The 57,671-nt window shown below is 62.6% G+C and carries 44 protein-coding genes (2 of these 44 only partly in view); 30 read left to right on the top strand and 14 right to left on the bottom strand.

Translation table 11 applies throughout. The annotated features are described in order from the left end of the window. Positions 1-290, bottom strand: partial view of a hypothetical protein gene (locus HAHE_RS03465; RefSeq protein ID WP_338688660.1) — the 5' portion only. 196 nt of this gene lie to the left of the window's left edge; 290 of the gene's 486 nt are visible here — the first part of the coding sequence; it begins with the start codon at positions 288-290; its stop codon lies off the left edge, out of view. A gap of 154 nt (positions 291-444) precedes the next feature. On the opposite strand from HAHE_RS03465, the gene HAHE_RS03460 reads away from it, so the two are divergent. Beyond that, positions 445-1,512, top strand: a complete 1,068-nt coding sequence (locus tag HAHE_RS03460) for an IS110 family transposase (RefSeq protein ID WP_338684835.1) — start codon at positions 445-447, stop codon at positions 1,510-1,512. Positions 1,513-1,937: 425 nt separating this feature from the next. Here the strand turns inward: HAHE_RS03460 and HAHE_RS03455 are convergent, their stop codons facing one another. Together HAHE_RS03455 and HAHE_RS03450 are read right to left on the bottom strand one after the other, a co-directional pair. Further along, positions 1,938-2,510: a hypothetical protein gene (locus HAHE_RS03455; RefSeq protein ID WP_338688658.1), complete on the bottom strand. Its 573-nt coding sequence runs from the start codon at positions 2,508-2,510 to the stop codon at positions 1,938-1,940. Positions 2,511-2,612: 102 nt separating this feature from the next. Further along, positions 2,613-2,747 carry a hypothetical protein gene (locus HAHE_RS03450; protein ID WP_338685015.1) on the bottom strand — a complete coding sequence of 45 codons (135 nt, stop codon included), beginning with the start codon at positions 2,745-2,747 and terminating at the stop codon, positions 2,613-2,615. 938 nt (positions 2,748-3,685) lie between these two features. Between HAHE_RS03450 and HAHE_RS03445 the strand changes: the two genes are divergently transcribed. After that, positions 3,686-4,753, top strand: coding sequence for an IS110 family transposase (locus HAHE_RS03445; RefSeq protein ID WP_338684835.1), 1,068 nt, complete (start codon positions 3,686-3,688; stop codon positions 4,751-4,753). Positions 4,754-5,178: 425 nt separating this feature from the next. On the opposite strand, the gene HAHE_RS03440 is transcribed toward HAHE_RS03445, so the two are convergent. From HAHE_RS03440 to HAHE_RS03430, 3 genes are all read right to left on the bottom strand, one after another. After that, a complete protein-coding gene (locus HAHE_RS03440; protein WP_338688656.1) occupies positions 5,179-5,574 on the bottom strand; it encodes a hypothetical protein in 396 nt (131 codons plus the stop codon). A gap of 162 nt (positions 5,575-5,736) precedes the next feature. Further along, positions 5,737-6,126 (bottom strand): hypothetical protein, encoded by a 390-nt coding sequence (locus tag HAHE_RS03435; RefSeq protein WP_338688654.1) that lies wholly within the window; start codon positions 6,124-6,126, stop codon positions 5,737-5,739. A gap of 32 nt (positions 6,127-6,158) precedes the next feature. Then, positions 6,159-6,770, bottom strand: a complete 612-nt coding sequence (locus tag HAHE_RS03430) for an Ig-like domain-containing protein (RefSeq protein WP_338684810.1) — start codon at positions 6,768-6,770, stop codon at positions 6,159-6,161. Between the two features lie 277 nt (positions 6,771-7,047). On the opposite strand from HAHE_RS03430, the gene HAHE_RS03425 reads away from it, so the two are divergent. After that, complete coding sequence (locus HAHE_RS03425) at positions 7,048-8,385, top strand: integron integrase (protein ID WP_338688652.1); 1,338 nt, start codon at positions 7,048-7,050, stop codon at positions 8,383-8,385. Positions 8,386-8,821: 436 nt separating this feature from the next. Here HAHE_RS03425 and HAHE_RS03420 read toward each other — a convergent pair whose 3' ends face one another. From HAHE_RS03420 to HAHE_RS03410, 3 genes are all read right to left on the bottom strand, one after another. After that, the gene (locus HAHE_RS03420) at positions 8,822-10,294 is read right to left on the bottom strand and encodes a PA14 domain-containing protein (protein ID WP_338688650.1); all 1,473 of its coding nucleotides are present in this window, start codon (positions 10,292-10,294) and stop codon (positions 8,822-8,824) included. A gap of 391 nt (positions 10,295-10,685) precedes the next feature. Continuing rightward, complete coding sequence (locus HAHE_RS03415; RefSeq protein ID WP_338688648.1) at positions 10,686-11,585, bottom strand: aminotransferase class IV; 900 nt, start codon at positions 11,583-11,585, stop codon at positions 10,686-10,688. 3 nt (positions 11,586-11,588) lie between these two features. Further along, positions 11,589-12,689 carry a Xaa-Pro peptidase family protein gene (locus tag HAHE_RS03410; protein ID WP_338688646.1) on the bottom strand — a complete coding sequence of 367 codons (1,101 nt, stop codon included), beginning with the start codon at positions 12,687-12,689 and terminating at the stop codon, positions 11,589-11,591. Between the two features lie 125 nt (positions 12,690-12,814). On the opposite strand from HAHE_RS03410, the gene HAHE_RS03405 reads away from it, so the two are divergent. The 16 genes from HAHE_RS03405 to HAHE_RS03330 all read left to right on the top strand — a co-directional run bounded on the left by HAHE_RS03405 (position 12,815) and on the right by HAHE_RS03330 (position 30,663). Beyond that, positions 12,815-13,951: an alkaline phosphatase D family protein gene (locus HAHE_RS03405; RefSeq protein WP_338688645.1), complete on the top strand. Its 1,137-nt coding sequence runs from the start codon at positions 12,815-12,817 to the stop codon at positions 13,949-13,951. Positions 13,952-14,083: 132 nt separating this feature from the next. Next, on the top strand, positions 14,084-14,332 hold the full coding sequence (locus HAHE_RS03400) for a hypothetical protein (protein ID WP_338688644.1): 249 nt from the start codon (positions 14,084-14,086) through the stop codon (positions 14,330-14,332). Between the two features lie 66 nt (positions 14,333-14,398). After that, complete coding sequence (locus HAHE_RS03395) at positions 14,399-15,214, top strand: methyltransferase domain-containing protein (protein WP_338688643.1); 816 nt, start codon at positions 14,399-14,401, stop codon at positions 15,212-15,214. A 202-nt stretch (positions 15,215-15,416) separates the two neighbouring features. After that, positions 15,417-15,782 (top strand): RNA-binding protein, encoded by a 366-nt coding sequence (locus tag HAHE_RS03390; protein ID WP_338688642.1) that lies wholly within the window; start codon positions 15,417-15,419, stop codon positions 15,780-15,782. Between the two features lie 155 nt (positions 15,783-15,937). Continuing rightward, positions 15,938-18,487, top strand: coding sequence for a c-type cytochrome (locus HAHE_RS03385; RefSeq protein ID WP_338688641.1), 2,550 nt, complete (start codon positions 15,938-15,940; stop codon positions 18,485-18,487). Between the two features lie 60 nt (positions 18,488-18,547). Then, positions 18,548-19,822, top strand: a complete 1,275-nt coding sequence (locus HAHE_RS03380; RefSeq protein ID WP_338688640.1) for a Gfo/Idh/MocA family protein — start codon at positions 18,548-18,550, stop codon at positions 19,820-19,822. Between the two features lie 36 nt (positions 19,823-19,858). Continuing rightward, the gene (locus HAHE_RS03375; RefSeq protein WP_338688638.1) at positions 19,859-20,845 is read left to right on the top strand and encodes a DUF1080 domain-containing protein; all 987 of its coding nucleotides are present in this window, start codon (positions 19,859-19,861) and stop codon (positions 20,843-20,845) included. 560 nt (positions 20,846-21,405) lie between these two features. After that, positions 21,406-21,744, top strand: a complete 339-nt coding sequence (locus HAHE_RS03370) for a hypothetical protein (RefSeq protein WP_338688636.1) — start codon at positions 21,406-21,408, stop codon at positions 21,742-21,744. 100 nt (positions 21,745-21,844) lie between these two features. Further along, positions 21,845-22,306: a hypothetical protein gene (locus HAHE_RS03365; RefSeq protein WP_338688634.1), complete on the top strand. Its 462-nt coding sequence runs from the start codon at positions 21,845-21,847 to the stop codon at positions 22,304-22,306. A gap of 124 nt (positions 22,307-22,430) precedes the next feature. Continuing rightward, positions 22,431-22,760, top strand: a complete 330-nt coding sequence (locus tag HAHE_RS03360; RefSeq protein WP_338688632.1) for a DUF6614 family protein — start codon at positions 22,431-22,433, stop codon at positions 22,758-22,760. Between the two features lie 88 nt (positions 22,761-22,848). After that, on the top strand, positions 22,849-23,187 hold the full coding sequence (locus HAHE_RS03355) for a type II secretion system protein GspG (RefSeq protein ID WP_338688631.1): 339 nt from the start codon (positions 22,849-22,851) through the stop codon (positions 23,185-23,187). A 60-nt stretch (positions 23,188-23,247) separates the two neighbouring features. Beyond that, the gene (locus HAHE_RS03350; protein WP_338688630.1) at positions 23,248-24,507 is read left to right on the top strand and encodes a hypothetical protein; all 1,260 of its coding nucleotides are present in this window, start codon (positions 23,248-23,250) and stop codon (positions 24,505-24,507) included. A 77-nt stretch (positions 24,508-24,584) separates the two neighbouring features. Next, positions 24,585-26,204: a cation:proton antiporter family protein gene (locus HAHE_RS03345; protein WP_338688629.1), complete on the top strand. Its 1,620-nt coding sequence runs from the start codon at positions 24,585-24,587 to the stop codon at positions 26,202-26,204. Positions 26,205-26,399: 195 nt separating this feature from the next. Beyond that, entirely contained in the window at positions 26,400-27,680 is a 1,281-nt protein-coding gene (locus HAHE_RS03340) for an O-acetylhomoserine aminocarboxypropyltransferase/cysteine synthase family protein (protein ID WP_338688627.1), read from the top strand. Between the two features lie 140 nt (positions 27,681-27,820). After that, entirely contained in the window at positions 27,821-28,735 is a 915-nt protein-coding gene (locus HAHE_RS03335; protein ID WP_338688625.1) for a ThuA domain-containing protein, read from the top strand. Continuing rightward, complete coding sequence (locus tag HAHE_RS03330) at positions 28,735-30,663, top strand: cytochrome c (protein ID WP_338688623.1); 1,929 nt, start codon at positions 28,735-28,737, stop codon at positions 30,661-30,663. The genes HAHE_RS03335 and HAHE_RS03330 overlap by 1 nt, the downstream gene beginning before the upstream one ends. 4 nt (positions 30,664-30,667) lie before the next feature. Here the strand turns inward: HAHE_RS03330 and HAHE_RS03325 are convergent, their stop codons facing one another. Beyond that, positions 30,668-31,096 (bottom strand): nuclear transport factor 2 family protein, encoded by a 429-nt coding sequence (locus HAHE_RS03325; RefSeq protein WP_338688621.1) that lies wholly within the window; start codon positions 31,094-31,096, stop codon positions 30,668-30,670. Positions 31,097-31,584: 488 nt separating this feature from the next. Here HAHE_RS03325 and HAHE_RS03320 point away from each other — a divergent pair, with 488 nt between their 5' ends. Then, positions 31,585-33,144 (top strand): arylsulfatase, encoded by a 1,560-nt coding sequence (locus HAHE_RS03320; protein WP_338688620.1) that lies wholly within the window; start codon positions 31,585-31,587, stop codon positions 33,142-33,144. On the opposite strand, the gene HAHE_RS03315 is transcribed toward HAHE_RS03320, so the two are convergent. Next, entirely contained in the window at positions 33,145-34,653 is a 1,509-nt protein-coding gene (locus HAHE_RS03315; protein WP_338688619.1) for a glycosyl hydrolase family 28-related protein, read from the bottom strand. A 93-nt stretch (positions 34,654-34,746) separates the two neighbouring features. Between HAHE_RS03315 and HAHE_RS03310 the strand changes: the two genes are divergently transcribed. The 3 genes from HAHE_RS03310 (at position 34,747) to HAHE_RS03300 (ending at position 39,102) form a co-directional block, all read left to right on the top strand. Beyond that, on the top strand, positions 34,747-36,144 hold the full coding sequence (locus tag HAHE_RS03310; protein ID WP_338688618.1) for a sulfatase: 1,398 nt from the start codon (positions 34,747-34,749) through the stop codon (positions 36,142-36,144). Between the two features lie 97 nt (positions 36,145-36,241). Continuing rightward, positions 36,242-37,642, top strand: a complete 1,401-nt coding sequence (locus HAHE_RS03305) for a sulfatase (RefSeq protein WP_338688617.1) — start codon at positions 36,242-36,244, stop codon at positions 37,640-37,642. Positions 37,643-37,671: 29 nt separating this feature from the next. Further along, positions 37,672-39,102 carry a sulfatase gene (locus tag HAHE_RS03300; RefSeq protein ID WP_338688615.1) on the top strand — a complete coding sequence of 477 codons (1,431 nt, stop codon included), beginning with the start codon at positions 37,672-37,674 and terminating at the stop codon, positions 39,100-39,102. A gap of 6 nt (positions 39,103-39,108) precedes the next feature. On the opposite strand, the gene HAHE_RS03295 is transcribed toward HAHE_RS03300, so the two are convergent. After that, on the bottom strand, positions 39,109-40,878 hold the full coding sequence (locus HAHE_RS03295; protein WP_338688614.1) for an arylsulfatase: 1,770 nt from the start codon (positions 40,876-40,878) through the stop codon (positions 39,109-39,111). 351 nt (positions 40,879-41,229) lie between these two features. Between HAHE_RS03295 and HAHE_RS03290 the strand changes: the two genes are divergently transcribed. The 7 genes from HAHE_RS03290 to HAHE_RS03260 all read left to right on the top strand — a co-directional run bounded on the left by HAHE_RS03290 (position 41,230) and on the right by HAHE_RS03260 (position 54,363). Then, entirely contained in the window at positions 41,230-45,930 is a 4,701-nt protein-coding gene (locus HAHE_RS03290) for an Ig-like domain-containing protein (protein WP_338688612.1), read from the top strand. A gap of 103 nt (positions 45,931-46,033) precedes the next feature. Then, the gene (locus HAHE_RS03285) at positions 46,034-46,747 is read left to right on the top strand and encodes a PEP-CTERM sorting domain-containing protein (protein ID WP_338688611.1); all 714 of its coding nucleotides are present in this window, start codon (positions 46,034-46,036) and stop codon (positions 46,745-46,747) included. 523 nt (positions 46,748-47,270) lie between these two features. After that, the gene (locus HAHE_RS03280) at positions 47,271-51,356 is read left to right on the top strand and encodes a beta strand repeat-containing protein (RefSeq protein ID WP_338688610.1); all 4,086 of its coding nucleotides are present in this window, start codon (positions 47,271-47,273) and stop codon (positions 51,354-51,356) included. A 108-nt stretch (positions 51,357-51,464) separates the two neighbouring features. Then, complete coding sequence (locus HAHE_RS03275; RefSeq protein WP_338688608.1) at positions 51,465-52,280, top strand: 3-methyl-2-oxobutanoate hydroxymethyltransferase; 816 nt, start codon at positions 51,465-51,467, stop codon at positions 52,278-52,280. A 96-nt stretch (positions 52,281-52,376) separates the two neighbouring features. Beyond that, positions 52,377-52,787, top strand: coding sequence for a hypothetical protein (locus tag HAHE_RS03270; protein WP_338688606.1), 411 nt, complete (start codon positions 52,377-52,379; stop codon positions 52,785-52,787). 26 nt (positions 52,788-52,813) lie between these two features. Beyond that, positions 52,814-53,581 (top strand): hypothetical protein, encoded by a 768-nt coding sequence (locus HAHE_RS03265; RefSeq protein WP_338688604.1) that lies wholly within the window; start codon positions 52,814-52,816, stop codon positions 53,579-53,581. A 122-nt stretch (positions 53,582-53,703) separates the two neighbouring features. Next, a complete protein-coding gene (locus HAHE_RS03260) occupies positions 53,704-54,363 on the top strand; it encodes a hypothetical protein (RefSeq protein ID WP_338688602.1) in 660 nt (219 codons plus the stop codon). Positions 54,364-54,439: 76 nt separating this feature from the next. Here HAHE_RS03260 and HAHE_RS03255 read toward each other — a convergent pair whose 3' ends face one another. After that, entirely contained in the window at positions 54,440-55,489 is a 1,050-nt protein-coding gene (locus HAHE_RS03255) for a class I SAM-dependent methyltransferase (RefSeq protein ID WP_338688600.1), read from the bottom strand. 79 nt (positions 55,490-55,568) lie between these two features. Beyond that, positions 55,569-57,671, bottom strand: the 3' portion of a protein-coding gene (locus HAHE_RS03250) for a hypothetical protein (RefSeq protein ID WP_338688598.1). It continues 318 nt past the right edge of the window; the window shows 2,103 of its 2,421 coding nt (coding positions 319-2,421); its start codon lies beyond the right edge, outside the window; its stop codon occupies positions 55,569-55,571.

Here is a 57,671-nt window from a genome sequence, read left to right as displayed (position 1 = left end):
TAATCTTTGTACGGTTCAGCAGGGTGTCGCAAAACCCAAAAGTGGATGCCCGCTGCGACCGCCAGGATGGACCCAACTGCTCTGGAAATCGACCATCGCTTCTCGTAGAACGCTAGAGCCACGACGATTGCAATCAGAGCAATCACGCCCCCGAACAGAGGGTTCACTTCGTAAGGCCAGGCGTCACGCGGATAATCAGAGTTCTGCAGGCCCTCGTAGTCTAGGAGAGTCCACGCGACCTGCTGCGCACCGAATGCAAGAGCTAACGTTGCAAATCCATTGCGGACCATTTCGAGACAGAACGTTGAAGGAATGGCGACGCGATCCTCATGGCGGCGGCGCCGATTCCGTTGGGAGCAGCAAACCACCAACCAGGCTCTTCAACAAGATTAGATGAGAAGGCAGCAGGGCGCGGAAGCGCCAGAAGGGTAAGCTCTTGCTGCCATGAATACCACATCATCGACCACCATCATCGGAATCGACCTCGGAGACCGGAAGCACTCGATCTGCGCGCTCGACGCCTCAGCCACGATCCTCGACGAGCGCACGATCACCAACCATCGCGAGTCACTGCGCAGGCTCTCCGAAAAACACCCCGGTGCCACCATCGCCATGGAGGTCGGAACCCACAGTCCGTGGACGAGCCGCTTCCTCGCCTCGCGTGGTCACGAGGTCATCGTCGCCAACCCGCGCAAGCTTCGCGCCATCTACGCCAACACCCGCAAGTCCGACCGCCACGACGCCCGCATGCTCGCCCGCCTCGCACGCGCCGACCGCGAGCTGCTCCACCCCATCGAGCATGGTAGCGAGCAGGCGCAGCGCGACCTCCTTCAGGTCAAGTTGCGTGACAATCTCGTTGCCCGCCGAGTCGACATCCTCAACTCGGTGCGCATGACCCTCAAGAGTCTCGGCATCCGCGTTCCGAAATCCAGCACACCCGCCGTGGCGAGACGCTGCCGCGAGTTCCTGGCCGGAGAACACGCGGAGATCCTCGCCATGATCGAACCCTCACTGGAGGTCCTTGATTCGCTAAACGCCGGCATCAATCGCCTCGACAAGTCCATCGAGGAGACCTGCGCACGCTATCCCGCCACGGCCCGGCTCATGAAGATTCGTGGAGTCGGCCCCATCACCGCCCTGACCTTCGTCCTCGTCGTCGGTGATCCGGAACGCTTCACCTCCAACCGCAACGTCGCCGCCTACCTCGGACTTGTGCCGCGGCGCGAGCAGTCCGGAGACATCGACAAGCAACTGCGCATCTCCAAAGCCGGCAACGCCTACCTCAGACGCCTGCTCATCGGTTGCGCACAATACTTGCTCGGTCACTTCGGCATCGACTGCGAGCTCAGACGCCACGGGGAGAAACTTGCCGCCATGGGTGGCCCCAGGGCGAAGAAGAAAGCCGTCGTCGCTGTCGCCCGCAAGCTGGCGGTCCTGATGCTCACCCTCTGGCGCGGAGAACTCGACTACGATCCCTTCCACCATTCCGGACAACCCGCCGAAGCGGCCTGACCCGCCGCGCACGGCGACCCTTTTCCCACGATGAAACGACTTCCCAACAGATTCGGGACGACTGCGGCACCGCGGCAGCACCAGGCCGAGAGGCCCCGAGTGCGCTAACAAGATGGCAGCGTCCCACCCCTCTCCATGAGAACAACGAAGCAAGGATCGAATCATGCACCCGGCCCCAAACGGAAGCGGGCCGGACAAATGCGAATGGAAGCCCGGAGCCTTGTTTCATTCCGTGACCGCCGCAGCAGCACTCGCTCGGTAACGACACGGGGCTGCCGCCCCGCACCCCGCCGAGCTGGGGTCAGCTCGACCACACTCGGTTCCCCCCCAAACCCCCATCCGGGGGCTTCGCCCCTCCCGTCCCCCCGGGGAGCGGGGGGACATCTTCCAATCCTAACACTCCAGAACGAATGTTGAGGCAAACCTCAATTCCCAGTTGACTGCCTTCTCATGGAAGACCGCGGTGGAGCGTCGCAATCTCCGCCTTGTTCGGCAATTTTGGCTGTCTCCCGGATCACTCGACGTACATCACGGGCCACATGGCTTGCTGCGGGAATCCGACGCGTGCGAATCCACCCTTCGAGTTCGCGGGGGTACTCCGTGCCGTATAAAAAAAGTAGGAGGTAGGAGATCGTAAAGCCTTCGCTGATCCCAATCACCTCCCGCCCGGTTCGTCGATCTTGCTGATCTCCCTCAACGGGATCAAACTCCTCTCCGTAGTCGGTTCCGCTTGCGTCACGATACCACTCTCGTGCAAATCGGTCGAAGTGCTCGGTCCGCCTCGCAAAGTAAATCGCCAACTGCTCCAGGTTAAAGCGGGAGTCCTCGATCTCCTTCTGCAGCAGATCGCGGACTATCGAGTCACCGACGAAGCGTTCGAGGCCAAATTGCTCCGACAATCGCTCCTCGAACTGCGTGAAATGATCGTCGTCGAGGAGATCGGCAATGTGCATCGATTTTCTGCCGAACGTCAGAGAAATGGCGATCCCGACCCTCATGGCGGGGCTCCGATTCTCGATGGGGTAGGTAACCACCAGAACGGAAACGTAACAAGGCCGCTGTGAGGGGTCGCCATCTTCGGCTTGTTCGCTTTGTTTTTGTTAGGTGCTGAACTGATGGATAAAGATTCTCCACCGTGCGGTGTCGATCAGAACCTGCACTCCGTTCGAGCCGTCGAATGACGAATAAAAGCGGCCCTTGGCTACGGCGTCGACATCCCAGTAACCACGGTTCAAGCGTTCTGCGCGGGCGGGTCGGTTGAGGCTGTGAGCCCGCTGAGGGTCCCACGGTGCCCAATCCTCCATTCTCGTTCGGGTGAGAGCCTCACTGGCTCTCTCGATCGTCGCTCGATCTGCTGTGTAAGCGGTCCATGTGGCGGAATCCGTGAACCCGGTGGTGTATCGCATGATCCTTGTGGCTGAATGCGGCAAACCCCCACGGGCGGCATCATCGAAGGTCGATTCCGAAAGACCTGCGACCTCGTCCAGCGGGCGATTCGGGAGGATCAGCCCGAAGATCACTGCCGCGACCAAACCCAAGACGCTACATACCAGAATCGCTGCCCGAAGTGGTCGGCTCATTTTGATAGCGAACGATAAAGTGGTGACGCGCCCCTACAAGCTGGAATCCCAGCCCCGGTCCGCTCTCGTGTGGCGGATGGAAGCCGGCTCGGACGCTGCGAGGCGTCGCCACCCACGGCTTGTTGTGCTTGGACGGTTTGGTGCCTTGCCGGATCGCTCCGCACCGCTCCCGAAGCCGCCACGCCGCGTCGTCGATGCCTACCCGGGAAGAGTCGCCCGAAGCCGATGTGACGCCCCGGGCTGCACTGCCGAGTCATGAAGTCAGTCCGCCGCAAGACCAAAGGGCTGACCCACGAAGCAGCTTGGTCAGCGGTGTGCCGGTGATGCTCCGAACGATCTCGACCTGCGTCGGTCAAGTGCCCGAGCTCGATACCGCTTCCGATGAACCTCGATCCATCCGCCAGCAGGATCATCAACCCCGGAACACGGAGCTCCGATATGCTGCACAACGTCTGAGGCATGGCGCGACGCCCGAACAAAGGCGGCGCTCCGTGCCAGATTGAAGGGATTGAATCACCTAGAACGAAATTCAACAAGATTAGATGAGAAGGCAGCAGGGCGCGGAAGCGCCAGAAGGGTAAGCTCTTGCTGCCATGAATACCACATCATCGACCACCATCATCGGAATCGACCTCGGAGACCGGAAGCACTCGATCTGCGCGCTCGACGCCTCAGCCACGATCCTCGACGAGCGCACGATCACCAACCATCGCGAGTCACTGCGCAGGCTCTCCGAAAAACACCCCGGTGCCACCATCGCCATGGAGGTCGGAACCCACAGTCCGTGGACGAGCCGCTTCCTCGCCTCGCGTGGTCACGAGGTCATCGTCGCCAACCCGCGCAAGCTTCGCGCCATCTACGCCAACACCCGCAAGTCCGACCGCCACGACGCCCGCATGCTCGCCCGCCTCGCACGCGCCGACCGCGAGCTGCTCCACCCCATCGAGCATGGTAGCGAGCAGGCGCAGCGCGACCTCCTTCAGGTCAAGTTGCGTGACAATCTCGTTGCCCGCCGAGTCGACATCCTCAACTCGGTGCGCATGACCCTCAAGAGTCTCGGCATCCGCGTTCCGAAATCCAGCACACCCGCCGTGGCGAGACGCTGCCGCGAGTTCCTGGCCGGAGAACACGCGGAGATCCTCGCCATGATCGAACCCTCACTGGAGGTCCTTGATTCGCTAAACGCCGGCATCAATCGCCTCGACAAGTCCATCGAGGAGACCTGCGCACGCTATCCCGCCACGGCCCGGCTCATGAAGATTCGTGGAGTCGGCCCCATCACCGCCCTGACCTTCGTCCTCGTCGTCGGTGATCCGGAACGCTTCACCTCCAACCGCAACGTCGCCGCCTACCTCGGACTTGTGCCGCGGCGCGAGCAGTCCGGAGACATCGACAAGCAACTGCGCATCTCCAAAGCCGGCAACGCCTACCTCAGACGCCTGCTCATCGGTTGCGCACAATACTTGCTCGGTCACTTCGGCATCGACTGCGAGCTCAGACGCCACGGGGAGAAACTTGCCGCCATGGGTGGCCCCAGGGCGAAGAAGAAAGCCGTCGTCGCTGTCGCCCGCAAGCTGGCGGTCCTGATGCTCACCCTCTGGCGCGGAGAACTCGACTACGATCCCTTCCACCATTCCGGACAACCCGCCGAAGCGGCCTGACCCGCCGCGCACGGCGACCCTTTTCCCACGATGAAACGACTTCCCAACAGATTCGGGACGACTGCGGCACCGCGGCAGCACCAGGCCGAGAGGCCCCGAGTGCGCTAACAAGATGGCAGCGTCCCACCCCTCTCCATGAGAACAACGAAGCAAGGATCGAATCATGCACCCGGCCCCAAACGGAAGCGGGCCGGACAAATGCGAATGGAAGCCCGGAGCCTTGTTTCATTCCGTGACCGCCGCAGCAGCACTCGCTCGGTAACGACACGGGGCTGCCGCCCCGCACCCCGCCGAGCTGGGGTCAGCTCGACCACACTCGGTTCCCCCCCAAACCCCCATCCGGGGGCTTCGCCCCTCCCGTCCCCCCGGGGAGCGGGGGGACATCTTCCAATCCTAACACTCCAGAACGAATGTTGAGGCAAACCTCAATTCCCAGTTGACTGCCTTCTCATGGAAGGCCGCTGGTAGGCGTCGCCATCGCCGGCTTGTTGTGCTTGTTCATTTAGCAGGCGCTCGGGAACGTGAAAAGTTGCAGCGTAGAGTAATCCTCGGTCTTCCTTAGTGAAGGCTTCGAACGCCTTCCAATACCATTGAGGGTTTGAAGGATTAAGCTCGTAATCCTCGCACACCCTGACGTCGTAAAGATCCCCGTTCTTCCATGGTTCGATTCCATAAATGCCGATACCTAGCTTCTCCACTCGGCAAAGAACCGACCTAAACTCCGATCCCGAGAAATACTTGGTGCCCTCTGCGTCAAACCCATGGTTTAGATTGGTAAGGCCATTGAACACGAACTTCTCGAGATACTCGTCCTTGTTCATTTTCTGGCACAACGTCTCAGTGAAGACGCGCGAGCACAAGGCCGCACGTCGAGGAAATGGGAACGGTGCTCGGCGCCGGTGGGGCGTTCAACAAGACGGCGGTTGAGCGTCGATCTTCCATGGCTTGTTCGGCGGTTTGGTTCCGGACGGCCTATCCGGTCACTAAAAAACGGGTTGGAAATGGACAATCGTTCCGTCTCGCAGGGAGCAATCCCACTGGGGTCCGCCGACGTCGAAGGTGATCACCAGCTCACAATCGGCTCCGAAGTCGGTATCCTCCTCATACAGTGGCCGAATGCTTGCGGAAAACGCTCCCTCCTCGAGCCTTTGGCCAGAGCGTGAATGGTCTGCAAGCCCTTCCTCCAATTCCGATCGGAGCTTCGGCCAGAGGGAATCCCACTGAGTGCTGAGCTGCTCCAAGAGCTCTCGCGACTCATCCTCCAATTCATCGGCAATGATCAGCACCTTCCCGTAAGGCTCTGACGGTAGATACATTCCAATCTCGTCCGCACTCAGAGGCGCCTCACCCTCGATGATCTCTCTAAGGTTCATTCTTCAGCCGAACGTTGAAGGCCTGGGACCCGCTACCGGGAGCGCCCCTCCGCTTCTGGTTGAGGTTTCTGGCCACCCTCCGAATCCGACTCGGAGCGGGTAGCGGGTTCTCCAGCGCCGCCTTGTTCTGCATTGTTGGTTTTGGGCTCTGGGCCGAAGCGGACCGTGACCCAAGGTGTCATAGCGGTGTCAAATAGCTTCAAGGGCTCTTTGTAGAGATCGCCGAGTTCAACACTGGCCGTCCCGAGATCCGGATGAACGGCAGTAATGGCGCCAATCAGATCGAGATGGACCTCAGGCAAATCAAGAAGGTAGTTCATCGTCGTGGTTGCCGGATACTGGAGCACCGCTGTTCCGGATCCATCAGTTCGTGGATTCGCCGGTCCCTGAACATCGCTCTCGGTGAATCCGCCCTCGCCAAGTCGCATCAGCGCGACGGCGGCACCTTCGATTGGCTTGCCGTTGGCATTGAGGACAGTGACGACAACTGGAATTCTCGGCGCTCCCGCCCGGATGTAGTCGTCGTCGGCCAGCGTGTAGACACAAAGTGGTTGGGGCGGATACTCGCCCTCCAGCTCAGCAACGACGAACGGGGCAAGCGACACGCTACAGCAGCAACCGATGATGAGGAGCGCTTGTCTCATTCTCAGCAGAACAGTATTTATTCGTAGGTGCTCCCGGTCGTAGATCCAGGGAACCGTTGGGTGGCAGGATGACGGGTGAATCCCCGGTTTCACAAGGGGAAACCGAGATCGGGAGCGTGATATCCGGGGGCGGAAAGGACGGCTGCGGTCCGGCGGAGGAAAATCTGATATACCGACTACAATCGACCGGGCCAAAGCAAGGGTCATGCGCGCCATAGGTGTTCTTTTGAACATTTTAAGGTTGATGCGCTTCCCTCCACCCGCTATCGAGGCTGTCATGACCGCGATCAAAAACCGCTGGTGCTGGCGCAAGGACCTTTCGGAGTGTCGCGGCGTCGCGCAACGCGACCGAGAGGGGTTTCTCATGACCCTCGAATGGTTCGAGAATTTCCGCCTCCGTCGCGAGATGCCCGCGGGACGCGCCGCGGCCCGGCTCTTCTGGCGCGAGGAGGTGCTGCGTGAAGGCGTGGATCGGGAGAAATGGCAGCTCGAACAGTGGGAAGCGGCCCTTCAATGGTATCTGGAATGGCTGGCGGCCTGCGCGGAGGCCGGTGCGGACCATCGGAGTCTGCCGGAGCGGGTCCGGGCGGCGGTCCGCAGCGCGGGATCGAGGCTGGGATTGGCGAGGCGCACGAAGCTCTGCTACAGCGGCTGGGCGGCGCGGTATGCGAGGTTCGCCGGCGACCAACGCGCGGCGATGGAAGTGGAAACGGCCACGCGTTTCCTGACCTCGGTGGTGGAGGACGAGGACTGCGCCTACTCGACCCAGAAGCAGGCGCTCAACGCGTTGGCGTTCTTCTTCAAGAAGGTGTGCGGAGTGGAGGATCCGGTCTTCGGAGTGAAGCTGCGCAAGACGGCGGCGAAGGTCCCGGTGGTGCTCTCGAAGGAGGAGACGCGGAGGCTTTTCGCGAAGATGGAGGCAAGGGAGGCCCGCTACGCGCTTGCGGCGCGACTGCAGTACGGGGCCGGGCTGCGGCTGATGGAACTGGTGCGCTTGCGGATCAAGGACGTGGACCTGCAGCGCGGCACGCTGACGGTGCGTGCCGGGAAAGGAGACAAGGACCGGATGACGGTGCTGCCCAAGAGCCTGCGGGAGGCGGTGGCACGGCAGATCGAGGCGGCGCGGGCGGTATGGCTGGAGGACCGCGAGGCGGGATTGGCCGGGGTGTGGATGCCCAACGCGCTGGCGCGGAAACTCCGGCGTGCGGCGGAGGGGTTCGAGTGGTTCTGGTTGTTTCCGGCGATGAAGACGGCGGTCGATCCGGCGACGGTTGGAAGTGAAGGGGCGCCGGAGGGGATCATCCGCCGGCATCACCTGCACGACAGCGTTTACAACCGGGCGATCAAGCGCGCGGCGGCGGCGGCCGGGATCGAGAAAGGGGTGACGAGCCATGCGCTGCGCCATTCGTTTGCCACGCACCTGCTGGAGGGCGGGACGGACTTGCGGAGGATCCAGGAACTGCTGGGGCACGAAGACATCACGACGACGGAGATCTACCTCCACGTGGCGGTGGGTGTGAGCGGTCTTGGCGTGACGAGTCCGCTGGATGAGAGCGGAGAGTGCGGAGCGGGGAGCGGAGAGTCTGGATCGAATCAAGGCTGCGCCTTGATCTGAGAAGTCTTGGAGGGGAGAGCTTGGAGCGGAGAGTGAAGAGTTGGGTGCGAATCAAGGCTCCGCCTTGATCTGAGACGTGCGGCTGTGCCGGAGCATGGATGACCCAGGGTGCGCTGCGCTTACCCTGGGCTAAAAGATGAAGCCCCGATGGGGCTTTTTTTACCGGTGTGCCTTGCGATCTCGGTGGCGCCGGCTCACAGAACATGCCGGTTTCATAACCGGCGCTCCTTTTCCGGCCACCGGCCACGAACTTCTGATCACCGGCTTGGCCTCACGGAAGGTGCCGGCTTCATGTCCTGCGCTGCATTTCTGACCACTGGCCACCGACCACTGATCACCGGCTCGGCCTCACGGAAGATGCCGGTTTCATAACCGGCGCTCCATTCCCGGCCCCTAGACCCTGGCCCCGATGCTCGAAGCCGACTGTGGGCTCCGCTTACTTCAGGGTGTAGCGCAGCGTGGTCGCTCCCGAACTCGGCAACTCGAGATAGAGCCGGTTGTTGCGGAGGATGGGGTGGGCGTCGCCGATCTGCAGGGTGATGCGTTCGCCGATCTGCCAGCCGTCTTCGAGCGGTTCGACCGGGAGGGTCTCGGAAATGAGAATGGTGGTCGATTCTCCCTTGCTGGTGAGAGTGCGTTTGAACGAGTGGCCGCCGGCCGGTTGGTAGTGATCCGTGATGTGGGTGTCGCCGATGCGGACCAGGAAAGTCGGGTTGCCGGCGGGATCGAGTTCGTAGCCTTCGAAGCGGGCTTGGATCGGGAAGGCCGGGGTTTGCGAGAGCCGCGCGACGTTTTCTCCGGCCGGCGGTGTCGGGTTCACACCGCGTCCGGTCCATTGGTCACCGGCGTCGACGAAGGGTCCGGTCCACAGGAGTTCCGGCGCGAGGTTGTCGGCCGAGTAGACGAGATTGACGCCACCCGGGAATCCGATGCCGATCCCGCGGGGCGTGGTGCCGTCGATGAAGCTGCGGAAGATCGCCGCCCGCCCGGCGGTGGGCTCGACCGGGATCGATGGCGCCTCCGTCGGGCGCTGGAAGACCGTGTCGGTCAGGGCTCCGGAGAACTTGCCGTCGGGCCCCGACCACGTCAGCGAGATGCCTTCGTCCCCGTCGTACTCGTAGTATTCGACCCGGAACGAGTGCGAGCCACCCTTCAGTTCCTCGATGCAGGCCACGGTCCGCGCGCCATTCATCGGTCCGCGTCCGTGGACTTCGAGAATTACCTGATCATCGAGGATGACCCGCCCGCCGTCGCTGCATGAGAACCGGAACAGGTATTCGCCATCGCCGGGCGCGATGAAGTCCGCCTCCCAAACCATGCCGAAGAAGTCCTTCCGGCCGGCGTGCTTCAGACTGATGATGCCGTCCTGTTCCTCTTCGTAGTTTTCGGCGGTGAGTTCGTCGAACTTGGGGAGGTGCTCCCACTTTCCGTGGTAGACCCGGGAGGTGAGGTTCTTGAGCGGCGAGGGAGTCTTGGGAAGCGGGTGGAGCTTGAGGATCTCCGCTGCGGTCCAAGGGGCGGCGCGGTCGGCGGTGGCGGCCCGTGCCTTCGTCACCATCTCCGGTGTGACCTTGCCGGCGTCGTTTCCCCACGACGACCGAACGTAGGTGAGGATCGCCGCGATCTGGTCGTCGGGCAGCACCGCGCCCTGCGGGGGCATCGCGAGGTTGTAGGGCTGGCCTTTGACCTCGACCGGTCCCTCGAGTCCGTGGAGGACGATCTGAATCGCGCGGTCGGGGGTGTCCTTGATCCACTCGCTTCCGGCCAGCGGCGGGAACTGTCCGCCGGTCGCGCCCATGCCGTTCTCGGCGTGGCAGGCGCTGCAGTAGGTGGTGTAAAGCTGGCCTCCGTCCTGGGCGATGGCGGGAGCGGTGAGGACGGCAGTGAGGATGAACCAAGGTCGAATCATCGGGGAGAGAACGGGTGACGGGAGGGAAACTATCGTGTCGGAGTGCGTTTGGTCGATGCGGGTTTGCGGGGAGTGGCTAGGAGGCGCATGAGGGCTTTCTCTGAGGGTTCTCACTCGGTTTGGTTCACCGCCAAGCCGCCAAGGACGCCAAGACGGATGGATATGCCTTCCTTTGCGGCCTTGGCGCCTTGGCGGTTCCATCCATGGCGATCGGGGAACGGCGGCTCATTTTGCGAAGCTTGTGGGAGTCATGGCTTCAGGCCGTGGCTGGAGAGCCGGACCGACGCGACCCCGTAAACGGGGAACTACGAACCACGGTGGCGGGCGTATTGGGGAGGCTTCGCTCTCGGTCCTGCTCCCTGCTCTCCGCTCTCCGCTCTCCGCTCTCCGCTCAAACCAAGAGATCGCCTTCGGTCCGGGTGAGGTCGCGGTAGAGTTGGGCCAGACGGGAGGTGAGGGGACCGGCTTGGCCGTCGTGGAAGTTGGTGTCGTCGATGCGGGTGACGGGGACGACCTCGCCCATGGTGCCGGTGCAGAAGACCTCGTCGGCTTCGTGAACCTCCTTCTCGGGGATGTCCCTTACTTCGCTCGGGATGTCGTTCGCTTCGCAGAGTTCGAGCAGGGTGGCGCGGGTGATGCCGGTGGGGCAGGCCTTGGTGGTCGGCGTGATCACCGTGCCGTTTCGGACGAGAAACAGGTGGGTGGCGTTGGTCTCGGCGAGGTTGCCCCGGGTGTCGAGCATCAGGGCGTCGTCGGCACCGGCATCGGTCGCCTGCATCTTGGCGAGGATCGAGGTAAGCTGGTTGCACGAGTGGATCGTCTGGTCGAGGACGTCGGCAAACGGGCGTCTCTGGCTGACAGTGACGAGACGGACCCCTTGGTCCGAGTAAACCGGTGGCTTGAACTCCGCGAGGATGAACAAAGAGCAGCCTTGGGTGTTGATGCGGGGATCGAGGCCCGACGTGTATTTGATGCCCCTCGAGATGGTCAGACGGACGTGGACGCCGTCCTTCATGCCGTTGGCGACGAGCGTCTGTCGCAGCGCCTCGATGACTTCTTCGCGTTCGGGCAACCCTTCGTAGCGGAGCATTTCCGCGCTGCGGTAAAGGCGGTCGAGGTGTTGGTGGAGGCGGAAGATGCGTCCGTTGTAGAGTCGCAATCCTTCCCACACCGCATCCCCGTTCTGCACGGCCGAGTCGAACGGGCTCACGCCGGCCTCGTCGCGATGGACCAGCGCGCCGTTGATGAAGACCTTCAGGTCGCGGTTCCGTTCGTCGTAGGTTTGAAGCATGCCTCAGGTGGGGAGTTCGATCAGCTCGTGGGTGAATGTGGTGAGGTTGTCGATGCCGTCCTCGCGGACGATCACCACGTCCTCGGTGCGGACGCCGAACCGGTCCTCAAGGTAAACTCCGGGTTCGACCGTGACCGCCATCCCATTCCGCAGTTCGGTGTCGCGCGCTGAGGGTGACATCCGGAGGCCCGCATCGTGGGTTTCAAGACCGATGCCGTGTCCCAGTCCGTGGGTGAACGCACTGCCGTGCCCGGCCGCTTCGATCACGCTCCGCGCAGCGGCGTCGGCGGCATACGCCGAAATCCCGTGCCGGATGGCATCGAATGCCGCCTGCTGGGCGCGACCGACGAGCGAGTGAATCTCGCGCATCGCATCGGTCGCCGGTCCGAGGCAGATCGTCCGGGTCATGTCGGACGCGTAACCGGCATGCATCACGCCGAGGTCGAGGATGACCATGTCGCCTTGCCGGAGGACCGTGCTGTCGGGCTGATGGTGGATCTCCCATGCGTTTCCCGCACTGGCCACGATCGGAGTGAATGACGGGCCGTCCACGGCTTCGTCCGCCGCCATCTCGGCGAGCATCACTCCTTGCGCGGCTCTTTCGGTCATGCCTGGACGGATGTGTTCGAGGACGCGACGGAAGATCCGTTCGTTGATCGCCTGGCTGTCGCGGAGGATGGCGATCTCGGCTTCCGACTTGATCCGGCGAAGCGACTCGATGCCATCCGAGGGTTCGAGCGTGTGCCGGTTCCATGCCCCACGGAGCGAGAGCAGGGTGGTGTGGGGGATGTGATGATCGACGCCGATTCGAAGTGCGGGGCCTTCCATGAGTTTGCCGGCGTGGACGACGGGATCGGGATCGCAGATGACCTCGAAAGTCGATGTCTGCGCCCGCGCCCACCGGCTGCTGCGATCGTGGGTGATGAGGATCGCCCGATCGTGATCGACGAACAGCGCCGCCGGTTCACCGCGGAAGCCGGACAGGTAGCGGACGTTCGGCGGGTGGGTGACGTAGAGCGCGTCGCGTTCGTTGTCGGCCATCCAGCGGCGGACCGCGTCGAGCCGCGCCTGCATTTCCCTTGGCTCGAAAGGTCGGTCATTCATGGCGCTTCCGCGTTGCAGGATCCATGCGGTGGCATGGCTGGCAATCACCGAGTCTCGGCTAGCCAGCGAGGGAGCGGGTCCGTGCACGTGAAAGCCGTTCACGGGGCGCGGAGTATGTCGCGTGGATGAAATCCCATTCCGTTTGCAGTCTTCCGCTTCCGTCGATGTCGTTTCGCGGCTCCCGGTCATTCCGGATGCCGCCGGTTGGCCTCGGAGCAGCGATTCTTTTCGCGGGCGCCTTGGCGTGCGGTCTCGTGGCGAATGCCGAGGAGACGGCGGATTTCCACAAGCCGGAAGCCGTCACAAAGATCGCCTTCGGATCGTGTTTCGATCCGCGGGACAAGGTGGACACCGCTTTTGACGGCGTGCTGGCGCAGAAGCCGGACGTGTTCGTTTTCCTCGGCGACAACATTTACGGCGACACCGCGGACATGGACGTGCTGCGCAAGAAGTACGCCGAACTCGAAGCGGTGGACGGCTTTCGCAAGGTGCGGGAAACGAGCACGTTGCTCGCGACCTGGGACGATCATGACTACGGGATCAACGACGGAGGGAAGTCCTACTCGAAGCGGAAGGAATCGCAGCAGATCTTCCTCGATTTCTTCAAGGATCCCGCCGACTCGCCGCGTCGGAAGAGGGAGGGCGTGTACGCCTCCTACACCTTCGGTCCGGTCGGCAAGCGTTGCCAGATCCTGTTGCTGGATACCCGCTACTTCCGCGATGAGATTCCCCGATCGAAGGAGAAGCGGAAGCCGCGCACGGTGGGATGGTACCGGCCCGTCGACGATCCGTCGCTGACCTTGCTCGGGGAAACCCAGTGGGCGTGGCTGGAGCGTCAATTGAAAGTCCCCGCCGACGTCAGGATCATCGCCAGCAGTATCCAGGTGCTGGCGGTCGAGAAGGGGATGGAGAACTGGGGCAACGTCCCCCACGAGCAGCGCCGCCTCTTCGAACTGCTGCGGAAACATCGCGCGGATCACACGGTGGCGATTTCCGGCGACGTCCACTTCGCCGAACTCTCGAAGACTCAAATCGGCTCATATCCGTTCTATGACATGACCAGCAGCGGCCTGTCGCATACCAATCGCGGATGGGCCTCGGCCGACAATTCGCTGCGCGTCGGCAAGTCGCACTTCCAGCGCAACGCCGGCCTGGTCGAGATCGACTGGGAAGGGAAGAAGCTCGAGCTGGCGGCGGTCGGCGAGGACGGCCAAAAGCTGTTCAGCCATTCGGTGCCGTTCTTGGAGCTCCGGTTCCCGTAGTCTTCTCCCGCTGCGGGCAAACCTGACCCCAAAGGGACATGGTGGGAGAGACCGAAAACACTGGCGAATGTGCGGCTTCGCACGTTTCCCTGATCGGGTGCGACGAGAAACCCGCACGTTTGACCCAGACCCATGACGGCAGAGAGGAATTTCCACGAGGCGGCGCAGCCGTACGGAGAATTTGACCCGAATTCGGGCACGCTGCTTGTCGAGAAAGATGGGGAGCGCTTCGAGTTCACGCTGCGCGACGGCGTGCTGACCTGCGACGGGCCGCCCCGTTCGGCCTGCCGTGTGCCGGTGGCCGACGATGTGACGGTTTTGGAGATCCGCAGGTTCATCACGACCAAGCTGGCAGGGGCTGACGAGGGGGACTCGCTATAACCTCCGGGTTGAAAACGGGATTTGCGCGGGCGGGGAAACCGCTAGGGTGGGCCGGTCGTTCCGCCCATGAGCCGATTGTTTGATGTCCGGGTTCGCCCTCTGCCCGAGTGGCTCGATTGGCGACGTCTGCTCGGTCCCGGAGCTTGGGTGGTGGACAGCGGTTCCGGCGGTGGTCTTGAGGCGAGGGCCGATCTCGAGCGCGATGCCGCCGCGGACCTCGCGGCGCGGTTGCGGAACGTCGGCATCGGCGGGTACTTGCTGGAGGTCAGAATCATGCCGCCGCTCCATCGGAAGGACCTGCGCAAGGCCTACACGGAAGAAGCGCGGCGTTATCGGGATGGCAGCGTCGGCTTCAGCAGGAGAGGAGCCCGGGTCGATGAGGAGGGACGCTGGTCGCTGACACCCGAAGCCATTGCGTTGGAACTTGGGGAGCGCGCGGGAGGCATGCGGGTGATCGATGCCTGCGCGGGCGCGGGGGGCAACGCGATCGGCTTCGCGAGGGCCGGGTGTGACGTGGTCGCGATCGAGCTCGATCCCGGACGCCTGGCGATGGCCCGGCACAACGCGAAGCTCTACGGGGTCGCGGACCGGATCGACTTCGTCGCCGGTGATGCCCGGGCGATCCTGCCCGACACGAAGGCCGACCTGCTTTTCATCGATCCGCCATGGGGCGAGCGCTACAGCAAGGAACGCGTCACGATCGAGGAGCTTCCGCCTGCCGGAGAACTGCTGACAGGCGCGGATCACGTTCCGAACCGGTGGCTCAAGCTTCCGCCGTCCTTTGATCCCGCGAGCTTGCCGGGATACGATGCCGAGGCCGTGTTCGGTGTCGGTGGAGGTGATGAGCGGCGCGTGAAATTCCTGCTCCTGCGGAATCGCTGAGGGGGTGCGTCGCGACCCGCGTGAAGGGTGCCGCAGGATCCGTTAGGGAAAAACCGTTGGGTTGTGCGTCGAATCGTGCGACCCTCCCGATTCCTGCCCTTACCGGGCATCATTGGTCGTTTGCTCGAAGGCGTGTCCTTCGGTTCGGGTTGAAGCGCAGTGTGGCGGAACAACCGGGCAGGCACGCAACGAAACAAACACCATGATCAAACTGTACATCGGCAATCTCTCCTACGAAACCAGCGAACAAGAACTCCGCGAACTGCTCACCCCCTACGAACCCATCGTCGACATCCGGCGCCCGTCGGACCGCGAGACCGGTCAACCGCGTGGATTCGCATTCGTGACTTTCGGAACGCTTGAGGACGGAGAGAAGGCGATGACGGAACTCGATGGTGCCGACTTCGGTGGCCGGGCGCTCAAGGTCAGCGTGGCTGAGGAGCGCCAGTCGGGCCGCCATCCGGCCGAGCGGCCGCGTCGCGTTTCGATGGATGTGGAAGTGACGCGTTCGGTCGACGACCGCCCGATCGGACCCGACGGCAAGCGGGTCCGCTACAAGGGAATCTGACCGGCGAACTTGTGGGTGCGGGCGCTTGCGGGTTCCGAACCCCTGCGCAAGGTTCGCGCATGCTTCACAGCCGGAAGTCCGCTCGCCCCGGAATCCCCCTTCGCGCCACCGTCGCAGTCCGCGTGTTTTTCGCGGCCTGCGTCTCTGGTTCCTGCATGTCCGCTGTTGCGGCTGCGGGAGCCGGCCTCGTGCCCGATGCCGATACGGGGATCAACATCCGCGAGGGCTTCGATGCGGAACTGCTTTATACGGTTCCGGTTTCCCAAGGTTCGTGGGTGGCGATGGCCTTCGAGCCGCAGGGGACGCTCATCGTTTCCGATCAGGACAGCCAGGGCGTGTTCCGGGTGACGCTGCCGGACGCGGATGATCCCGACTCGGAAGTCCGCGTCCGCAGCCTGAAGGGTTTTCCCTACGAGCCGATCCCATGGGGGAAGCGGATGGTCGGTGGAGCGCTCGGGTTTTTGTATGCTTTCGACAGCCTCTACATGTCCACGATGACCGGGTTCTACCGAATCCGGGACACGGACGGCGACGGTGACTACGATGAGTTCAAACTGCTGAAGAAGCTGCGCGTCGGCTACGAGCACTCGGCGCACTCGATCATCAGGACCGAGGATGGAAAGGGGCTCTACCTTGTGTCCGGCAACCACACGCCGGTTCCCGAGGGTGTCGGCAGCCTGCAGCCGCCGGTGTGGGCGACCGATTCCCTGCTGCCGGAAATGCCGGACCCGATGGGCCACGCGGTCGGCATCGATCCCCCCGGCGGATGGATCTGCCGCATTTCTCCGGATGGCCAGGACTGGACGCTGGTGGCCTCCGGATTCCGCAATCCGGTCGACCTCGCGATCAACCGGCAAGGCGAGCTGTTCACCTACGACTCCGATCTTGAGTTCGACGTAGGCAGCCCGTGGTACCGTCCGACCCGGGTCAACCATGTGGTTGCCGGCGGCGAATTCGGCTGGCGGGCCGGATCGGCGAAATGGCCGGCCTACTTCGCCGATGGCAACGGCTCGGTGATCGATGTCGGCCCAGGATCGCCCACCGGCATCAGCTTCGGTCACCACTCGAACTTCCCGACGGAATTCCAGGACAAGTTGTTCATCTGCGATTGGACCTTCGGGACGATGTACACGGTCGAGATGGAGGAAAGCGGATCGACCTACACCGGCAGGAAAGAGGAGTTCCTCAACGGGTCGCCCCTGAACATTTCCGCGATGCGGTTCGGGCCGGATGGACACATGTATTTCCTCGTGGGAGGCCGCAACACTGCCTCGAAGCTCTACCGCGTCCGCTACACCGGCTCCGCCGAGGCCGGTGCCGGCCGCCGGCTCACGGCGAACCAGCCGTTGCGCGACCTCCGGCATTCGCTGGAGGCATTCCACGGAAGCGGCAGTGGCGGGCAGCAGGCGGTTGAGAAAGCGTGGCCGCACCTCTCGCATGCGGATCGCGGCATCCGTTACGCGGCGAGGATCGCGATCGAGAACCAGCCACTGGAGTTGTGGCGCGACCGGGTGTTCTCCGAGGACCATCCGAAAGGCGCGATCCATGGCGCGATCGCCCTCTGTCGGCATGGAGAGAAGGATCTCGCCGGACGGATCATCGCCAAGCTCAACTCGCTTCCCTTCGACCGACTGGACCGCGACGACCGGCTGGCGCTTCTCCGGGCCTACGCGTTGTGCCTGATCCGTCTGGACGCGCCGACCCCGTCGGAAGTCTCGGCGATCGTGGCGAATCTGGATCCGCACTTTCCGGCGGATGACGAGGAAGTGAACATCGAACTCTGCCGGGTGCTCAGCTTCCTCGATGCCCCCTCGGTGGTCCCGAAGACGATCGCACTGATGAAGGTCACCCATGCCGAGGCGATGGCGTACGATGAGAACCTGCTGAAGCGCCACAACAAGTATGGGAAGGCGATCCTCGATGCGATGGCGGACACGCCGAATTGGCAGAACATCCAGTATGCCTACTCGCTGCGGCGGGTGCGCAGCGGCTGGTCGGTCGATGACCGGAAGTACTATTTCACCTGGCTCAACGACACGCTTCGCAAAAGTGGAGGACTGAGCTTCGCGGGCTACATCCGCGCCATCCGTGAGGATGCGATCGCCCACCTGCCGCCGGACGACCGCAAGGAGATCTCGTCCCTGCTTGGCGATATCGCGACGATCGACCTAGCCAGCCTCCCGATGCCGAAAGGCCCGCCGGTGGCGTGGACGGTCGAAACCGCCATGAAGCTTTTCGAGGAACCGCTGAAGGGTCGCGACTACGAGAACGGCAAGCGGATGTTCTCCGCGGGCCGATGCGTGGCCTGCCACCGGATCGAGGGATCGGGCGGCTACGCCGGGCCGGATCTCGGTTCGGTGGGACGGAGATACTCGATCCGGGACATCGTGGTGGCCATTTGCGAACCGAGCGATTCGATTTCGGAACAGTATCAAGCCAGCACCGTCACGCTGAAGGATGGCGGGTCGCTCTACGGGCGGCTGATCTATCGCAACGATGAAGAGGTGGCAGTGGCACCCAACCCTTATGATCTGGGTGAGCTGGTGAAGGCGCCGATGGCGGATGTCGAGAAGGTCGAGTTCTCGCAGGTCTCGATCATGCCGCCGGGCACCATCGCGCTGATGAACGCGGACGAACTGAAGGACCTCATGGCTTACCTGATTTCCGGTGGTGACCGACGCCATCGGGTTTTCTCGGGAGGTTGATTGGCTCTCGGAGGCCGCCGCCTGATAGCCGCAATCGACCCCGGGCGTATCGCTCGTCTAATGAGCAGCCATTTTTCGTCCTCCCGCCGACAGTTCCTCACCGGCGCCGCCGCGACCGCCATTTTCGGCCCCTCGATCCTGCGGGCCGCCGAGGCCAACAGCCGCCTCAACGTCGCCTTCATCGGCTATGGCAAACGTGCCTACGGCGTGATGGGACAGGCGCTGCGTCAGGCCGACCTCCAGATCGTCGCGGTCTGCGATGTCGAGGGCACCCGGCGAGCCAAGGCGAAGGAGGTCGTTGAAAAGAAATACGCCGAGGACACCAAGTCCGGCAAATACAGCGGCTGCACCGCCTACGTCGACTACCGCGAGCTTCTGGAGAAGGAAGACCTCGATGCGGTGGTGATCATGACGCCCGACCACATGCACGTGCACCCGGCGCTCGCGGCGGTCGAAAAGGGGCTCGATATCTACTGCGAGAAACCGCTGACCCAGAACATCGCCGAAGGCCGCCTGCTGGCCGACGCGGTGAAGCGCAACAAGATCATCTTCCAGACCGGAAGCCAGCAGCGCAGCGAGTTCGGCAACCGTTTCCGCACGGCGGTCGAAATGATCTGGGCGGGCCGGATCGGCAAGATCAAGACGATCCGGATCGGCGTGGGCGAGTCGCCGAAGCCATGCGACCTGCCGGCCGAGGAGAAGCCGGACAATGTCGATTGGGACCTGTGGCTCGGACCGGCGCCGATGCGGCCCTACAACGAGATCCTGTGCCCCAAGGGCCTGCACAACCACTTCCCGGCCTTCCGCCACTACGAGGAATACGCGGGCGGCAAGCTGGCCGACATGGGCGCGCACCATTTCGACATCGCGCAGTGGGCGCTCGGTATGGACGGCAGCGGTCCGGTGCGGGTTGAGCCGCCGGCCGAAGGCGACAGCGGCCTGAAGTTCATCTACGAAAACGGCGTGGAGATGTTCCACGGGGGCAAGAGCGACTGCACCTTCGAGGGCACGGAAGGCACGATCTGGGTCGGCCGGGGTGAACTGAAAAGCGACTCGCCGGACATTCTGAAGCAACCGCTTGCGGACGGCGACCGGCGCGTCCAGCCGTCGAACAACCACCTGCGGAACTGGATCGATGCGGTGAAGTCGCGCAAGGATCCGATCTGCACGGTCGAGACCGGACACCGCACCGCAACGGTCTGTCACCTTGCGAACATTGGCTACAAGCTCCGGCGCCCGCTCAAGTGGGATCCGGTGAAGGAGCGATTCGCAGATGACGACGAGGCCAACGCGCTGACCACCCGCAAGGCCCGGAAGGGTTGGGAATACGCGTGACCTTTGACTGAGCCGCGCTTTGCTTCAACCCGTCCCATGAAACTGATTCCGACCCTCGCTCTCGCCCTTCTGGTCGCAGCGTTCGCAGCCTCTGCCGCCGACAAGTCACCTGTCTGGACCGATCCGGTCAAGGCGGCCCAGGAGGATCCGGATTTCATTGTCCAAGGCGAATACGGATTGAACCGCGAAGGTGCCAGCGTGGGCGTCCAGGTGGTGGCGCTCGGAGACGGCAAGTTCGATGCCTACGTGCTGGAAGGAGGTCTTCCGGGGCTCGGCTGGACGAAGGAGAAGAAACGGGTCCGGCTCTCCGGCGCGCGGGAAGGGGACCTTGTGAAGTTCGCCGAAGCGGGCGGCTTCTCGGCCGAGATCCGTGACGACCGGCTCAGCCTGTATTCGAATGGCGGCAGCGTGGTCGAGTTTCCGAAGATCGAGCGTCGCAGCCCGACCCTCGGCATGCGGCCGCCCGAGGGTGCGGTCGTGCTCTTCGACGGCAGTTCGGCCGATGAGTGGGAGAAGGGAAAAGTGGCCGATGGCCTGCTGGCCGCGACCGGCTGCCTGAGCAAGAAGAAGTTCAAGGACTGCACCATTCATCTCGAATTCCGCACGCCCTACAAGCCGAAGGCCCGCGGCCAGCAACGGGGCAACAGCGGCGTCTACTATGGAGGCCGTTGGGAAACGCAGGTGCTCGATTCGTTCGGCCTCGACGGCAAGATGAACGAGTGTGGTGGCATCTACTCGATCGCCGCGCCGAAGCTCAACATGTGCTTTCCGCCGCTTTCGTGGCAGACCTACGACGTCGAGCTGACCGATGCGCGATTCGATGAGGATGGCAAGCGCACCGCATGGCCACGGATTACCGTGAAGCTCAACGGCGTGGTCGTGCACGACGATGTCGAGCTCAACAAGGACGGCACCACCGCCTGCCCGGTCAAGGGACCGCTGACCGATGAAGGCAACCCGCTGTTCCTCCAGAACCACGGCAATCCGGTGTTCTATCGGAACATCTGGGTGGTGGAGAAGTAGGCGGGGTCAGTGGTCAGTGGTCAGTGGTCAGTGGTCAGTGGTCAGTGGTCAGTGGTCAGTGGTCAGTGGTCAGTGGTCAGTGGTCAGTGGTCAGTGGTCAGTGGTCAGTGGTCAGTGGTCAGGAATGGAGCGCCGGTTATGAAACCGGCATCTGCCGCGCGGCACAGCCACCGAGATCGAATGCCACACCGGCTCCACAGCCCCAACGGGGCGTCATCTTGTAGCCCGGGGTAAGCGAAGCGCACCCCGGGTCATCCACCCACCGGCGCAGCCGCACTTCGCAGATCAAGGCGCAGCCTTGATTTCCGTCTGAATCTGCCACTCGGATGCCGACCATCAAGTTTGCCATTCGCTTCGAGCTAGATGATACTTAGTCAGTTTGAAACACGCGAAAGTGAACCTACGCTCCGCGTTGATATCGTCCTGAAGTGTGGGGGATTCATTGTGAAATCCATGAACAGGGCATCACTCTCCCAGCCAACGCCCCCCGGGTTTCAAACCGCCGGTGGGGGAGAAAAATCGTTTGGCCAAGAATCTTTGAAGAACCCAAGTCAGGCGCCATGTCAGCGAGCTTTAAGATGGGACCGGAGGGGTCTGTGAGGGTGTGGAACTCCACCTACAAGGTCATCATGAGGGAGCTGGAGTGGCGGGCTGCCACCGATGAAATTGCGGCGCGGATCCTCGGATTGAATCCGGCCGCGCGTCCGATAGGGCTCGTCGATCTGACCGCCTTGGATGCTGTTGAGAAGAAAGGCTTTCTGGACCTCATCGGAGACCTTCGTGGTAGAGCTTCGTCAATTAGCACGGGTTGGTGCTTTCCGGAGCAGGTCGATCGGTTTCCCAAGGACCTAGACTCGATAATCGAAAGGGCGAATGAGGCTTGGGAGTTCGACGTGTGAGCGCCGCTTTGTCACGTTCAGCCTCGTGAGTTCGCTCCATCCGAGTTCGCTCGATGCGCGGCCTTGCGTTCGCTCGTGCCCACTGCGAAGTTGTTCAGACATGGATCTCTTCGTCCAAGCGGTAGAGCAATTCGAACTGCTGATTGATCGGCTTTCTCTTGATACGTCTCGCCATTTCGGAGTGATCGGCGATCCTCTGTTTGAAGGAGTCCGCTTCTACACGTTCGACGTAGTCACCGGCACCTTCGCCTACGATAGGGCGGTCGAGATCGCTGCGGATACAGTGGATGTCATCGAGGAATCTCTGATGCAAATCGAAGGTTCCCACACCCTGCTAGGTCCGATCATGCTCAAGCTGAAATCGGTGGCCCCAGCTTTCAATGCCGAGGGGAAGACCGTTTTAATGGGTTCGTGGGGGATGGGGCCAGCCGAGATTGGTTGGTTGGTCCGGCGCATCAATGAACGCAAGATCTTCGAAGAGTTCTTGCTCTCGGCATCAATTGATGAGGCGACGGTGAACCGATACAACGACAGCTTTTCCGAGGAACTCAAACAGGCGTGACAAGTCGGACCAAGTCCTCAGGCTGAGGGGGATGCGTAGGGACTGAGTGAGTAGTCTGTTGACCGCCTCCGACCGGAATCGGACCATCTGTTCGCCTGCCCTTCAACGCCCCGCCAAATCACCCATGCACTCCTACCACGTGTTCTTTGATCGGAAAGATGGCGTGACGCATGAGGCCCTCGTGGCACAGGTCGATCGATTCATGGAGACCCAAGTCGGTGGCAATCTGGCGAAGGGCTACCGGCTGCTTAGGACGAACAACAAGGCCTCCTTCGACGAGTTGCCCGACTACCAAATGATCGTGGACTACGCGTCGGAAGCGGATCTTCAAGCTGCCTTCGCAACGATGAAGTCCAGGTTCCGGGAAGATCCGCACCGCCCGTTGATGACCATGGTCGAAGGTTTTCGGGTAGCGTTTTCACACGACGCGACGACCGGTGAGAATCCATCGTGAAGCCCAATCCACTTTCAGCCCCGGCTGGGATCGTCGGGTGGTTCCTGATTGACGGCCGGCAGCGTTCGCCGAGAGCATCAAGGGCATCATGCGTGACAAGAAACACATCGGTATCGCTCTCGGCCTCGCATTGCTGTTGCCGGCCTGCGGTGGGAAGAATTCCGCCGGAGAAAAAGCCGCGCGCGATACCGTCCCGAGGCTGGTAGCCGCGGCGGAACGCTACAAGGCCGACTGTGGCCAATACCCGGGAAAGGCCGAGGATCTGAGCAAAGATCCGGGAGTCGCCGGATGGGATGGTCCCTATTACTCCACCATCGTCGATCCGTGGGGGGTGCCCTACCAGATTGAGCTCATCGACGAGCAACTGCATGTCTGGTCTTCCGGCCCGGATCGGGTGGTGAGAACGGAGGACGATATCTCGAACTAGCCGTTGCGCGGGCGACGCCCCTTTCTTGTTTCCCGCTGCAGGGGTTGGTAGGCCTTGAGCATGCAGATGGTTCGTAGTCGTTGGCACCGGGTCGGGGGCGTGTTGTTGGGTGCTGTTCTTTCGTCAACACTTCCGGCCTCGGCGCAGGAGTTTTCCTACAAGGCCTTCAAGCGCGATGTGGGCGACTCGACCGGCTATGGCGTGAGTTATCGGGGAGCGCTGTGCATCGTCACGGCTTCGGTGCCGGGGGAGGAGGATACGCGCTCGTTCTCGCTCGCCGACAGCAAACCATTCGAAGTCGCCAAGGCAAAGGTGATCGAGCAGCCGACCTCAAAGGTTTTCATCTTCGGCGGGACGGACTTTCCGGATGCCGTTCCCTACGAGGCGGACTTCCAACTCAAGGCGGGCGAGAGCCTCGTCGCCGTGGGTCCGACGGGGGAGCAGGTCGAAGCTGCTCTGCTCTTCAATCCCGGCAATGGCGATGCCTACCACTCGTGGATGGGACCGGTGCGGTTGATGCTGGTTCTCGAAGACCCCGATCTGGAGCCACCGGTCCGGTCGGGCTGGCCGGTATTTTCGAAGACGTCGGGCAAAGTCGTCGGAACGGTGGTCCCGAAACGCTCGGTGCTCGCTCCGCATCCTCCGGTGACGATCCCCGGACAGTTCCTTTTCGAGCCCCTTTGTCTTCCCTCAACCGAGAAGCGCGAGGAAACGATGCGGCGGAACTACGGAGGAATCGAACTGGTTGAACCGCAGCCCGAGAGCCTGTTCCGTTGGCTGTTGCCGACCTGTCTTTGGGATGTCGAGGTGGGCATCGGCCGCGAGGAGCTTGAGGAAAAGCGGGGCAAGCTCTCGTCCTTTCGGGAGGACTTCGACGATCACCGGTACGTCATCCGCGACGACACACCCGCGCTCTACCGCGTCCAGTATCTCCCCGGACCCGACAAGGAGAGCAGGGAGCGGACGGTCGCGATCGAAATGTCGGGAACCATCAATCCCTATCTCGGCGAGTATCCGAAGGCCGAGCGCTTGGTCGAGGCGATGGAGAAGGCATTCGGCAAGCCCCGGCTGTTTTCCTCGTCCTTCGATCCGCCGGGAATCGCGAAGACGCAGTTCATCGCGCACTGGCTGAGCGGGGAGCGGGGGATGACCCTGCGGATCTCGCGCGAACCCTTGGCGCTGTCGGTGCACATGATGATTTCGGAAACGAAGCGCAACAAGCTGCTCGACCGCGTGCTGGCGGAACACAAGATGGGCGGCCCTCCCGCCAGCATCCTCGCGGCCTATCACGATTGGCTGGCGGACACGGCGGCGAACTGACGAAAGGGAGTCATGGGAGCCGGCATTGCGCGGATTTGCACGGAATGAGCTAGGTCACCGATTCATCCGTTCGGATCATGGACATCCTCCTCATCGCCACCGCCTTCATTTTCGGTCTCGCGGCCCAGCGCATGCGGCTGCCGCCGCTGGTCGGATTCCTGATCGCCGGCTTCGTGCTGCAGGCGCTGGGGCAGGAGGGAGGGGAAACCTTGGCGGTGATTTCGAATCTCGGCGTGACCCTGCTCTTGTTCAGCATCGGTCTCAAGCTGCGGGTGCAGACCTTGGCGCGGCCGGAGATCTGGGCAGGAGCCTCGATCCATGCCTCGCTGGTGATCGGCTTGTTCGCGCCGGTGCTTCTCGCCGTGTCCGTGATGGTCGGGCGTGCGGCGGGGCTCGATTGGTCGACAGCTCTGCTTCTCGCCTTCGGGATGAGTTTTTCGAGCACCGTCTTCGCGGTGAAGTCCTTGCAGGAAAACGGCGAGATGGGGGCGATGCACGGCCGCGTCTCGATCGGGATCCTGATCATGCAGGACATCTTCGCGGTGCTGTTTCTGACTTTCTCCACCGGCAAGATTCCGTCGCCGTGGTCGATTGCCGTGGTCGCCGGCTTGTTGATCGCCCGGCCGTTGCTCGGCTGGATGCTCGGCCGCAGCGGACACGGCGAGCTGGTGACCTTGTGCGGCTTCTTCCTCGCACTGGTCGTCGGAGCCGCGGGTTTCGAGGCGGTCGGAATGAAGGCCGATCTCGGGGCGCTGTTTGTCGGCGTGCTGGTCGGCTACCACCCGGCGTCGAAGGAGCTGGCCAAGTCGCTGACCGGCATCACCGACCTGCTGCTCGTCGGCTTTTTCCTTCAGGTGGGTCTGGAAGGAGGACTCTCTTGGCAAAGCCTCGGGTGGGCCGGAGTGATGATTCTTCTGCTGCCACTGAAGAGTGTCGGCTTCTTCCTTCTGCTCACGCGTTTCCGTCTGCGGGCGCGGACGGCGTGGACCAGCGCGCTGACGCTTTCGACCTACAGCGAGTTCGGCCTGATCGTTATGGCCCTCGGTGTGGCGAAGGGATGGATCGGATCGGAGTGGTTGGTGGCGGTCGCGGTCGGCTTGTCGGTCAGCTTCCTGATCGTGGCGCCGCTGATGAGGCGTTCCGAGCGGCTCTACGACCCGATCAGCGGCTGGCTGAAACGCTTCGAGACGAAAGGCCGCCACCGCGATGACCTGCCAGTGCGGGAGAATGGGGAATCGATCGCGATCTTCGGCATGGGCAGGGTGGGGATGGCCGCCTACCACGAACTCGAGACCCGCTACCCGGGGCAGGTGATCGGGTTCGACCGCGATCCGAAAGCGGTGGAGTTGCATCGCCAGGTGGAGCGCAACGTGATGCTGGCCGACGCGTCTGACTCGGACTTTTGGGAGAAGGTGCGGCTGAAGGACGATATCGACTTGGTGGTGCTCGCGATGCCGAAGCACAGCGCCAACGTGCATGCGGTCGAAACCCTGAAGCGCCACGGCTTCGGTGGTGTCGTGGCCGTGACCGCCAAGTATGAGGAGGAGATCCGCCAGCTTCGCGAGCTCGGGGTCGATACGGCGTTCAATCTGTATGCCCAGGCCGGTTCATACTTCGCCAACCATGTCTTCAACGTCTTCCGTCAGCAGCGGCCGGATCTCATCCGCCGGGCCCGCGAGTCGGGGAGCGATTTTTGAGCCCGACTTTTGAGGTGGATCGGATGGATGAACCGCCAAGACGCAAAGGCGCCAAGGCCGGACCGCCGCGGGTTCTGAGTCCTTCTCGGTGTTGGACCTTTGCGGTCCGATCCCATCCACGCGCCATGACGGTTTCGGCCGACGGATCGCCTTGATCCCGGGAGGGTGGGTTCCCTAGGTTCGCCTTCCATCCCCATGAAACACGAAACTCTCTGTCTGCACGGCGGCTACGAGCCGGAAGCCTCCACCAACTCGCGCGCGGTTCCGGTCCACCGCAGCACCGCCTTCACCTTCAACAACACCGAGCACGCGGCGAACCTGTTCGCGCTGAAGGAACTCGGGAACATCTACAGCCGGCTGACCAACCCGACGGTCGCCGTTCTCGAAAAACGGGTGAGCCTGCTCGAGGGTGCGCACGAACTCGCGGGCCTCGGTCATTCGTCCGGCACGGCGGCGATCTTCAACTCGATCATCAACCTCGCCTCTGCGGGCGACAACATCGTCTCGGCGCGCAACCTCTACGGCGGCAGCTACACGCAGTTCGACAACATCCTTCCGGCGCTCGGCATCGAGGTGCGCTTCGTTGATTCGAACGACCCGGAGAATTTCGCCAAGGCGGCCGACGACAAGACGCGGGCGTTCTTCTGCGAGACGATTTCCAATCCCGCGCTTGAGATCACCGATCTGGAGGCGGTCGCGGAGATTGCCAAGGCCCACGGCCTGCCATTGATCGTCGATGCCACCTGCTCGACGCCCTATCTGACACGCCCGCTCGATCACGGAGCCGACATCGTCGTCCACTCGCTGACCAAGTGGATGGGCGGGCATGGTGCGGGACTCGGCGGCGTGGTGGTGGACTCGGGCCGCTTCGACTGGACCGGCGGCAAGCACCCGCTCTACGACAATCCGGACGAATCGTATCACGGCCTGCGCTGGGGACACGACCTGCCGGAAATGCTCGCGCCCCTCGCTTACATCCTGCGGATGCGCACGGTTCCGCTGCGCAATCTCGGCGCCTGCTCGAGCCCCGACAACGCGTGGCAGATCCTGCAGGGGATCGAAACGCTGCCGCTGCGGATGGAGCGTCATTGCGAGAACTCGCTCGCCGTCGCCAAGCACCTCAAGGACCATCCGAAGGTCGAGTGGGTGCGGTTCCCCGGACTGGAGGACGACCCGGAGTATGCGAAGAACCAGAAGTATCTGAAGGGCAAGGGCGGCAGCGTGGTGGTGTTCGGAATCAAGGGTGGCGCAACGGCAGGTGCCTCGTTCATCAACGAGCTCAAGCTCTTCTCGCACGTCGCCAATCTCGGCGATGCCAAGTCGCTGGCGATCCATCCCGCGACCACGACCCACTCGCAGCTCACGGAAGAACAGCAGCTGGCCGGTGGTATCCGTCCGGAACTGGTCCGCCTGTCGGTCGGCATCGAGCACATCGACGACATCATCGACGACCTCGACCAGGCGCTTGGCGCCTGAGACGTCGCTTTTCAAGGGTTCGTAGTTCCGCCTTCAGGCGGTCTTCCGGACCGGTGGGACCCCGTAAACGGGAAACTACAAAACCTGGTGGCGGGACTTGGGGTGCAAGGCGGCGGTCACAGGGCCCGTAGGGGGTTTCCGTGAAGTGCGCGATCTTGATCGGAATGTCGGTGCTGCTCGTTGCGGGCGGCGTAGGGGCTCAGGAGGGCAAGGCTGAGGCGAAAAAGAAGATCGTGTTCCTGGCCGGGAAGCCGAGCCACGGATACGGAGCGCACGAGCACCGGGCCGGGTGCATGCTGCTGGCGGGACAGCTCAACAAGCATCTTGGGGATCAGGTCGCAGCCGAAGTCCACGTGGCGAAGGATTGGCCGGGCAATGCCAAGCTGATGGAGGATGCCGACGCGATCGTCTTCTACTGCGACGGCGGCAAGCGGCACATGGCGAACGAACACCTCGAGGGAGTCGATGCGAAGCTCAAGGACGGTTGCGGGCTGGCCTGCCTGCACTACGCGGTCGAGACCACCAAGGGCGAGTCCGGCGACAAGTTCCTCGAGTGGATGGGCGGCTACTTCGAGCCGAATTGGTCGGTGAATCCCCACTGGGAAGCGAACTTCGAAACCCTGCCGACACATCCGATCACCCGCGGGGTGAAGCCGTTCAAGATTCGCGACGAATGGTACTTCCACATGCGTTTCGTTCCCCAGATGGAGGGCGTGACCCCGATCCTTTCGGCCCACCCGCCGAAGGAGACGATGAAGCGGAATGACGGCCCGCACTCGGGCAATCCGCACGTCCGCAAGGCGGTGGCAGACGGCGAGATCCAGCACGTCGCGTGGGCCTACGAGCGCCCCAACGGCGGTCGGGGATTCGGTTTCACCGGTGGCCACTTCCACAACAACTGGGGTGACGACAACTTCCGCAAGGTCGTGCTGAACGCGATCACCTGGGTGGCGAAGGCCGAAGTTCCGGAGGAAGGCGTGCCGTCCGACAAGATCACCCAGGAGGACCTTGAGAAGAACCAGGACTTTCCGAAGCCCAAGCCGAAGAAGCCGTGATGAGGTCGCGTGCCTTTCTTCCGCTGCTACTGACGGGCGGAGCGCTCGCGGATAGCCTTCATCCGCTGGTCACGCTGGAAGACATCTATCCGTCGAACGAGGTCGAACTGAAGGTCTCCGCGATGGCCTTCCGCGGCGACGACCTGTTCGTCACGGTCTTCAGTCCGAACCGTCAGGACAAGGCGCCGTTTCTCAAGGGAGAGATCTTCCGCATTCCGGAGATCACGACCAAGAAGGACCGGTCCGGAATCAAGGCCGAGCGGGTAATGGGTGATCTCTACGAGCCGACGGCGATCGCCGTGCACAACGGCAAGATCTACGTTGGCGAGAAGGACAAGATCTCGCGACTCGAGGATCGCAATGGCGACGGCAAGTACGACGCGTCCGAGAAGGTCATCCTGATCGATGGCATCTCGCAGCCGAACTTCCACACCTACACAGTCGGTTTCGGCGTGGTGGAGAAGGACGGCAAGAACTACCTCGCCGGCAACCTCACCACCTCGATCAAACTCGGGGGCTCGCGGGCGTTCAATGTCACGGTGAATCCGAAGACCCATCGCGGCTCGACCTTCATGCTCGGACCGATCACCGGGGAGGAGAAGCCGGAGGATACGGATATCAGCTACGTCGCCGGTGGCTACCGGACTCCGAACGGTTTCGGTGTCGGTGCCGACGGCGCGATGATCGTGGTCGACAACCAGGGCGTCTTCAATCCGAGCAACGAGTTCATCCGGATCACTCCAGGCGGCTTCTACGGGCACTTCCTGATGCAGCGGGACGACTCGAACATCGCGGCGTTCCAGCCGAAGGAGGCCGACTCGGTGAAGGGTGGTTCGAAGTATCAGTCGCCGCCGACCGTCCACATGCCGCAGGGGGCGGTGGCACGTTCGCCCTCGCAGCCGGTCCTGCTGAAGGACCTTCCGGAAGCGGTCGCGGCCTATGAAGGCCAGTATCTGGTCGGCGATGTGACGATGGGGCGGGTGAGCCGAGTCTTCACCGAAGAGGTCGATGGCATTTGGCAAGGCGCGGTGTTCAAGCACTCGGGTGGTCACGATGCGAAAGGGGTCACCGGCTTCACGGCGGGACCGAATCGGATCGTCCAGGGGCCGGACAAGCGGTTCTACATCGGCCACATCGGCGCGGGTGGTCTGTGGGAGTTCCTTGGCGAGCCGAAGAAGCCTTGGTGGGGTTTGCAGCGGATGACGTTCAAGTCGGCCGACCAGATCGACCCGAAGTTCAACGAGATTGTCGCGGTGCGCGACGTCCCCGGAGGCTTGGAACTCGAATTTTTCCGGCCGCTTGATCGGGTCATCGCAGTGGAACTGCCCGAAGTCGAACAGTGGACCTACGTACCGACCAACGGCTACGGCGGTCGACCGTTCGGGAAGGAGGCACTTGCGGTGAAGGCGGTCACCCACTCGGGCGACATGAGGCGGGTGCGCCTTTCCATTCCCGGCATCCGCGACAACTCGCCGCCCTTCATCAAGCAGAAGGGCTACTCCAACGAGAACGTCGGCTGGGTCGTCCATCTCAAGCTGCCGAAGCAGGGTCTTTACGCGGACGAGGCGTGGTACACTTCGGTGCGCCACCAGCGCGAGCAGGGCGAGACGGTTTTACCGACCGTCGCCAATGCCGACAGCGATCCGAAGGAGGTCGCTGAAGGGATCTTCAGCTCGATCTGCGCGGCATGTCACTCGACCGACGGCAGCCGTATCGTCGGACCGAGCCTGAAGGGGATCCTCGGCCGGACGCAGAAGGTGATCCGTGACGGAAAGCCGGTCGACGTAACGGTCGACGAGGCGTATCTCCACCGTGCGCTCACCGATCCGCTTCACGAGTATCCGGAAGGATATGCTCCGGCGATGCCGGCGCTGAATTTGCCCGACAAGGACCGGAAGGCGCTCGTGGATTGGATGAAGGGGCTGTGATCGGTCAGCCTCCGGCCACGCGCACGACCTTCCGCAGGCCGCGGAGGGTCGCGCCAACGAGCGGGAACTCGGCATAGACGCCGAAGGCCGCATCCCAGAAGTCTTCCTGTCGGGCGACCTTGCCGTCGGAGCCGAAGGTGAACTGGGACACGCCTTCAAGCGTTCGGGCCTTGCCGCGGAAACGGTAGTTCATCGTCCAGCGGAGGAATCCGGTTTCGGCGTTGCCGCTGGCCGAGGTGACATCGATGCGGACGTCGCTGAGTTGCTTGAAGAGGTCCTCGAAGATGAGGCGCAGGTCGTCAAGTCCGTGGCCGTGATTGATGGGATCGCGGAACTCGACGTCCGGGCTGTAGTGCTGGTCGAGGCGGTCCATGGTTTCGGGGCGGAGTTCCCCGAAATAAGAGCGGATGCAATCGAGCGGTGCGGCGGACATGGAGCAGGGTAGTTCCGGATCGGCAGCAGGCAATCGGTAGTGCGGGTACGGATGGGGGAGATACTGGCGGCCGATTTAGCCGACGAAGTGCGAAGCCCCGAAGTGGCACTAGCATTTCGCCCCGAAGTGGCATCGGCATTTAGCCCCGAAGGGGCGTCGGCGGTTAGCCCCGGGGTTCACCCCGGGGATTTGGGTCGGGGAGAAATTCGAGCCCCGGAGGGGCGCAGGCGATGTGGTCCGGGGTGTGCGGTACGAGGTTCATCATCAGGCTCCGCCTGCGCACCTTTGGCGCTCGATTTGCCTGGCAACCGTTTCCCCGGGGTGAACCCCGGGGCTAAATGCCTGCACCCCTTCGGGGTTCCAGAGTGGAGAGCGTGATCGAGGTGAGGCACTGGGAATAAGGCGCCGACAGGCGCCGGCGCGAATCGGTGTCGAGTCAACGGCGATAGTCTTCGACCTGTCCGGGCGTTTCGATTTACCCAATGCCCATGCTCCGTCTCATTGCCCTGCTTTCCCTCGCCTCGCTGGCTCTGCCAACCTCGGCGGAGGAAGCGAAGCGGCCGAACATCGTGATCATCATGGTCGATGACATGGGCTTCAGCGACCTCGGGTGCTACGGCTCGGAAACGGAGACTCCGCACCTCGACAAACTTGCGGCGAACGGCCTGCGCTTCACCCAGTTCTACAACAGCGGCCGGTGCTGCCCGACCCGCGCGGCTCTGCTCACCGGTCTCTACCAGCATCAGGCGGGAATCGGACACATGGTCGGCAACAGCGGATTTCCCGCCTATCAGGGGTATCTCAACGACCGCTGCGTCACCATCGCCGAGGCGCTCGAACCGGCCGGCTACTTCACCGCCATCAGCGGCAAATGGCATGTCGGATCGGCTCCGGAGCACTGGCCGTTGAAGCGCGGCTTCGACCGGTTCTACGGTACGCCGCAGGGTGGGGGACACCACTACCGGAACCTGCCGGGCCGCGACCTCGTGCTGGACGACAAGGCGATCCCGATGCCGGATGATTGGTACTCCACCACGGCGTTCACCGACCATGCGGTCGAGTTCGTTGACGAAGGCCTGCGCGCGGAGAAACCGGTGTTCCTCTACCTTGCCTACACGGCTCCGCACTGGGCCTTGCACGCGCCGGATGAGGAAATCGCGAAGTTCCGCGGCCGCTACATCGACGGCTGGCAACCGGTGCGCGAGGCGAGGTTCGCCCGACAGATGGGAATGGGGATGTTTCCCGAAGGCACCAAGCTTTCGCCCAAGGACGCCAAGATGCCCGAGTGGTCGAAGATCGAGGACAAGGACGAGATGGATTTGCGGATGGCGACGCATGCGGCGATGGTCCATCTGATCGACCGGGGAGTGGGCCGCTTGGTCGAGAAGTTCGAGGAGTTCGATGAACTCGACAACACCCTGATCCTGTTCCTTTCCGACAACGGGGCGAGCGCCGAGACGGGGCCCACAGGGTTCACCGGCTCACGGGGCGGTGATCCCAAGGCCCGCACCGGAACACCGAACTCGTACAACAGCTTCGGTATCGCGGGTGCGAACCTCTGCGATACGCCATTCCGACGCTACAAGATGTTCACGCACGAGGGCGGAATCTCGACGCCTTTGATCGCGCATTGGCCGAAGGGCATTCCGGCGAAACGGAACGGAAGCTTCGAGATCTCGCCGGGTCACGTCATCGACCTGCTGCCGACCTGCACCGACCTTGCCGGCGTCGACTATCCATCGAAGCGCGGGGAGAAGGATGTCATGCCGACCCCGGGCGTGAGCCTCCGAGCTGCCCTTGCGGGGGAAACCCCGAAGGAGCGTGAGCTCTACTTCGAGCATGAGGGCAACGCCGCGGTGCGCATCGGCGATTGGAAGCTCGTCCGCGGTCACAAGGAGCCGTGGTCGCTGCACAACCTCGCGATCGACCGCACGGAACTCGTCGATCTCGCCAAGGAGGATCCGGAGAGGGTCGAGTCGATGAAGGCGAAGTGGAAGGCGTGGGCGGAACGGGTCGGCGTGCGCCCGTGGCCGGTGCGGAAGCGATAGTTATTCGGCCGCCAGCCGACGCTCCATTTGCGCGGCATGGAGATCGGACGGATCGAGCTCACCGGGAGCGAAGATCTCGATCCACCGGCCGTTGGCATCAGTGACCGGATCTCCCTTAACCGGCACGCCGACCAGATTCATCGAGGCCGGACCGAAGCTACCCGGTGCCGGAACGGGGCGTTCTGACCGGAGGTTCCAGAAGGTTCCGCGGGCACCGCAGTGCCGACCCAGCTTCGCTCCGCCACCCGAGTGCCAGACCCGCGTGCCGGCGCCGACATCGAGATCGGTAAACAGGTTCTCGTAGGGCGCACGCTCATGGTGATCGAAGCAGAGGTCGGTGCCTCGGCCCTTCGATGCGACGTTCCCGGCTCCTCTTGCCACAGTGATGTCGTGAATGAAGCGCTGCTGGAAATTGAAGCGGGTGAGCAGATTGTCGTCGCCGGTCATCGAAACGCCATGGTGACCGAAGTTTCCACCTTGGGTCTTCGATTCCTCACTGAGCCCGAACTGAAGGTCGCTCATCGTGCAGAATCGCCCCGAGACGAAGATCCCGCTGTCGGCATTCAGGAACCGCACCCCGCGGACCCAGCAATCGGACACGTTGCTGAGCGCGATCCCGTTGTAGCCGAGCTCGGTGAAGTGCCCCTTGTAGCTTCGGGGTGGAAAGGCGAACGAAAGGTCCTCGACGCCGCAATCGCGGACGCTCGGTTCGAAGGTTGAGATGCGGGGCGACCACTCCGGTCTCAGATCGGTGCGCAGGTGGCGCTCCAGCGTCAGCACGCCCTCGTCGACCGATGCGACACGGCTGACGAAGGAGGTGCGATGGCTGCCGGGGGCGATCTTCGACACGTCGCCCGGGTCGCCGGAGTAGAGGTGGGAAAGCAGGCTGCGCTCGGAGTCATCCTTCAGGTCGATCTGGATCCAGTCGCCGGCGTTGACCCCACCGAAGCGCGTGGCATCCACCGGGATCCTGCGGCTGCCGCGCGGCACGGATGCGGTCGGCTCACCCAAGGCTTTGCCGCGCTCGCTTCCTTTGAACCAGATGAACCCGCCCGACCACGAGTAGTTGGAAGTTGCCCGGCCGCCGGTGGTTTTGCCCATGTTGGAGCGGATCTTTTCGAGCGGGGTCGGACAGAAGATCACCGACTGGTCCGGGCCGTCACCGCGGAAGACGATACCCGGTTTTGTCACCTCAAGGATCCGCGTGATCTTGTAGCGGCCGGCCGGAATCCGGATCGCGCCCGGCTTGCCGAGATCCGAGACGGCCTTGATCGCCTTGAGGAATGCTTCCGAGTCGTCGTGGACGCCATCGCCAACCGCGCCGAGCTCGCGGACGTTGACCGCATCGGGCACCTCGGGAATCGCGTGCTCGCCGCAGCCGTAGCCGGCAAATGAGAAGTCCGGAAGCCGTCCTGCCGGATCCCAATTCTCTCCACCATCCGACCACAACTTCGATTCGCCGCCAAAGAGGGGCATGGAGAGGGTCAGGAGCAGGGCGGCGAATCTCATCAGGCTGAGCCGGCGGCTACGAATCCGGCGCGCACGTTCTATCCCCTTCGATCCTTATGCAACTTCACGAGTTCTCCTCCGGTATCAGTGGCCATGTTCAAAACCCTGATCGCGTCCTTCTTTCTCGCGATGGCATTGCATGGTGCCGAGCGCCCCAACTTCGTGCTGATTTTCATCGATGACATGGGCTACGGCGATATCGGTCCGTTCGGTTCGACCGCCAACGACACGCCGAATCTCGACAAGATGGCGGCCGAGGGGCTCAAGCTGACGAGTTTCTACGCGGCGCCGGTGTGTTCCGCCTCACGCGCCCAGCTGCTGACCGGAAGCTACGCGCCGCGGGTCTCTGTTCCGGGGGTGTTCTTCCCTGCCGGAAAGCATGGCCTGAATCCGAAGGAACACACGGTCGCCGACTATCTGAAGGAGCTCGGCTATGCGACGATGTGTGTGGGCAAGTGGCATCTCGGCGACCAGCGCGAGTTCCTCCCGACCCGTCAGGGGTTCGACGGCTACTTCGGCATTCCCTACTCGAACGACATGCGGCGGCCGTCTTCGGAGACGGGAAGCGGGGTCCACCCGCTGATGCGCGATGAGGAGGTGGCGAAGCTGTTGGAGGACGAAGACCAGCGGCAGGTGACGCGCGACTACACGACGGAGGCTGTGGGCTTCATCGAAAAGCAGTCAAAGGGAGACAAGCCGTTCTTTCTCTACTTCCCCCATACCGCGATGCACGTGCCGCTGTTTCCGCACAAGGAGTTCGTCGGCAAGTCGAGGAACGGCACTTATGGTGACTGGGTATCCGAGGTCGATTGGAGTGTCGGGCAGGTGCTCGACACCATCCGCCGGCTGGGGATCGAGAAGGAAACCCTGGTGATCTTCACCAGTGACAACGGTCCTTGGGCGTCGAAAGGGAAGGCCGGGGGAGTGTCGGGTCCGCTGCGAGGCAGCAAGGGCGATACCTTGGAAGGAGGCGTGCGCGAACCGACCATCGCGTGGTGGCCGGGCAAGGTAGCGGCGGGGTCCGAAAGCGGAGCGATCGCGGGGACGACCGACGTGCTGCCGACCTTCGTCTCGCTCGCGGGCGGCAAGGTCAAAGAGGACATCGTGATCGATGGCGTGGACATTTCCGAAGTGTTGCTCAAGCCGGGCTCGGAGGGGCCGCGGGATTCCTGGTTCTATTTCAAGCAGAACAAGCTGACCGCGGTGCGCCAGGGGCCGTGGAAGCTGGCGGTCGCGCCGCAGACGCTGGGCATGGGGATTCGCGAGAAGCCGGAGGATCTCAAGAAGCCGCTCAGGCTTTACAACCTCGACAAGGACCTCGGCGAGACGACCGACGTTTCGGCCGACAACCCGGACGTGGTGAAGAAGTTGCAGGCGCTGGCCGATGCCAAGGCGGCGGAGATCGCGGCGAACCGTCGTCCGGCAGGCGAGGTCAAGAACCCGGTGCTGCTGTTCCCGTCCGGCAAGAAGGGTGGGAAGGGCAAGAAGTAGCAGGGCGGCGCGGTCGCGCGACGGGAGTCCGCGAATCGGCGGCCCGATGTCCGGATTTCGTGAGTGATCCCGGTGCTCTTCCGAGTATCAGGACCTCGTGAACCGGACATCGAGATTCCTTCCCCAATGCTTCATGGCCATGGCGGCCGGGCTGATCCTTGCCGCCTCCGTGCGGGCCGACGAGACGCCCAACGTGGTGATCATCCTTTCGGACGACCAGTCGTGGACCGACTACGGGTTCATGGGTCACGAGCACATCGAGACGCCGAATCTCGATCTCCTTGCCGACCAGAGCGCGACCTTCCCCCGCGGCTATGTGCCGACCGCGCTTTGCCGGCCGGCCCTGATGTCGATCATCACCGGTCTCTACGCGCACGAGACGAAGATTACTGGCAATGACCCGGCGAAGACACCGCAGAACGCGGCCCACGCCAACCGCACCGGACTCGATCCCCGCGAGGTGATGATTTCGAACATCGACCGGACCGGGGCGCTGCCTGTCTGGCTGAAGGAGAAGGGCTACGTGAGTTTCCAGAGCGGGAAGTGGTGGGAAGGCGCGCCGTCCCGCGGCGGGTTTACCGACGGCATGACCCGGGGTTTCCCGAAACCGGGAGGGCGTCACGGCGATGACGGCCTGAAGATCGGCCGCGAAGGCATGGAGCCGGTGTTCGAGTTCATCGATGGCGCGGTCGAGGCGAAGAAGCCGTTCTTCCTGTGGTATGCCCCGTTCCTCCCGCACACGCCGCACAACCCGCCGAAACGCCTTTTCGACAAGTATCTCAAACTCGATCTGCCGAAGACCGTGGCGCGCTACTACGCGATGTGCGAGTGGTTCGACGAGACCTGCGGGGAATTGATAACGGGCCTCGACAAGCGGGGTGTCAGCGACAACACGCTTGTCATCTATGTGACCGACAACGGCTGGATCCAGAGTCCGAAGAGCAGTTCTTACGCGCCGCGTTCCAAGCGCAGCCCGAACGAGGGAGGTGTCCGGACGCCGATCATGTTCCGCTGGCCCGGCGTCATCAAGCCGGGCGAGCGGAAGGAGCTGTGCACCAGCCTCGACATCGCGCCGACCATCCTTTCCGCCGCCGGTGCGAAAGCCCCGCACGAGTTTCCGGGCCTCGACCTGCTTCCGGCTCTCCGTGAGGGCAAGGCCATCGAGAGAAACACCCTGTTCGGGGAATCGTTCGCCCATGACGTCGCCGACGTGATGGTTCCGGAGGCCTCGCTGATTTTCCGCTGGGTCATGGAGGGCGACATGAAACTGATCCTGACTTACGACGGCCGCCGGGGTTCGTACAAGTATCCGCCTGAGGACTACCGGCCCCAGCTGTATGACCTCGTCAAGGATCCTCACGAGAACCACAACCTCGCCAAGGATCAGCCGGAGACGGTGCAACGGCTGGCGAAGAAGATTGCGGATTGGTGGCCGACGGAGCGCAAGACGGTCACGGAGTGGAGTGATGAGCCGGTGTTCATCGAGCCTGTCGAGTGAGATACGCCAACCGCCGTAGAAGTTCCTCCATGAAGCGTCTTGTTCTCGCGTCCCTTGTCTTGCTGCTTCCGCTTTCCGCCGCGGAGCGTCCGAATGTCCTGCTGATCGCGGTCGATGACCTCAACGACTGGATCGGTTGCCTCGGTGGCCATCCCCAGGCCCTGACGCCGAACATGGACGCGCTTGCCGGCCGTGGCGTGCTTTTCAGCAATGCCCATTGCCAGTCGCCGGTCTGCAATCCCTCACGGGCCAGCCTGATGACCTCGCTCTACCCGGAGACCAGCGGCATCTACTTCCTGAACCCTCCGATCGAGGCGTCACCGGTTTCCCGCAAGTCGCTCACGATGCCGGAACGCTTCGAAAAGGAAGGCTACCGGGTCGCAGCCGCGGGCAAGCTTTTCCATGCCGCGGAGAACGCGAAGTATTTCAAGGACTACGGTGGCGGCATGGGCGGCATGGGCCCGCGGCCGAAGAAGAAGATCAGCCAGCCGCACGGGCACCCGTTGTGGGACTGGGGCGCGTTTCCCGAAAAGGATGAGGAGATGCCGGATCACAAGATCGCCGCGTGGGCGGCCGACCGGATCGGGTCGATGGAAACCGACAGACCCTTCTTCCTGGCGGTCGGGTTCCATCGCCCGCACGTCCCGATGTTTGTTCCGCAGAAGTGGTTCGACATGCATCCGCTGAAGAAAGTGAAGCTGCCGAAGGTGCTCGAAACCGATCTCGACGATCTATCGCCGTATGCCATCGACATCACCCGGCTGAAGCACGTCGCTCCGACCCACGAGTGGATCAAGGAGGCGGGGGAGTGGCGCCACGCGGTGCAGTCGTACCTCGCCTGTGTGACCTTCGTCGATGACTGCGTCGGCACCGTTCTCAAGGCGCTCGACTCGAGCCCATTCCGCGATAACACGATCGTCGTGCTGTTCTCGGACCATGGATTCCACCTCGGCGAGAAGGACCGCTGGGCGAAGCGGACGGTGTGGGAGGACTCGACCCGGGTTCCGGTCATCATCGTTCCTCCGGGAGGCAAGGGCGGCGCGGTCTGCACCCAGCCGGCCGAACTGATCGATCTCTATCCGACCCTGCTCGATCTCACCGGTTCCAAGCCGGACGAACGCCTCGAAGGCCAGTCGCTACGGCCGTTGCTGGAGGACGTGAAGGCCGAGTGGCCGCATATGGCCCGCACCAGCTTCGGTCCGGGGAATGTCGCGATCCGTTCCGAGCGCTACCGCTTCATCCGCTACGTCGATGGGTCGGAGGAGTTCTACGATCACGCCGACGACCCTCATGAATGGAAGAATCGCATCGAGGATCCGGCACTGGCGGAACGGATCGGGAAGCACCGCGACCAATTGCCTGGCAAGAATGCCAAGATCCTCGGCAAAGGTGCGACCGGACACATTTCCTACGCCGCCTCGGCCGAACGGCTCGAGGAGCGGAAGAAGGAAGCGAAGTGATTTCGGTCAGAGTTTGGTGATGGTGGCGAAGTAGGCGCCTACCTGCTTGCCGTCGGCCAGTTCGAAGTAGGGGGCGAACTTCTGCGAGCCTGCCTTCAGCTCGACTTCGAAGACGGCCTCGGTGTCCTCATCGCCGACCGGCTTCGTCTCAAGCGCTTTGCCGTCGATCTGGAGCGTTGCCTTGGTGATGTCGAGTGCCTTGCCGGGCACCGCACGCCACGCCTTGCTGGCCCCGGGCACGTCCTTGCCCGGAGGCAGCGAGCCGCGGATCGGGTGATCCGCTTCGACCGGCCAACGTCGCAGTGAGATCCGGTAGCGTCCGGCTTCCTCGACCCGCGTTGCCCAGTATCCCTCGAAGCGACCGCTCTTCTCCACCGGTCCCCGGCGGATATGGGTGTGGTTCCACGGTGACATGCCGTCCGTCACCCAGTCGTGGCAGGTCAGCAGGATCTCCGGGTGGTCGGGGTGTCCGAACACGCTTTCGGCGTAGGTAGCGAAGCCGGGTTCCAGATCCGCCCACCACTTCTCGTAGAAGTCCTGCAACCGTTTCGTCTCTTCCGGGTAGCGGTCGGCGACATCCTCCTTCTGTCCGGGGTCGGCGGTGATGTCGTAGAGCTCCTTGCCGTTCACGAGCCGCCAGCGCTGCGTCATCACCGCGGACTTCCGCCACTTGATCGGATCGCGGACGCGCTGGGAGTCTGTGACCAGGATGCGGTCCGGCCAGTCGATGCCTTCCTTCTGCTTCAGCAACGGGGCGAGTGAACTTCCGTCGAACTTCACGCTGTCCGGCTTCGACGAACCCGTGAGTTCGAGGAGGGTGGGGGCGATGTCCGACGCGTGGCAGATGGTATCGATCACCCGCTTCTCCTTCAGGCCACCATTCGGCCAGTGCATGAAGAACGGGACACGGTGGCCGCCGTCATACTCGGAACCCTTCTGCCCCTTCATTCCGGCGTTGAAGACCTTGGCTCCGCCGGCGGTGCCGTTGTCGGTGGTGTAGATGAAGATCGTGTTGTCGGTGACCTTCAACTCGTCGAGCAGCTTCCGCAGCTTGCCGACGTTGGTGTCGATGTTGGTGATCATCGCGTAAAAGGTCGCGAGAGCCTCGTTCTGGTCCTTGTAGCGATCGATCTCCTCCTGAGGCGCGTGGAGCGGTCCGTGCGGTGCGTTGGTCGCGAGGTAGGTGAAGAACGGCTTGCCCTCCTTCACGCTGCTGCGGATGAAGTCGCTGGCGGCATCGAAGAAGACATCGGTGCAGAAGCCCTTCGCCGGAACGGCCTTGCCGTTGTGGAAGTAGTGGCCGTCGAAGTAGGCGTTGTCCCAGTAGTCGGGCGTTTGGCTGACCCCGCCGCCGCCGTGACAGTAGACTTCATCGAAGCCGCGATCCTGAGGGCGGAACGGGTAGTTGTCGCCGAGGTGCCACTTGCCGAACATGCCGGTGATATAACCGGACTTCCGGAGCATGTCGGCCACCGTGACCTGATCGACCCGAAGCATCGAGCGGCCGGCGATCGTGTGCCAGACGCCGGTGCGGTTGGTCCAGTGGCCGGTCATGAGCGAGGCGCGGGTCGGTGAACAGGTCGGAGCGACATGGTAGTCGTCGAGCCAGACCGACTCGGCCGCCAACGCGTCGACGTGGGGTGTCTTGATGACCGGGTTTCCCGTGCAGCCGAGATCACCGTAACCCTGGTCGTCGGTGATGATGAGCACGATGTTCGGTGATGCGGCGTGGAGTCGCAGGGCAAAAATGATCAGGAGAAGGACGGTGGTTCTCATGGGAACAGTCGATACATGAATTGGGAAAGGAATATTTCGTCCATTTCCCCAGCTGTGTCGAGAGGTTCGAAGGTCATCTCAAGGCTGGATGGTTGCACATCTGTGAATCCCTTCTCTGCGTGTTGGATGATGCAGGTCTTCCCTCATGAGCGGCTTGATTGTTAGGAAGGCTGAAACGAGAAGAGCCCCTTCTTCGGAAATAGGAGGAAACTAGGCGTGGATGAACGAATGAATGCCCTTGGGTGATGCAAGTGGGCGCGGGTAGTCTGCCCGACATCCATGTAATGCGATCAAGATGGCGGGTTAGGCCGAGACGATTCGTGTGATGTGGACAAGATCCTCCGCTAGCCGATGAAAATCCCTATTCTCCCTTTCGCTTGTTCCGCCTCCCTGTTCCTGAGCTTTGTCGCTCCACTGTCCGGCCAAGGCATCTCGGTTTTCACAGCCAACACGGCAGGTGACTCGATGACGACGAGCGACCTCGTTCACACCTTTGATACCACGGTCCGCAACGCACTTGCTGACCACAATCTCTCGGGCACCACCGATTTTCAGATGTCCGCGGGGCACCACCTCGTGCTCTATAACTCATACTTCTTCAAGGACCCGACCGGCTTGGGAACGAACGACAGATCCGAGATCCAGACGAATCTGAATCTCGCCGGGACCGATCTGTCGGAGGGGTGGTCACAAGGTTACATCCGGGTCCAGAACGGGCAGAACGAGACGATTACGTCAGGCGGGGCAATCATCGAGGTGGCGAGCGCCGGCGATGTGCTCCAGTTGCAGTCGTTCAGATCGGATTCGGACACCAACGGGATGGTGCGCGAGAACTCGGGCACCGGGATCCAACTGCTCAAGTTGGATGACTCGTGGGACTACCTCAGGATCACCGGGACCGGAGCCGACCAGCCGCTTCCGAACGACATCACCACCTGGCTGCCGGTCAACTACAACACCGAACTGGAGAAGGACGCGGCGTCGTTCGCATTCGCCGCGGGCGGGTCCGATGTCACTCTTGCCGGGCAGGGCCACTACCTGTTGTTCGCCAACACGTTTATCGAGCAGCCGAGCAACCGGGACGCGGTCGTGCAGCGCCTGACTCTGGATGGCACGGAAGTCACCGGCTCGAAAACCTGCGTCTACATCCGTGGTAACGCGGACGGCTGCAGTAGCGGGGCCGCCGCACTCGGCATGATCATCGAGACAAGCAGTGCCAACCAGGTGCTCAACGTGCAGATCCGGCAGGAACAGGCGCGACCGGGAGACATCATCGGGGCCCAGACGGCACTGACGATCGTCAAACTGCCGGACACCGGTGACTTTGTCCGTCTCGAAGACCTGAGCAATGATCAGAATCTGAATGCGGCGACACCGACGGTGCTCGTGTACGATGACGCCGGAGCTCAACTTGAAGTCGACGCGGCATTCACCCACTCGACGTCCACCGACCCGGGACGGGTCGGTGTTTCAGTCAGCGGCGACTATCTTTTCCTCTCCACCCAGTTTGACGAGAACGATGGTGTGCAGCGCGGGTTTTACCAGCAGGGTTGGCAGGTCAACGGCTCCGGTGGAATTGCGATCCAAGGGCAAACCGGACGCTATTCCCGCGACAGCGGCACGAACCGGTTCGGCAACTGGTCGGGATTCATTTCCGCCCTCAACCCCACCGACTACGTGGAAACGCTCACCCAAGCCTTGGGGAATGTCGGAACCAACACCGCGGATGCCCTCACCCTTCAGGGCCTCCGTCTCGATAATCTCTTCGGTCCCGATGTGACCGATCCGACCCTGATCGAAGTCTCGCCCCCGGACAACCAGCCTGATGTTTTTGCCGGTGACGCTCTCATCGCGTCCTTCAGCGAGGGGATCGCGCTCGTGAATGGCGGCACCGTGACGATCGTCGAGGACCCGAACGGTTCGCCGAGCAGCACCGTGCTGACAATCCCGGACGGCCAGTTGAGTGTCAGCGGCAACCAGCTCACGATCGCTCCGACCGGGGGGCTCGGGTTCGACACGGAGTATGCGATCCAGATCAGCGCGGATGCGGTCGATGATCTTGCGGCAGTGCCGAACAGCTTTGCGGGCATTCTTGACAACACGACGTGGAATTTCACGACCTTGCCGCTGGATACGGCGGATCCGGTTGTGGATACCTTGAATCCGGCGGATGACTCGACCGCCGTGTCGATCTTCAATCCCTCTCTTGTCATCACCTTCGACGAGATCGTTGAGGCGGGCACCGGCAACATTGAACTGGTGAGGGTAGGCGATTCCACGGTGATCGCTACCGTCGACATCACGGACTCGGCGGCGGTTTCGATCGTCGACGAGGTGGTGACCGTCAACGTGGCGACGGTTCTGGATGTGGGCACGGAGTATGCGGTCAGGATCGATTCCGGGGCCTTGACCGACCGCTCGGCGAATTCCTTCGGGGGTATTTCGGATCTGACCACATGGAGTTTCACCACCGAAACCTTTCCGACACCGGCAGCCTATTGGCCCATGCGTGACGGTTTGCCGGGGAGCGCCTTCAGCGGGGCTGACGATGTGATCGACGATCCATCGCACGGCGCCACCGATGCCAGCCCCGACGGATCTTCGATCGGGCATGCTTGGGCGGCGGATCCGTTCAGAGGAGTGGTCTATTCCACTCCCGAAGACAGCCGATTGGATGCCGGAACGCAGGATATCAATATGGACGACGGGTTCACATGGTCGCTATGGGTGAAGACGGACGGCAACCAGAACGCGGACGCTGGCGCCGATGTGGTCTTCGGTAGCCGGAGCGGCGTCTGGAACAAGCTTCAGGTCACTGCTTGGCAGAGATGGGTCGATATCGGCGGATACAATCTGGACGATGGTGAGTGGCACCATGTGCTGGCGATCGGATCGAAATCTCCAGGCACGCTGGTGAGCCTATATGTTGACGGTGCCTTTGTTGGCTCGGACTCGAGCCTCTTCAACAATACGGAAGTGGTGAACGACTCACTGGAGATCGGTGGCAGTTCTTCCTTCGACGAGGACATGGCCGGATTGATCAGCGACGTTGCGGTGTGGGACGTCGCTCTTCCTGTGGACCTGATCGATGATCTCTACACCGACTCGGTGGTGCTTGCACCGGACACGACCGCCCCAGTGTTGGCCGCCACCACGCCTGTGGACGAGGAACCGTCCGCCGCCGGAAACTTCCTGCAGGCGATATTCGACGAGCCGGTGGTGCTGGGGACAGGGGATATCCGGATCGTCAATACCACGGACGCGATCACGACCACGATCGCCGTTACCGATGGCAGCCAGGTTACGGTTTCGGGTGCGTCGATTTCGATCAGCCCCACGATGGCTCTCCAGTCGGGCAAAAGCTACGCGGTCGAGATGGATGCCGGAGTGGTTACGAGCTTCTCGTCCGGGCTGCCTTTCGCTGGCATTCCTGACCAAACCACGTGGAACTTCGTGATTGAGGCCGTCCCGCCTACTCTGGTGACTCTGAACCCGGTCGATGACTCGTTGGATGTGAATCCTGCGGCAAATCTTGTTGTGACCTTCGATGAGCCGATGGCTGCCGGAAGTGGCAACATCGAGGTCAAAAATCTCACCGACGCCGTGACCACGAACGTCGACGTTACGGGTTCGGAAGTCTCGATTGCCGGCACCGTCGTGACGATCAATCCTGCGGCCCTTCTGACCCCCGGGAAATCCTATGCCGTGCAGATTCCGGCCGGAGTGCTCACTGATGTTTCCGGGAACGCTTTCGGCGGAATCCTGAATGATACCGACTGGAGCTTCACGACCGGAACTCCCCCGACCGGACTGATCGTTTACGAGGGCTTCCAATACGCGGATCCGTCGACCAACGACATCCTCGGAGGGCAACCGGACGATGCCGGGGTGACGGATGTTGATGCCACCGGATTGGCCGGCACCTGGAACGATGCGAGCGGCGGGAACTCAGGGAACACGATGTATCTCATCGCCGGTAGCCTCGCCTACGGCGACCATGTGACCTTGGGGAATCATGTCGGCTTCAACACCAATTCCGACCGGGATATCTATCACCGGGATCCGACCCCTGCCGCCCAGCTCGGAATTTCCGGCAACCCGGAGATCTGGTTCAGCTTCCTTGCCGACAAGGTGTTGAACAGCTTCAGCGCTGCCGAAGGGGGCGTTGCGATCACCAACCAGATCGTAGCCAATTCGGAGATCGTCCTGAATACGGGAGGGGATGGACTGGTTGGATTCGGCATCGCTCCTACGGGATCGGGGAACAACTGGACCGCCTATGCGTGGGACGGCTCTTCCCAAGTCGCAGGAGATGCGGCGCTTCCCGTGTCGATCGGAGCCAATGACGTCCGTTTGCTGGTTGGGAGAATTTCGTTCGATGCCGGCGCGGGAGGGGCGGATGTTTTCACCATCTTCGAGTATCAGCTTAGCGGCAGCAACACGGTCGCCGGGGGCGCGCTGAGCCAGATCGCCAGCCCGATCGAGGTGGATGTCGACCAAACCGTTCTGGACACGCTGAATGTCACCCGGCAGGTGAGCACCAGCTACGACGAAATCCGTATCGGTACCTCGCTCGCGGATGTCGTGCCGGGAGCCGGGGCCCCGGCCAGTCCCTACAGCGACTGGGTAATTGCCAACGGCCTATCGGGTGGCGACGAACTGACAACCGCCGACGTCGAACCCGACGGTCTCGTCAACCTGCTGGAGTTCGCATTCGGCACGGATCCGAACGCCAGTGACAACGGCACCCTCGTTGCCGACGGCTCCGTCAATGGCGTGCCGATCATCCAGACGAGTGGTGGCGGTGGAGGAATCACCTTCAACTATATGTTCGTGCGCCGTAAGGATTATGGAGCATCAGGAAGTGTGAGTTATACACCTCAGTTTAGCAGTCAGCTGGGAGGATGGTATAACAGCACGGCAACACCCACCTTTGTGGCGGATTCGACGGACGATCCGGACTACGAAGTCGTGAGTGTTCCGTACCCTGCTCTTCTTCCCGACGGAAAGAAGGCAAGATTCGCCCGAATGGAGATTAACGAAGTGCCCTGAAATTGAATTTACAAGGCGGGGTCTGACGGCTTGCATTTCCGAAAGCCCCGCCGGAGTTCCCCCGATTCCGGAATCCCCCATGTCCCCAAAAAATTCCCTCTGCTTGAAAACAACGCTCTTCGCGTCGCTGTTGGCGACGGTCGGATTGGCAAACGGTGCGATCACCTATGTCGACCCGACCGATATCGTCATTCCGTCGACCTTCGGTGGTGTTTATCTCGACCTCGAAACTCCGGCGGAGAGCGGGTCGACGGGCAGCGGCAGCGCGGGGACCGACTCGTATACCATCAGCTACACGGAGCCGGCCTCCGGGGATTGGGATGTGAACTTCTTCTTCGGTGGCGCGTTCATTGCCCACAACACTTCTTTCCAGCCGTACCGTTCGGACCCGAATGACAATCTGTCGGCGATCGACAATCTCGGAATCAACACCCTGATCGACGGGGCGGCGGTGTCCCCCGAACCGTCTTCGGGAGCGTCGGCTCCGCTCACGACTCCGGACTTCGGTGGATCGGGCACGACCACCGGTGGGGATATCAACGGCAACCAGTCGCCCACCCACATGGGTTCGGGGACCGACCAGTTCGCGAGTGGAAGCGGAACGACCGGCTACATCGGCTTCGTGCTGAATCCCGGGGCCGGCGAGCTTTACGGGTGGATCCGGGTGACGCTCGCCGATGATGGCAGCACCGGATTGATCCATGAATGGGCTTACTCCGATACGCCGATCGAGATCGGCCAGATTCCCGAGCCGCGTGCCTTGCTGCTGATGGCTTTCGGAGCCCTTTGCGTGGTGCGCCGTCGCCGCCGGGCCTGAGAGGGGTGGTCTTGAATTTGCCCGGTTGATTCGGGCACGCCGTGGCGAAGCGATTTGTTTCCGCGGATAAGCGAGGAATTCATCTTGTAGAGTTTCCCGGCGAAGAATAGGTGGCGGGTTGCCTCGGAGGTGTGCGGCCGATTTCATCGGCCGCTCTGCCCCGGGTCCTCAATCCGGAGACGCGATCCGGCACCTATAGAGCAACCTAAATGCACACGCCCAATCGGGTTCGCCACACCTTTTCTGTGGCGTTTCTCGGACACCTCGACGCCCCGATTCACGGCGAAGAGGGAATCCGCACCGGCAGTCCATCTCCCGACAGCATGATCCGCTGCCTTGGAGAAACGTCCGAACGCTCAACCTCACCGGGCAGTCCCGAGTCGGTCACGCACTGACTTCTCCGGCTACCTGTATCCCTTGATCTCGGCGCGGCTCAATCGGGGTCGGCGCGTACCTTCGACGCGCTGCCTGTTCGGTCCCTGCTGTCCACAGCTTCTGAAGCAACATCGATCTCCAAACTTCCATGAACCCTCAATTCTACTTCGCGACCACAGGCAGCCTTTGGGCAATGCTGTTGGCTGTTCCCTCAACCACCGCCGCGACCCTGGTCTGGGATGCGAACAACACCGGTGCCAATCAAACCGACGGTGCGGGCGCGTGGCTCGGCACCGACCAGTGGTCGACCGGCATGGCCAACACGGACTGGACTTCCGGTGACGACGCGGTCTTCGGCAATGCAGGTGCGGGTGGCTCGGTGACCCTCGCCAGCCCCACCACGGTCAATTCACTGACCTTCCTATATTTCACCGGCACCTACAACATCGGCACGGCCGGGCAGGCGATCACGCTCAACAACGGCATCTACCGGATCGGAGGACAGGGCGGTGCCCTGAACATCAACAGTCCGCTCGACCTGCCGGGTGCCCAGATGTGGACGAACCACTCGCTTGCCGCCGTCAACGTTCAAGCGGCCACCACCCTGAGTGGCGATCTCACCATCGACGGTGACGGTGTCATCAACTCCATCGCGACCGCTGCCGCGATCGGTGGGTCGGGCAATATCATCAAGAACGGAACCGGCCAGTTCAACTTCAGTGCCGGCGGAACCCCACCGACGCACACCTTCACCGGTGACATCGTCGTCAATGGCGGTTCGATCGGATATCAGAACTCCTCAGTCCTTGCCGGCAGAAACGTTCATCTGACGGACGGGTATGTCGGCGGGCGCTTCGGTAGCAACTTCACGTGGACCGGCGGGCTTGGCACCGGTGCGGACCAGATCCGGATGACCGGCGGAACCAGCGGATTCAGCGGAGAGGGCAACAGCGGCTCCTCGTTCCAGGTCGGCAGCTCCGGTTCCACCCTCGTATGGGGTGGGATTGGAGAAGGATCCGCCACCGGCTTCTTCAATCCCGCGATACTGCTTCTGAATGGCAACCACCGGATGAACACCAACGGCAAGGGCACGCTCAACAACGCCCTCGACCTGAACGGAGCCGACCGCACGGTTACCTCGACCCAATTGACCAACGGGGCCAACAACAGCGGATTCACGGTCACCGGCTCGATCACCAACAGCACCGGCACGGCCGGCCTTGCCAAGACCGGAATCGGCAACCTGATTCTTACCGCCGACAACGATTACAACGGCGATACGGACATCGTCAGCGACAACGCTTACAGTGGAACCAGTCCCTACCTTGTCACGGCCCCCGGCAGCATCACGCTGAGCGGTGCCAACGGTCGGATCAGCAACACCAGCGCTCTCAACCTCACCAGCGGCGGCACGTTGCGCATGGTCAGTTCGAACGGGCAGAACACCGTGGACCGCATCAACAGCGCCGCCATCACGGTGGCCGGTGGCGGCGGTATCTGGTGGGAGAACTCCGCAGGCGCCAACAGTTTCGCCGAATCGGTCGGCAGTGCCACCGTCAACAGCGGGGCGTTCAACGTCAACCTCACCACCAACCAGACCGCGGCTGGTGATCAGACACTCACCTTGGGCGGGCTGACCCGGAACGGGACCGCATCGCTGGCCTTTTCGGCCGGAGCGACGGGCCCGGAGACTTCTGGCAACAAAAACATGATTGTCGTCACCGGTGCCGGCACGACAGGGGCCGGCCAGATCGTCGGCCCGTGGGCGACCTCGGGCACGGCTCCCAACAGCCAGACGGACTACGCGGTCTACAGCGGTGACTTCGTCACCTCTCTGGGTGCCGGGGCGAACAACGACGAGACGACGTGGGCGTCTGCCGACAACGTCAACTTCGATGCCGCCACCGCTCTCACGGCAAACCGGACGGTGAACACCCTGCGCTTCTCCGGTGCGGCCAACACGCTGGATCTCGGATCGAATGCCTTGGAGACCTACGGCTTGCTCAACGGTGGCAGCGGCTTGCTCACCCTCAGCGGCACCGGTTCCCTCACCACTCCGACTGGCGGAGGGCAACTGTACGTGACCACCGGCTCCCAAGTGATCACCGCATCAACCCCGATCGTGGACAACGGTGGAGCGGTCAGCCTGGTGAAAGCCGGAGACGCGGCGGCGTCCACCGACAACGGCAACATCGACTCGAGCGGAACGCTGGTGCTGAACGGCGTCAACACCTACACCGGCGACACCGTGATCAACGGCGGCACCCTGCGGATCGGCACGAACAACAACGCCAACGGAGCGAAGCTGGGAGGGGCGGGCGGTGACTACGCGGGCAACATCCTGATCAATGCGGGTGGACTTCTCTGGATCTCCACGAATGCGAGCCAGACCCTCAGTGGCGTGATCAGCGGCGACGGCGCCCTCCTGAAGTCCTACAACGGCACGCTGACCCTCAGCGGGAGCAATACCTACACCGGCAGGACTTCGATCGCCCCTTCAACCACCAGCGGCGCCGGGGTGCTCGAGGTTTCCTCGTTCAACAGCGTCAACGGCGGCACTCCGCTGATGGCGAGCAGCTCGCTGGGAGCTCCAACCACCGTCTCCAACGGCACCATCGACCTCGGTGGTCCGACCAACGTCCAGGGTGGTGCCACGCTTCGCTACATCGGCAGCGGCGAAACGACCGACCGGGTGGTCAACGTGCAGTTGGGTGCCAACACCAGCCGGATCATCGACGCCTCGGGCACGGGGCTGCTGAAGTTCACCAGCGCCTTCACCAGTGTTGGCGGAACCTACAATACGACCACCCTCCAGCTGATCGGTAGCGGTGATGGGGAAATCTCCCAGGGCCTTCCGTTCGCATTCGCCGCCCTCACCAAGAACGGTAGCGGCACATGGACGCTGGGTGGCCCGGTCGAGAGTTCCGGCAAATTCGAAATCAGCAATGGCACCCTGATCGCGACCCATGAGCGTGCTCTGGGATATGCGATCGGGAATCTCAATACCACGGGCCCGACCATCCAAGGCAACGGAACCCTGAGCCTGCGGAACGACGCGAGCGTCACCTTTGGCGTCGGCGGAACCGGATACAACATCAACAACTCCGCATCCGGCGCCACCATCGACGTGGGCCGCGTCAGCGGGACCGGCAGCAATACTCTGACCATCGGCAACCTGACCACGTCATCGACGGCCGGCAACTGGCAGTTGAACTTCACTGGTGCCAACGGTGTCAGCCTGAATGCCGGGACGCTGACCGCTCCGCTGTCCACCGGGGGCACGACGCACACGATCCAGAATGACATCGCCACGACCAACGGCGCGGCGCTGATCGTGGCGGGTGTCGACGTTCCTTCCACCAACGCCGCTCCGGTTCTCAGGTTCAACGGGTCGGGATCGACCACCGTTACCGGAGACGTTACCCAAGCCACGGTTGACCTCGCCGTCACGAAGCTCGGTTCCGGCACGGTGACCTTGGGCGGCGTGAACACCTACATCGGTGCGACCAGCGTCAACGAAGGCACGCTCGCGCTTGTCGGTGGCAGCCAGGCCTCGGCGATCACCGTGGCCAGCGGCGCCTCGCTCGGGTTCATCCTCGGCTCGCCGACCACGTCCACGGCTTCGGTCGACCTGACGAACGGCACGGTAAAGGTCACGGGCACGCCAACTCTCGCGAGCTACGTCCTGATGTCCGCCTCCGGCGGTTTCACCGGCACTCCGGCGCTCGACTCGCCGATTGCCGGTTATGTGCTGGAGGTCGACGGCAACAATCTGGAGCTCAATTCAACCGGCGCGCTCAGTCCCTACGACGAATGGGCTTCAGGCTTCACTCCCGATCCTGGTCTTCCTACGGAGAACCCGGATGGAGATCCGCTCACCAACCTGCTGGAGTTCGCGTTCGGCACGAATCCGAATGTCAGTGATGCCGTGTCGCTCGTCCCGGATGGGTCGGTCAATGGTCTCCCGATCATCCAGACTACCGCGGGGCCCGGCATCACGATTGACTACGTCTTTGTGCGTCGGGACGACCACGGCACATCCGGAAGTCTCACCTACACCGCGCAGTTCAGTAACGAACTCAGCGTCTGGTACAACAGTGGCGCAACGCCTGCCTTCGTGGCCGACTCGACGGCCGACCCGGACTACGAAGTCGTGAAGATTGCGTATCCCGCGATGCTGCCGAACGGCAAGAAGGCGAGGTTCGCCCGCCTGCAGGTGAACGAGGTCCCGTGATTCGCTAAGCAGGCCGGACCGCAATCCGCGGTCCGGTCTGCGGCTTTTGTCCGCTGGCGGGACCGCAGCGGTATTGCCCTCGGATCCGCATCGATCCATAAGTGCCGCATGCTACGGCCGCGGAAGAAATACACGGTTCACGACCTGCGGGGTCTGAAGGGGAAGCGCTGCCTGACCCACATCCACGTCAAGACGCCCGAGGAGGCGGCGGCGGCCGAGGCGGCGGGGATCGACCTGATGAGCTGTCCGTTTGATACGCCGCAGGCTCAGGCGCAGCTCCCGGAACTGATCGCCGCGGCCCCGAACAGCTTCATCTCCGGCTCGACTCCGCACGGTCTCGCGACGCAGGAGGAGGCGATCCGCGTAGGCTTCCGTGCCCTCGAACTGGGCGCGAGTTCGGTCTATTGCTCGGCGAGCCCGTTCATCATCGAGGGTATGGCGCGCGAGCGGATTCCGGTGGTCGGCCACCTCGGCATGATTCCGCGTCACGTCACGTGGACCAACTACCGGGCGATCGGCAAGACGGTCGACGAGGCGAAAGCGCTCTACCGGTCGATGAAGGATCTCGAGAGCGCGGGTGCCTATGCCGCCGAGCTCGAAGTGGTTCCGCACAACCTCGCGTCATGGCTTTGCCGGCAGACCGGGATGCTGCTGATGTCGCTCGGTTCGGGTCCGGGCTGTGACACGCAGTTTCTGTTCTCCGACGACATCCTCGGGGATTACGACGAGCGCCTGCCGCGACATGCCAAGGCCTACCGGGACTTCGCGGCCGAGTATCGCCGTCTTCAGGAGGAACGTGTCGCGGCCTTCCGTGAGTATGCCGAGGATGTGAGATCCGGGGGCTTTCCCGCGGCCGGAAATCTGGTGGAGATGGATGAGTCGTTGTTCCGTCAGGTGTGCGAGGAACTGGACACCTCCGGGTGACTAGAAAGGCGTGCAGCGGGAGCTTGAGGGAAGAGAGCGGCGTCCCTAGCTTCACGTTTGATGGGAGGGCAGGAGGCAAAACCGAAGTCCGCCGGAATGGTTGGCTGGATCGTTGGTGGCGGTCTGGTGGCGGCGATGGTCGTGTCGTTCGTGGTGGAAACAATCCTGCCGCTCCACCGTGCGGGGCGGACGGCCGAGATGCTCTTCAACCTCGTCGGTTTCCCGATCGTGCTGTTGGGAACCGGTGTCTTTGTCTGGGGCGGGGCGGTGTTTGTCCGCGACACATTCCGGGTCTGGGGTTCCCCGGAAATGGTGGAGAATCTCAAGCGACTGAAGACCGATCCGGGTGCGGATTCCCGACGATCGGCGGGTGGACGGAATCGGGCCATTCTGTTCGAGGCTTGGAAGCCCGGACTGATCCGCATGGGAATTGGCGCGGTGGTGATCGCGATCGGATCGATCGTACTCAACTGGCTGAAGATCACCGGAGGGAATCAGATGATGTGATGGCGGGAAGAAGCGGCAGGCGGTGGATGAGGGGTATGCTCGGGTTGCTCGTAGCGGGTCTGCTTGCGGGCTGTGCTCCGACTTTTGTTTCGACCGACCCCGCCGTTCCGCGATCGGAAAAGGAAGCGCTGCTGGTGTTGCCGGGGCTGCGCAACAGCCTTCGGGGTCACCGGGCGGCGAAGCGCTTCTATCCCGGGCATGGATACGACGTCTTCATCCCGGACTACGTGTCCCGCGACGGGCTGGACGGTAGTGTTGCGAATCTCGAGGCCTTTATCTCGGAACACAGGCTCAAGGAATACCGCAAGGTCCACGCCTTCGTCCATGTCATGGGCGGGTGGAGCTTGAACAAGTATCTCGGCGACCAGCCGTTTCCCAATCTCGAGACCGTGGTTTACAACCGCAGCCCGCTGCAGGAGCAGGCGCCGCGGATCTATCTCGAAAACATGCCCCGCATCGTGAACCTCATCTTCGGCGAGGCGGTGAAGGACATGCGCGACACGCCCTATCCCGAACTGGCGAAGGGAGACCGGAAGATCGCAATGATCATCGAAACCCGGGCCACGCCCTACGTTCGGAGGCACCGGGACCAGGTGGTTTACGACGGGGCCCGATCATGGACTCCGGAATCATTCGGGCAGGAGCACGACGACCGGATCTACGTCTTTCTTCATCACGACGAGATCTACTACCGGCTGGATGAGTTCGGGGACGAGCTGATGGCTTTCCTCAGGGAGGGTAAATTCACCGACGAAGCGGCGAGAAAACCCGCCGAGGGCGATCCTTTCCGCTAGCGCGTTTTTTGGGTGAACGGATGCCGATTCGTCGCGAATTCAACGGGTTTGGAGGCGTGGGCGAGGTCAACCGCTGTTTGTTCTTGAGTTCTCACTGCGATGGGAGTGAAAGGTTAGGAGCTATGAAAAGGGTGCTAGTGCTTGCAGCAATGATGTGTGGTCCGGTGTTCGCCGGACCGAGTGCGAAAGAGGTCATCCCGCCACCGCCACCGCCAGAGCCTGCCCTCTGGAACTGGTTCATCGGCGGGAGTGCGGGTTACCTCTTTGATTTCGAGGAGCCGATGTATCACGCCCATCTCGGGATCGAGAAGTCATGCAACGACATCTCCAGCCACGCGCTGTTTCTCGAGGTCGGATGGACGGAAAAGGACGATACCTATCTCTCCCAGCCGATCTTCGTGGGCGACTTCCGGGTACGGCTCGGCCTGACCAGTGACATTGAGATCGTTCCGGTCACGCTCAACTACAAGTACGAGCGGATGATCGCGAACCGGCTCAACTTCTACATCGGTGCCGGTGTCGGAATCGCGTTTGTGGATTACGACGCCACCTTGACCGCGATCGGTTCGCCGGCAGCGCCTGTTTCTACGGGTGACAGTGACGAGGTGTTCGCCGCCCAGGTTTTCACCGGGTTGGTGTTCGATGTGACCGAACACTTCGAGATCTACGGTGGAGCACGGTGGATCCACATCGATGACGGCGATATCATGTACAGCCCGATCGGCGTCCAGCCGCTTGAGGACGACTTCCTCGGCGAGTTGGGAATCCGATTCAACTTCTGAGCCGGTTCGGCTTTCTCCGGCCGGTGCCTTTGCGGGCACCGGCCTTTTTTGCGCCGGAGTCAGCCAGCGTAGTCATTCATGGCTTCGCTTCGAGGATCAGATTGAAGGGCGTTTCGGCCGCACGGCGGCAAGTGGAGAAACCGGCGCCGTCGACAATGACTTCGCGGAGCCGGGACTCCCCGGCCTGCGCCCCGAGGGCGACGCCGACTTCTTGGGAAAGCGAGGTTGGTACGCACACCATGGTGGAGGCGGAGTAATACAAGCGACCAACCGGGTTGAGATTCTCGGTCAGGGAATCGCCGGCCATCGGCTCGACAATCATGCATGTGCCGTCGGGCTTCAGGGCCCGACCGATCGATTGCATCGCACCGACCGGGTCGCCGAGGTCGTGAAGGCAATCGAAGAGGGTCACGAGGTCGAAGGAGCCCGGAAGGTCCTTCGCCTGATGGACTTCGAACTTGAGGTTCTCAAGGTCGTGCTCGGCGGCGTGCCGTGTTGCCTCCTCGATCGACGGCGGGTGGTAGTCGTAGCCGACAAAACGGGAATTCGGGAAGGCCTTGGCCATGATCACGGTGGACAGGCCGTGGCCGCAACCGATGTCCGCGACGTCGGCGCCGGCTTCCAACTTGGCGACGACACCCTCAAGAGCGGGAAGCCACTCCTGAACGAGGTGATTGTGGTAGCCCGGACGGAAGAAGCGCGCGACCGCGCACGACAGGCACTCGGACTGGTCTCCCCACGGAACGCCTTCACCGCTGGAAAACGCGTCGCACACTTTCTCGAGGTTCCCGTGGAAGGCGGCGGCGGCGCCGAAGGCAGGGGCGAGGTAGAAAGGACTGTCGGGCTGGGCCAGGATGAACGCCTGCTCGGGGCTCATCGAGAACTTCCGTGCGTCGGCATCGTAGTCGATGTAGCCCGATGCCGACATCGCGGAAAGCCACTCCCTGAGATAGCGCTCGCTCAGGCCGGTTGCTCCGGCCAGGTCCTCCGACGTCAGCGGCCCGCTCTCGGAAAGGGCCTTGTAGAGACCGAGACGCTCACCGATTTGGACCAGCGGAACGCTGAACGCCCCACCAAGGTCCTGAAGAATCCTGCCGACGAGCCCGTGAAGCTTCTCTTCATTCATCCGTCCGCTATAGCCTCCGGATCCGCCCCGTTCAATGACCTTCAACCGGGCGGATTCTGTCGGAGGAAGGACGCGGAAGTCACGGGGCGTCCTGGACGACGAAGAACACGGCAGGTTCCGCCAGGAGGCCGGCAGGCACGGCGAAAGTGTGGGTGGTGGTGGTTCCCTGCGACGCGATGTTGTCCGCGGCGAGGGTGGGGAAGCCGACGAGGTCGATACCGGCCATGATGTCGTAATTGGCTCCGGGCGCCGAAATCCACGTGAGGGTGATATTGTTGCCGACCTTCGTGATGGAGGTGACCTGTAGGTCGCCGCCGGCAACCGCCTCGGTGATTTCGAATCCGTTCACGCCCACCACGCTGAGGGCTTCGCTACCGGGTTCCTCATAGACGCGGTAGGTGAAGACGACTGGGTTTCCGTCGGAGGTGAAGGGAATCGTGAGGGTCGAGGCCAGGGCCGAAGGTGGGTTGCCGGTTCCCGGATTGGACGGAACCGGGGCGCCACTCGTCAGTCCGGCCCTGACCGGGTAGTCGCCCGTGCCGTTGACCGGGTAGTAGAAGACATAAACGTCATAGGTGTCATCGGGGACCGCGACACTGGTGACGATCTCCACGCAGTCTTCCGCGACGGAACTGCCACCGGTGGCCTCCCAGATGCCGCCATTGCCTTGCGCGGATCGGAAGCGCCACAGACCGTCGTTGGTCGCCGAGCCGTCCGTTATCGTGCCTCCGGTCGTGGCGTCGTCGCCGTCGGCCCAGAGGGAGTCGGCACCGCCACCGACGATGTCGGTGTTGAGCAGGGTGACATCGACATAGGTGATCTCCGATCCGCTGGTCGACATGTAGCCGATGCCCTGGAGCCAGGTGCGGTCGTTGGAAGTTCCAGTCAGGGATGCGGGGAAGTCGTCGAGGTAGACTTCGAGCGTTCCTCCCGACACGACGGCCTGTCCGATGTTGGCACCGAGGAGTGTCCGTGTTTCACCACCGGTTGGTGGTTCCTCACCGGCTGCGAAGGTGAGTGTGCCCGCATCGACTCCCGCGGTGCCCTTGTTGCCGGTGGCGTCATACACCGGGTTGCCCTCCGTGGGTGCGCTGGCGGTCATCTGGAAATTGCCGAGCGAGGTGTTGGTGCGGGTCGCATCCGTGATCGTCAGTTCGAAATTCCCCTCGATGTTCGCCACGTCGTGGTGGTAGGCGCGGTATTCGTAGTCGCCGGCCGGGATTCCGGTGAGCGTGAAGGTCATGTTGGTCGGGGTTCCGAACGCGTTGCCGACCGGGCCGTTGCCGCCCTCCGCAGCGCGAGAGTCGATTCCCACCCAGTCGCGCATCAGTTCGGCCATGGTCCCGTCGTAGGCGGCGGTGGCGGTGTTGTCGCGGCCGATCATCTGTTTGACCGTCACGGGAAACGCCGTGAAGTCATCGTCGTCGGTGTAGTCCACTGCGAGGTTCACCGTGGTGCCGAAGACGGGGAAGTCGAGGCCTGCGGGATCGTCGATCGAGTTCGATTCGTGAGGGGCGGTGTAGGCGACGTAGTCGGTCTCGGAGTTGGGTCCGATCTGTCCGGCCGTGCCGTCGGCATTGAAGTCGACGAACAGGGCGGGCAACTGCGGCGGAGGGTCGCCGGCATCGGTCGGGTCGGTGAAGGTCACCGTGATCTCATCGAGATCCGAAAGCGCGTCGCCATCCGAGTTCGAGCTGTCGTCGGCGGCCGTCAGGTTCGTGAACCAGCGGACTTCCTCAAGGTCGGGGATGGAGTCGCCGTCGGTGGAGTCCGGAGCGGAGCTTTCCTTGAAGGCGACCTGGTCCGCCGAGAGCGAGTTAATCCAGAATCCGATCCGGTCGAAGGTGAACTCGGCGTTTACGGTTTCCTGGCCGCCAAGGCTGAAGCTGTAGCCGTCGTCACCGGTGAGGGTGGCGGCGATGTCCATCACGTCTCCGGCCAGGCGGGTGATGGTCAGGGTCGCGGTATAGATCACACCGTCGGAATCGAAGTCCTGGTTGGCGAAGTCCGAAGCGCCGGTGATGTCCGTTGCCCCGGCGCTGACGTAGAAGCGGTCCGTGTTGACGGTGTCGCGGACGTAGATGTCGGCGTCGTTGATCGTGGAACCCGAGTTGAAAGCGTAGGCTCCGGTCCAGCCCGAGAGGTCGGCCTCTTCGCCGGTGAAGCTGGTTCCCTGACTGTT

The sequence above is a fragment of the Haloferula helveola genome (genome assembly GCF_037076345.1).
GTDB lineage: Bacteria > Verrucomicrobiota > Verrucomicrobiia > Verrucomicrobiales > Akkermansiaceae > Haloferula > Haloferula helveola.
Note: the sequence above shows the minus strand (reverse complement) of the source record. Positions and strands in the feature narration are given on the sequence as shown.

Coding starts and splice junctions, on each gene's coding strand:
- HAHE_RS03460 (WP_338684835.1), top strand. CDS start 445: ATGAATACCACATCATCGACCACCATCATCGGAATCGACCTCGGAGAC.
- HAHE_RS03455 (WP_338688658.1), bottom strand. CDS start 2,510: ATGAGGGTCGGGATCGCCATTTCTCTGACGTTCGGCAGAAAATCGATG.
- HAHE_RS03445 (WP_338684835.1), top strand. CDS start 3,686: ATGAATACCACATCATCGACCACCATCATCGGAATCGACCTCGGAGAC.
- HAHE_RS03440 (WP_338688656.1), bottom strand. CDS start 5,574: ATGAACAAGGACGAGTATCTCGAGAAGTTCGTGTTCAATGGCCTTACC.
- HAHE_RS03435 (WP_338688654.1), bottom strand. CDS start 6,126: ATGAACCTTAGAGAGATCATCGAGGGTGAGGCGCCTCTGAGTGCGGAC.
- HAHE_RS03430 (WP_338684810.1), bottom strand. CDS start 6,770: ATGAGACAAGCGCTCCTCATCATCGGTTGCTGCTGTAGCGTGTCGCTT.
- HAHE_RS03425 (WP_338688652.1), top strand. CDS start 7,048: ATGACCGCGATCAAAAACCGCTGGTGCTGGCGCAAGGACCTTTCGGAG.
- HAHE_RS03420 (WP_338688650.1), bottom strand. CDS start 10,294: ATGATTCGACCTTGGTTCATCCTCACTGCCGTCCTCACCGCTCCCGCC.
- HAHE_RS03415 (WP_338688648.1), bottom strand. CDS start 11,585: ATGCTTCAAACCTACGACGAACGGAACCGCGACCTGAAGGTCTTCATC.
- HAHE_RS03410 (WP_338688646.1), bottom strand. CDS start 12,689: ATGAATGACCGACCTTTCGAGCCAAGGGAAATGCAGGCGCGGCTCGAC.
- HAHE_RS03405 (WP_338688645.1), top strand. CDS start 12,815: ATGAAATCCCATTCCGTTTGCAGTCTTCCGCTTCCGTCGATGTCGTTT.
- HAHE_RS03400 (WP_338688644.1), top strand. CDS start 14,084: ATGACGGCAGAGAGGAATTTCCACGAGGCGGCGCAGCCGTACGGAGAA.
- HAHE_RS03395 (WP_338688643.1), top strand. CDS start 14,399: ATGAGCCGATTGTTTGATGTCCGGGTTCGCCCTCTGCCCGAGTGGCTC.
- HAHE_RS03390 (WP_338688642.1), top strand. CDS start 15,417: ATGATCAAACTGTACATCGGCAATCTCTCCTACGAAACCAGCGAACAA.
- HAHE_RS03385 (WP_338688641.1), top strand. CDS start 15,938: ATGTCCGCTGTTGCGGCTGCGGGAGCCGGCCTCGTGCCCGATGCCGAT.
- HAHE_RS03380 (WP_338688640.1), top strand. CDS start 18,548: ATGAGCAGCCATTTTTCGTCCTCCCGCCGACAGTTCCTCACCGGCGCC.
- HAHE_RS03375 (WP_338688638.1), top strand. CDS start 19,859: ATGAAACTGATTCCGACCCTCGCTCTCGCCCTTCTGGTCGCAGCGTTC.
- HAHE_RS03370 (WP_338688636.1), top strand. CDS start 21,406: ATGTCAGCGAGCTTTAAGATGGGACCGGAGGGGTCTGTGAGGGTGTGG.
- HAHE_RS03365 (WP_338688634.1), top strand. CDS start 21,845: ATGGATCTCTTCGTCCAAGCGGTAGAGCAATTCGAACTGCTGATTGAT.
- HAHE_RS03360 (WP_338688632.1), top strand. CDS start 22,431: ATGCACTCCTACCACGTGTTCTTTGATCGGAAAGATGGCGTGACGCAT.
- HAHE_RS03355 (WP_338688631.1), top strand. CDS start 22,849: ATGCGTGACAAGAAACACATCGGTATCGCTCTCGGCCTCGCATTGCTG.
- HAHE_RS03350 (WP_338688630.1), top strand. CDS start 23,248: ATGCAGATGGTTCGTAGTCGTTGGCACCGGGTCGGGGGCGTGTTGTTG.
- HAHE_RS03345 (WP_338688629.1), top strand. CDS start 24,585: ATGGACATCCTCCTCATCGCCACCGCCTTCATTTTCGGTCTCGCGGCC.
- HAHE_RS03340 (WP_338688627.1), top strand. CDS start 26,400: ATGAAACACGAAACTCTCTGTCTGCACGGCGGCTACGAGCCGGAAGCC.
- HAHE_RS03330 (WP_338688623.1), top strand. CDS start 28,735: ATGAGGTCGCGTGCCTTTCTTCCGCTGCTACTGACGGGCGGAGCGCTC.
- HAHE_RS03325 (WP_338688621.1), bottom strand. CDS start 31,096: ATGTCCGCCGCACCGCTCGATTGCATCCGCTCTTATTTCGGGGAACTC.
- HAHE_RS03320 (WP_338688620.1), top strand. CDS start 31,585: ATGCTCCGTCTCATTGCCCTGCTTTCCCTCGCCTCGCTGGCTCTGCCA.
- HAHE_RS03315 (WP_338688619.1), bottom strand. CDS start 34,653: ATGAGATTCGCCGCCCTGCTCCTGACCCTCTCCATGCCCCTCTTTGGC.
- HAHE_RS03310 (WP_338688618.1), top strand. CDS start 34,747: ATGTTCAAAACCCTGATCGCGTCCTTCTTTCTCGCGATGGCATTGCAT.
- HAHE_RS03300 (WP_338688615.1), top strand. CDS start 37,672: ATGAAGCGTCTTGTTCTCGCGTCCCTTGTCTTGCTGCTTCCGCTTTCC.
- HAHE_RS03295 (WP_338688614.1), bottom strand. CDS start 40,878: ATGAGAACCACCGTCCTTCTCCTGATCATTTTTGCCCTGCGACTCCAC.
- HAHE_RS03290 (WP_338688612.1), top strand. CDS start 41,230: ATGAAAATCCCTATTCTCCCTTTCGCTTGTTCCGCCTCCCTGTTCCTG.
- HAHE_RS03280 (WP_338688610.1), top strand. CDS start 47,271: ATGAACCCTCAATTCTACTTCGCGACCACAGGCAGCCTTTGGGCAATG.
- HAHE_RS03275 (WP_338688608.1), top strand. CDS start 51,465: ATGCTACGGCCGCGGAAGAAATACACGGTTCACGACCTGCGGGGTCTG.
- HAHE_RS03270 (WP_338688606.1), top strand. CDS start 52,377: ATGGTTGGCTGGATCGTTGGTGGCGGTCTGGTGGCGGCGATGGTCGTG.
- HAHE_RS03265 (WP_338688604.1), top strand. CDS start 52,814: ATGAGGGGTATGCTCGGGTTGCTCGTAGCGGGTCTGCTTGCGGGCTGT.
- HAHE_RS03260 (WP_338688602.1), top strand. CDS start 53,704: ATGAAAAGGGTGCTAGTGCTTGCAGCAATGATGTGTGGTCCGGTGTTC.
- HAHE_RS03255 (WP_338688600.1), bottom strand. CDS start 55,489: ATGAATGAAGAGAAGCTTCACGGGCTCGTCGGCAGGATTCTTCAGGAC.